Annotated in this window: 63 protein-coding genes, 1 tRNA gene and 1 other RNA gene (1 of these 65 running past the window's edge); 44 read left to right on the top strand and 21 right to left on the bottom strand. The window is 51.4% G+C overall.

Going from position 1 to position 53,789, the window contains the following annotated elements; all coding sequences use genetic code 11:
- A protein-coding gene (locus tag B9Z46_RS05645) for an enoyl-CoA hydratase (protein WP_108254934.1) crosses the window boundary here: on the top strand, window positions 1-721 show its 3' portion. Its footprint begins 59 nt before the window's first position; the window shows 721 of its 780 coding nt (coding positions 60-780); the start codon falls outside the window, past its left edge; the stop codon is at window positions 719-721.
- A gap of 13 nt (window positions 722-734) precedes the next feature.
- The gene (locus B9Z46_RS05640) at window positions 735-2,063 is read left to right on the top strand and encodes an MATE family efflux transporter (protein WP_233245930.1); all 1,329 of its coding nucleotides are present in this window, start codon (window positions 735-737) and stop codon (window positions 2,061-2,063) included.
- Between the two features lie 53 nt (window positions 2,064-2,116).
- Here B9Z46_RS05640 and B9Z46_RS05635 read toward each other — a convergent pair whose 3' ends face one another.
- The 3 genes from B9Z46_RS05635 to B9Z46_RS05625 are packed head-to-tail and all read right to left on the bottom strand — an operon-like array spanning window position 2,117 to window position 4,126.
- A complete protein-coding gene (locus B9Z46_RS05635) occupies window positions 2,117-3,124 on the bottom strand; it encodes an asparaginase (RefSeq protein ID WP_108254933.1) in 1,008 nt (335 codons plus the stop codon).
- An 11-nt stretch (window positions 3,125-3,135) separates the two neighbouring features.
- A complete protein-coding gene (locus B9Z46_RS05630) occupies window positions 3,136-3,903 on the bottom strand; it encodes an SUMF1/EgtB/PvdO family nonheme iron enzyme (protein ID WP_146179229.1) in 768 nt (255 codons plus the stop codon).
- A gap of 37 nt (window positions 3,904-3,940) precedes the next feature.
- The gene (locus tag B9Z46_RS05625; RefSeq protein ID WP_108254931.1) at window positions 3,941-4,126 is read right to left on the bottom strand and encodes a hypothetical protein; all 186 of its coding nucleotides are present in this window, start codon (window positions 4,124-4,126) and stop codon (window positions 3,941-3,943) included.
- Window positions 4,127-4,264: 138 nt separating this feature from the next.
- On the opposite strand from B9Z46_RS05625, the gene B9Z46_RS05620 reads away from it, so the two are divergent.
- The 4 genes from B9Z46_RS05620 (at window position 4,265) to B9Z46_RS05605 (ending at window position 6,621) form a co-directional block, all read left to right on the top strand.
- Entirely contained in the window at window positions 4,265-4,777 is a 513-nt protein-coding gene (locus B9Z46_RS05620) for a hypothetical protein (protein ID WP_108254930.1), read from the top strand.
- A gap of 60 nt (window positions 4,778-4,837) precedes the next feature.
- Entirely contained in the window at window positions 4,838-5,176 is a 339-nt protein-coding gene (locus B9Z46_RS05615) for a hypothetical protein (RefSeq protein WP_146179228.1), read from the top strand.
- 127 nt (window positions 5,177-5,303) lie between these two features.
- Window positions 5,304-6,011: a molybdate ABC transporter substrate-binding protein gene (modA, locus tag B9Z46_RS05610; protein WP_108255721.1), complete on the top strand. Its 708-nt coding sequence runs from the start codon at window positions 5,304-5,306 to the stop codon at window positions 6,009-6,011.
- A 64-nt stretch (window positions 6,012-6,075) separates the two neighbouring features.
- Entirely contained in the window at window positions 6,076-6,621 is a 546-nt protein-coding gene (locus B9Z46_RS05605; protein WP_108254928.1) for a carboxymuconolactone decarboxylase family protein, read from the top strand.
- Window positions 6,622-6,626: 5 nt separating this feature from the next.
- Here the strand turns inward: B9Z46_RS05605 and B9Z46_RS05600 are convergent, their stop codons facing one another.
- Both B9Z46_RS05600 and B9Z46_RS15105 read right to left on the bottom strand, forming a co-directional pair.
- A complete protein-coding gene (locus B9Z46_RS05600) occupies window positions 6,627-7,607 on the bottom strand; it encodes a tripartite tricarboxylate transporter substrate-binding protein (protein WP_108254927.1) in 981 nt (326 codons plus the stop codon).
- A gap of 74 nt (window positions 7,608-7,681) precedes the next feature.
- On the bottom strand, window positions 7,682-7,828 hold the full coding sequence (locus B9Z46_RS15105) for a hypothetical protein (protein ID WP_158268404.1): 147 nt from the start codon (window positions 7,826-7,828) through the stop codon (window positions 7,682-7,684).
- Window positions 7,829-8,021: 193 nt separating this feature from the next.
- On the opposite strand from B9Z46_RS15105, the gene B9Z46_RS05595 reads away from it, so the two are divergent.
- The 3 genes from B9Z46_RS05595 (at window position 8,022) to B9Z46_RS05585 (ending at window position 10,162) form a co-directional block, all read left to right on the top strand.
- Entirely contained in the window at window positions 8,022-8,525 is a 504-nt protein-coding gene (locus B9Z46_RS05595) for a DinB family protein (RefSeq protein ID WP_108255719.1), read from the top strand.
- Complete coding sequence (locus tag B9Z46_RS05590) at window positions 8,522-9,679, top strand: M48 family metallopeptidase (RefSeq protein WP_108254926.1); 1,158 nt, start codon at window positions 8,522-8,524, stop codon at window positions 9,677-9,679. Before B9Z46_RS05595 ends, B9Z46_RS05590 begins: the two co-directional genes overlap by 4 nt.
- Window positions 9,680-9,754: 75 nt before the next feature.
- Window positions 9,755-10,162 (top strand): SRPBCC family protein, encoded by a 408-nt coding sequence (locus B9Z46_RS05585; protein WP_055361447.1) that lies wholly within the window; start codon window positions 9,755-9,757, stop codon window positions 10,160-10,162.
- A 20-nt stretch (window positions 10,163-10,182) separates the two neighbouring features.
- Here the strand turns inward: B9Z46_RS05585 and B9Z46_RS05580 are convergent, their stop codons facing one another.
- The 4 genes from B9Z46_RS05580 to B9Z46_RS05565 all read right to left on the bottom strand — a co-directional run bounded on the left by B9Z46_RS05580 (window position 10,183) and on the right by B9Z46_RS05565 (window position 14,431).
- Complete coding sequence (locus tag B9Z46_RS05580; protein ID WP_108254925.1) at window positions 10,183-11,067, bottom strand: methyltransferase domain-containing protein; 885 nt, start codon at window positions 11,065-11,067, stop codon at window positions 10,183-10,185.
- 109 nt (window positions 11,068-11,176) lie between these two features.
- Window positions 11,177-13,015, bottom strand: coding sequence for a S8 family serine peptidase (locus B9Z46_RS05575; RefSeq protein ID WP_158268403.1), 1,839 nt, complete (start codon window positions 13,013-13,015; stop codon window positions 11,177-11,179).
- 167 nt (window positions 13,016-13,182) lie between these two features.
- Entirely contained in the window at window positions 13,183-14,127 is a 945-nt protein-coding gene (locus B9Z46_RS05570; RefSeq protein WP_108254923.1) for an SRPBCC family protein, read from the bottom strand.
- Between the two features lie 22 nt (window positions 14,128-14,149).
- On the bottom strand, window positions 14,150-14,431 hold the full coding sequence (locus B9Z46_RS05565) for a cupin domain-containing protein (protein WP_108254922.1): 282 nt from the start codon (window positions 14,429-14,431) through the stop codon (window positions 14,150-14,152).
- A gap of 51 nt (window positions 14,432-14,482) precedes the next feature.
- Between B9Z46_RS05565 and B9Z46_RS05560 the strand changes: the two genes are divergently transcribed.
- From B9Z46_RS05560 to B9Z46_RS05545, 4 genes are read left to right on the top strand one after another with little or no spacing between them, the layout of a single operon-like run.
- Window positions 14,483-15,451: a Gfo/Idh/MocA family protein gene (locus B9Z46_RS05560; RefSeq protein ID WP_055361451.1), complete on the top strand. Its 969-nt coding sequence runs from the start codon at window positions 14,483-14,485 to the stop codon at window positions 15,449-15,451.
- Between the two features lie 11 nt (window positions 15,452-15,462).
- Entirely contained in the window at window positions 15,463-15,975 is a 513-nt protein-coding gene (locus tag B9Z46_RS05555; protein WP_055361452.1) for a GNAT family N-acetyltransferase, read from the top strand.
- Window positions 15,968-16,360: a GFA family protein gene (locus B9Z46_RS05550; protein ID WP_108254921.1), complete on the top strand. Its 393-nt coding sequence runs from the start codon at window positions 15,968-15,970 to the stop codon at window positions 16,358-16,360. Before B9Z46_RS05555 ends, B9Z46_RS05550 begins: the two co-directional genes overlap by 8 nt.
- A gap of 50 nt (window positions 16,361-16,410) precedes the next feature.
- Window positions 16,411-16,836 carry a GNAT family acetyltransferase gene (locus B9Z46_RS05545; RefSeq protein ID WP_108254920.1) on the top strand — a complete coding sequence of 142 codons (426 nt, stop codon included), beginning with the start codon at window positions 16,411-16,413 and terminating at the stop codon, window positions 16,834-16,836.
- On the opposite strand, the gene B9Z46_RS05540 is transcribed toward B9Z46_RS05545, so the two are convergent.
- The 4 genes from B9Z46_RS05540 to B9Z46_RS05525 form a co-directional block, all read right to left on the bottom strand.
- On the bottom strand, window positions 16,831-17,238 hold the full coding sequence (locus tag B9Z46_RS05540; protein ID WP_055361454.1) for a glyoxalase/bleomycin resistance/dioxygenase family protein: 408 nt from the start codon (window positions 17,236-17,238) through the stop codon (window positions 16,831-16,833). The two genes, B9Z46_RS05545 and B9Z46_RS05540, sit on opposite strands and share 6 nt — an antisense overlap.
- A gap of 278 nt (window positions 17,239-17,516) precedes the next feature.
- Window positions 17,517-17,930: a DUF2306 domain-containing protein gene (locus B9Z46_RS05535; RefSeq protein ID WP_055362054.1), complete on the bottom strand. Its 414-nt coding sequence runs from the start codon at window positions 17,928-17,930 to the stop codon at window positions 17,517-17,519.
- A gap of 68 nt (window positions 17,931-17,998) precedes the next feature.
- Window positions 17,999-18,292, bottom strand: coding sequence for a hypothetical protein (locus B9Z46_RS05530; protein WP_108254919.1), 294 nt, complete (start codon window positions 18,290-18,292; stop codon window positions 17,999-18,001).
- Between the two features lie 323 nt (window positions 18,293-18,615).
- The gene (locus B9Z46_RS05525) at window positions 18,616-19,008 is read right to left on the bottom strand and encodes a YkvA family protein (RefSeq protein ID WP_055362055.1); all 393 of its coding nucleotides are present in this window, start codon (window positions 19,006-19,008) and stop codon (window positions 18,616-18,618) included.
- 374 nt (window positions 19,009-19,382) lie between these two features.
- Between B9Z46_RS05525 and B9Z46_RS05520 the strand changes: the two genes are divergently transcribed.
- The 3 genes from B9Z46_RS05520 to B9Z46_RS05510 all read left to right on the top strand — a co-directional run bounded on the left by B9Z46_RS05520 (window position 19,383) and on the right by B9Z46_RS05510 (window position 20,413).
- A complete protein-coding gene (locus B9Z46_RS05520; RefSeq protein ID WP_055361456.1) occupies window positions 19,383-19,643 on the top strand; it encodes a hypothetical protein in 261 nt (86 codons plus the stop codon).
- A 15-nt stretch (window positions 19,644-19,658) separates the two neighbouring features.
- Window positions 19,659-19,988 carry a GYD domain-containing protein gene (locus B9Z46_RS05515; protein WP_055361457.1) on the top strand — a complete coding sequence of 110 codons (330 nt, stop codon included), beginning with the start codon at window positions 19,659-19,661 and terminating at the stop codon, window positions 19,986-19,988.
- A gap of 92 nt (window positions 19,989-20,080) precedes the next feature.
- A complete protein-coding gene (locus B9Z46_RS05510) occupies window positions 20,081-20,413 on the top strand; it encodes a YciI family protein (protein ID WP_108254918.1) in 333 nt (110 codons plus the stop codon).
- 717 nt (window positions 20,414-21,130) lie between these two features.
- Here the strand turns inward: B9Z46_RS05510 and B9Z46_RS05500 are convergent.
- Complete coding sequence (locus B9Z46_RS05500; protein WP_055361460.1) at window positions 21,131-21,373, bottom strand: helix-turn-helix transcriptional regulator; 243 nt, start codon at window positions 21,371-21,373, stop codon at window positions 21,131-21,133.
- Window positions 21,374-21,705: 332 nt separating this feature from the next.
- Between B9Z46_RS05500 and B9Z46_RS05495 the strand changes: the two genes are divergently transcribed.
- Entirely contained in the window at window positions 21,706-22,314 is a 609-nt protein-coding gene (locus B9Z46_RS05495) for a LysE family translocator (RefSeq protein WP_108254916.1), read from the top strand.
- A 198-nt stretch (window positions 22,315-22,512) separates the two neighbouring features.
- Here B9Z46_RS05495 and B9Z46_RS05490 read toward each other — a convergent pair whose 3' ends face one another.
- Window positions 22,513-22,947 (bottom strand): MerR family transcriptional regulator, encoded by a 435-nt coding sequence (locus B9Z46_RS05490; RefSeq protein ID WP_108254915.1) that lies wholly within the window; start codon window positions 22,945-22,947, stop codon window positions 22,513-22,515.
- Window positions 22,948-23,130: 183 nt separating this feature from the next.
- Between B9Z46_RS05490 and B9Z46_RS05485 the strand changes: the two genes are divergently transcribed.
- The 5 genes from B9Z46_RS05485 to B9Z46_RS05465 all read left to right on the top strand — a co-directional run bounded on the left by B9Z46_RS05485 (window position 23,131) and on the right by B9Z46_RS05465 (window position 25,956).
- Window positions 23,131-23,928 (top strand): SDR family oxidoreductase, encoded by a 798-nt coding sequence (locus B9Z46_RS05485; RefSeq protein WP_233245929.1) that lies wholly within the window; start codon window positions 23,131-23,133, stop codon window positions 23,926-23,928.
- 25 nt (window positions 23,929-23,953) lie between these two features.
- Entirely contained in the window at window positions 23,954-24,430 is a 477-nt protein-coding gene (locus tag B9Z46_RS05480; RefSeq protein WP_146179225.1) for a hypothetical protein, read from the top strand.
- 98 nt (window positions 24,431-24,528) lie between these two features.
- Window positions 24,529-24,738 carry a cysteine-rich CWC family protein gene (locus tag B9Z46_RS05475; RefSeq protein ID WP_108254914.1) on the top strand — a complete coding sequence of 70 codons (210 nt, stop codon included), beginning with the start codon at window positions 24,529-24,531 and terminating at the stop codon, window positions 24,736-24,738.
- A 211-nt stretch (window positions 24,739-24,949) separates the two neighbouring features.
- Window positions 24,950-25,026, top strand: a tRNA-Met gene (locus tag B9Z46_RS05470).
- Between the two features lie 39 nt (window positions 25,027-25,065).
- Entirely contained in the window at window positions 25,066-25,956 is an 891-nt protein-coding gene (locus tag B9Z46_RS05465; protein WP_108254913.1) for a DMT family transporter, read from the top strand.
- Here B9Z46_RS05465 and B9Z46_RS05460 read toward each other — a convergent pair.
- Window positions 25,940-26,887 (bottom strand): tripartite tricarboxylate transporter substrate binding protein, encoded by a 948-nt coding sequence (locus B9Z46_RS05460; protein ID WP_108255715.1) that lies wholly within the window; start codon window positions 26,885-26,887, stop codon window positions 25,940-25,942. The two genes, B9Z46_RS05465 and B9Z46_RS05460, sit on opposite strands and share 17 nt — an antisense overlap.
- Window positions 26,888-27,012: 125 nt before the next feature.
- On the opposite strand from B9Z46_RS05460, the gene B9Z46_RS05455 reads away from it, so the two are divergent.
- Both B9Z46_RS05455 and B9Z46_RS05450 read left to right on the top strand, forming a co-directional pair.
- Complete coding sequence (locus tag B9Z46_RS05455; protein WP_108254912.1) at window positions 27,013-28,038, top strand: tripartite tricarboxylate transporter substrate binding protein; 1,026 nt, start codon at window positions 27,013-27,015, stop codon at window positions 28,036-28,038.
- Window positions 28,039-28,914: an oxaloacetate decarboxylase gene (locus B9Z46_RS05450; protein WP_108254911.1), complete on the top strand. Its 876-nt coding sequence runs from the start codon at window positions 28,039-28,041 to the stop codon at window positions 28,912-28,914.
- Between the two features lie 29 nt (window positions 28,915-28,943).
- Here B9Z46_RS05450 and B9Z46_RS05445 read toward each other — a convergent pair whose 3' ends face one another.
- Window positions 28,944-29,978 (bottom strand): ABC transporter substrate-binding protein, encoded by a 1,035-nt coding sequence (locus tag B9Z46_RS05445; RefSeq protein ID WP_108254910.1) that lies wholly within the window; start codon window positions 29,976-29,978, stop codon window positions 28,944-28,946.
- A 127-nt stretch (window positions 29,979-30,105) separates the two neighbouring features.
- Here B9Z46_RS05445 and B9Z46_RS05440 point away from each other — a divergent pair, with 127 nt between their 5' ends.
- Genes B9Z46_RS05440 through B9Z46_RS05400 form a run of 9 tightly spaced genes read left to right on the top strand, consistent with a single transcriptional unit; the run spans window position 30,106 to window position 37,673 of the window.
- A complete protein-coding gene (locus B9Z46_RS05440; protein WP_108254909.1) occupies window positions 30,106-30,999 on the top strand; it encodes a dioxygenase in 894 nt (297 codons plus the stop codon).
- An 18-nt stretch (window positions 31,000-31,017) separates the two neighbouring features.
- On the top strand, window positions 31,018-31,785 hold the full coding sequence (locus B9Z46_RS05435) for an SDR family NAD(P)-dependent oxidoreductase (RefSeq protein WP_108254908.1): 768 nt from the start codon (window positions 31,018-31,020) through the stop codon (window positions 31,783-31,785).
- The gene (locus tag B9Z46_RS05430; protein WP_108254907.1) at window positions 31,786-32,670 is read left to right on the top strand and encodes a 3-keto-5-aminohexanoate cleavage protein; all 885 of its coding nucleotides are present in this window, start codon (window positions 31,786-31,788) and stop codon (window positions 32,668-32,670) included.
- Window positions 32,671-32,675: 5 nt separating this feature from the next.
- Window positions 32,676-33,668, top strand: a complete 993-nt coding sequence (locus tag B9Z46_RS05425; protein ID WP_108254906.1) for a zinc-binding alcohol dehydrogenase family protein — start codon at window positions 32,676-32,678, stop codon at window positions 33,666-33,668.
- Window positions 33,665-34,027 carry a cupin domain-containing protein gene (locus B9Z46_RS05420; protein ID WP_108254905.1) on the top strand — a complete coding sequence of 121 codons (363 nt, stop codon included), beginning with the start codon at window positions 33,665-33,667 and terminating at the stop codon, window positions 34,025-34,027. Before B9Z46_RS05425 ends, B9Z46_RS05420 begins: the two co-directional genes overlap by 4 nt.
- A gap of 27 nt (window positions 34,028-34,054) precedes the next feature.
- Window positions 34,055-35,053: a tripartite tricarboxylate transporter substrate binding protein gene (locus B9Z46_RS05415; protein WP_108254904.1), complete on the top strand. Its 999-nt coding sequence runs from the start codon at window positions 34,055-34,057 to the stop codon at window positions 35,051-35,053.
- A 26-nt stretch (window positions 35,054-35,079) separates the two neighbouring features.
- The gene (locus B9Z46_RS05410) at window positions 35,080-35,724 is read left to right on the top strand and encodes a class I SAM-dependent methyltransferase (protein ID WP_108254903.1); all 645 of its coding nucleotides are present in this window, start codon (window positions 35,080-35,082) and stop codon (window positions 35,722-35,724) included.
- A gap of 32 nt (window positions 35,725-35,756) precedes the next feature.
- The gene (locus tag B9Z46_RS05405; RefSeq protein ID WP_108254902.1) at window positions 35,757-37,448 is read left to right on the top strand and encodes an FAD-dependent monooxygenase; all 1,692 of its coding nucleotides are present in this window, start codon (window positions 35,757-35,759) and stop codon (window positions 37,446-37,448) included.
- Between the two features lie 33 nt (window positions 37,449-37,481).
- Window positions 37,482-37,673, top strand: a complete 192-nt coding sequence (locus B9Z46_RS05400; RefSeq protein WP_108254901.1) for a DUF2783 domain-containing protein — start codon at window positions 37,482-37,484, stop codon at window positions 37,671-37,673.
- A gap of 13 nt (window positions 37,674-37,686) precedes the next feature.
- Here B9Z46_RS05400 and B9Z46_RS05395 read toward each other — a convergent pair whose 3' ends face one another.
- Window positions 37,687-38,172, bottom strand: coding sequence for an aminoacyl-tRNA deacylase (locus tag B9Z46_RS05395; RefSeq protein WP_055361474.1), 486 nt, complete (start codon window positions 38,170-38,172; stop codon window positions 37,687-37,689).
- 191 nt (window positions 38,173-38,363) lie between these two features.
- Between B9Z46_RS05395 and B9Z46_RS05390 the strand changes: the two genes are divergently transcribed.
- The 5 genes from B9Z46_RS05390 (at window position 38,364) to B9Z46_RS05370 (ending at window position 43,107) form a co-directional block, all read left to right on the top strand.
- The gene (locus B9Z46_RS05390; RefSeq protein WP_055361475.1) at window positions 38,364-39,410 is read left to right on the top strand and encodes an amino acid ABC transporter substrate-binding protein; all 1,047 of its coding nucleotides are present in this window, start codon (window positions 38,364-38,366) and stop codon (window positions 39,408-39,410) included.
- 83 nt (window positions 39,411-39,493) lie between these two features.
- Window positions 39,494-40,669: an amino acid ABC transporter permease gene (locus B9Z46_RS05385; RefSeq protein ID WP_108254900.1), complete on the top strand. Its 1,176-nt coding sequence runs from the start codon at window positions 39,494-39,496 to the stop codon at window positions 40,667-40,669.
- Window positions 40,669-41,787 carry an amino acid ABC transporter permease gene (locus B9Z46_RS05380; RefSeq protein WP_108255713.1) on the top strand — a complete coding sequence of 373 codons (1,119 nt, stop codon included), beginning with the start codon at window positions 40,669-40,671 and terminating at the stop codon, window positions 41,785-41,787. The genes B9Z46_RS05385 and B9Z46_RS05380 overlap by 1 nt, the downstream gene beginning before the upstream one ends.
- 1 nt (window position 41,788) lies before the next feature.
- Entirely contained in the window at window positions 41,789-42,535 is a 747-nt protein-coding gene (locus B9Z46_RS05375) for an amino acid ABC transporter ATP-binding protein (RefSeq protein WP_108254899.1), read from the top strand.
- Window positions 42,535-43,107: a dual specificity protein phosphatase family protein gene (locus B9Z46_RS05370; RefSeq protein ID WP_108254898.1), complete on the top strand. Its 573-nt coding sequence runs from the start codon at window positions 42,535-42,537 to the stop codon at window positions 43,105-43,107. Before B9Z46_RS05375 ends, B9Z46_RS05370 begins: the two co-directional genes overlap by 1 nt.
- Here the strand turns inward: B9Z46_RS05370 and B9Z46_RS05365 are convergent, their stop codons facing one another.
- Window positions 43,108-43,587: an Lrp/AsnC ligand binding domain-containing protein gene (locus tag B9Z46_RS05365; RefSeq protein ID WP_055361481.1), complete on the bottom strand. Its 480-nt coding sequence runs from the start codon at window positions 43,585-43,587 to the stop codon at window positions 43,108-43,110.
- Window positions 43,588-43,694: 107 nt separating this feature from the next.
- Between B9Z46_RS05365 and putA the strand changes: the two genes are divergently transcribed.
- Window positions 43,695-47,384, top strand: coding sequence for a trifunctional transcriptional regulator/proline dehydrogenase/L-glutamate gamma-semialdehyde dehydrogenase (gene putA / locus B9Z46_RS05360; protein ID WP_108254897.1), 3,690 nt, complete (start codon window positions 43,695-43,697; stop codon window positions 47,382-47,384).
- Here the strand turns inward: putA and B9Z46_RS05355 are convergent.
- Window positions 47,377-48,999, bottom strand: a complete 1,623-nt coding sequence (locus B9Z46_RS05355) for a long-chain-fatty-acid--CoA ligase (protein WP_055361486.1) — start codon at window positions 48,997-48,999, stop codon at window positions 47,377-47,379. The two genes, putA and B9Z46_RS05355, sit on opposite strands and share 8 nt — an antisense overlap.
- A 46-nt stretch (window positions 49,000-49,045) precedes the next feature.
- Window positions 49,046-49,801: a trans-aconitate 2-methyltransferase gene (locus B9Z46_RS05350; RefSeq protein ID WP_108254896.1), complete on the bottom strand. Its 756-nt coding sequence runs from the start codon at window positions 49,799-49,801 to the stop codon at window positions 49,046-49,048.
- 89 nt (window positions 49,802-49,890) lie between these two features.
- Here B9Z46_RS05350 and B9Z46_RS05345 point away from each other — a divergent pair, with 89 nt between their 5' ends.
- The 5 genes from B9Z46_RS05345 (at window position 49,891) to ssrA (ending at window position 53,668) form a co-directional block, all read left to right on the top strand.
- Window positions 49,891-50,142, top strand: coding sequence for a hypothetical protein (locus B9Z46_RS05345; RefSeq protein ID WP_055361490.1), 252 nt, complete (start codon window positions 49,891-49,893; stop codon window positions 50,140-50,142).
- Between the two features lie 61 nt (window positions 50,143-50,203).
- On the top strand, window positions 50,204-51,067 hold the full coding sequence (locus B9Z46_RS05340) for an N-formylglutamate amidohydrolase (protein ID WP_055361491.1): 864 nt from the start codon (window positions 50,204-50,206) through the stop codon (window positions 51,065-51,067).
- A 7-nt stretch (window positions 51,068-51,074) separates the two neighbouring features.
- The gene (locus B9Z46_RS05335) at window positions 51,075-52,055 is read left to right on the top strand and encodes a succinylglutamate desuccinylase/aspartoacylase family protein (protein WP_108254894.1); all 981 of its coding nucleotides are present in this window, start codon (window positions 51,075-51,077) and stop codon (window positions 52,053-52,055) included.
- On the top strand, window positions 52,055-53,218 hold the full coding sequence (locus tag B9Z46_RS05330; RefSeq protein ID WP_108254893.1) for an ion transporter: 1,164 nt from the start codon (window positions 52,055-52,057) through the stop codon (window positions 53,216-53,218). Before B9Z46_RS05335 ends, B9Z46_RS05330 begins: the two co-directional genes overlap by 1 nt.
- Window positions 53,219-53,279: 61 nt before the next feature.
- Window positions 53,280-53,668, top strand: a transfer-messenger RNA (tmRNA) gene (gene ssrA, locus B9Z46_RS05325).
- The last annotated feature ends 121 nt before the right edge of the window (window positions 53,669-53,789 follow it).

Genomic DNA, 53,789 nt, shown 5'->3' with positions numbered 1-53,789 from the left:
GAATCGCCCCAAGGCTCTGAACGCCTTGAACGGCCCTTTGATGGACGAGTTGGGTGCTGCTTTAAAGGCCTTTGACGCCGACGAAGCCATCGGCTGCATCATCGTCACTGGCAGCGAAAAAGCCTTCGCGGCCGGCGCCGACATCTCAGCCATGGCCAAGCACAACTTCAACGATGTCTACAAACAAGACTTCATCACCCGCAACTGGGAAACCATTCGCAGCATTCGCAAACCGGTCATTGCCGCCGTCAGCGGTTTTGCATTGGGTGGCGGTTGCGAGTTGGCCATGATGTGCGACTTCATCATTGCCGCAGAAAACGCCAAGTTTGGCCAGCCCGAAATCAAACTGGGCATCATTCCTGGTGCAGGCGGTACGCAACGTTTGCCCCGCGCCATTGGCAAATCCAAAGCCATGGACCTGGTGCTCACAGGCCGCATGATGGACGCCACGGAAGCCGAACGTTCAGGTTTGGTCAGCCGCGTGGTGCCCACCGACAAACTGATGGAAGAAACATTGGGCGCTGCATTGCTGATTTGCAGCATGGGCCAATTGGCAGTGATGGCCGCCAAAGAAAGCGTGAACCGCGCCTTCGAAAGCGGCCTCACCGATGGCGTGATGTTTGAGCGCCGTTTGTTCCACGCCATGTTTGCCACGGACGATCAAAAAGAAGGCATGGACGCGTTTTTGAACAAGCGCGCACCCAACTTCACACACCGCTGATCAGCCTTTACTTTTGCAACACGCACTGACCACCGCGCCCATCGTTCCAACGATCTGGCGCTTAGCGTTGCCCAACGGCTTGGCCATGACGGCCGCAGCCTTGGTCAGCATTGCCGAGACTTGGTACGTTGGCCAATTGGGCATCATGCCCTTGGCTGGCATGGCACTGGTTTTTCCATTGGTCATGTTGCAACAAATGTTATCGGCAGGCTCGATGGGGGGTGGCATTACCTCGGCTGTGAGCCGCGCCATGGGCGCGAACAACTTGGAGAAAGCCAATGCATTGGTGTTGCATGCCGCCATCATTGGTTTGAGCGTTGGCCTGTTGTTCACGGTGGTGTTTTCGCTCTTCAGTGAGTTCATTTTCAGCGCGCTCGGCGGCAAGGGCGAGGCGCTTGCGCAATGCTTGTTGTATGCACATGTTGCGTTTGCAGGTTCTATCAGTGTTTGGCTCACCAATGGCTTGGCTTCTGTGATTCGCGGGTCTGGCAATATGCGCACCCCCTCCAAAGCTTTGCTCATCACATGCTTGGTCCAGGTGGTCTTGAGCGCAGTTCTAGGTTTGGGCTTCGGGCCGGTGCCCAGCTTTGGCATGGTGGGTATTGCGACGGGTTTCTTGATTGCTTTTACGGGCAGTGCACTTTACTTTCTATGGTTTCTGCGCTCAAAAAACAGCACCCTTCGATTGAACTTCAACAGCCCGCTGTCCAAAGAATTGTTTGTGGACATCCTCAAAGTGGGCGGCATGTCCAGCATTTCCTCTGTGCTGACCGTGGCGACCATTTTGGTGGTGACGCGATTGATTGCCAACTTTGGCCCTGAAGCTTTGGCGGGTTATGGCATCGGCACACGCCTGGAATTTTTGTTGGTGCCCATCACCTTCTCCTTTGGCGTTGCTTGCTTGCCGATGGTGGGCATGGCCTTGGGCGCCAAGCTTGTGGCGCGCGCCAAAAAGGTGGCTTGGACGGGCGCCATGATGGCTGCCGCCTTGGTGGGTTGCATCGGCTTAGTCGTGATGATGTGGCCGGGCTTGTGGGCCAATTTGTTCAGCAGCAACCCCTTGGTCTTGGCCAGCGCCAGCCAATACTTTCTGACGGTGGGGCCTTGTTATGGTTTCTTCGCATTGGGCTTGTGCCTGTACTTTGCATCACAAGGTGCTGGTAAGTTGTGGGGGCCCATTATGGCGGGCACCTTCCGCTTGGGGACGGTTGCCGCAGGTGGCGTCTGGTTATCGCAGAACAATGGCACGGCAGACCAGATGTTCATGGTCATTGCAGCCGGCATGGTCAGCTATGGCGTGCTCACCGCTTTGACCGTTTGGAAAACCAACTGGGCGCGATAAAAAAGCCACCTCGATGGTGGCTTTCAAGCTTTCAGGCTTTCAGGCCTTGTCATTCAAGCCGTTTGAATTTTGAAGATGGGGCGACGCTCGCCCACATTCAAACCTTTGATGTTCTTCAAGGCATGCGCGCGCCAAGGCATGAGTTCTTCACGCTGCTTGGCATCCAACCATCCCAATTGGTCCAAGGCCTCAATGGTGGCCGCAAACAAAGCTGGCTTGTTGCCATCGGCAATTTTCAGGGCCAAGGCTTGCCCACGTGAACGGTTGCCGATCACTTGAACACCATCGGCGCCCACCTTGCTCACCCAGTCGCCGCGGCCAACACGCATCAAATCAGCATCACTGCGGCCCGTACCCGAGACCAACTCGGGATGCGCCGTCATGGCTTCGCCCAACAACTTCAAACTTGCACCATAGACATCGTCTGCTTCGGGCTTGGCCAGACGCGCATAGCTGCGCGCCAAATTGGACAAAGGCACCGCAAAGTTGGGCGCCGAGCAACCATCGATGCCCCACCCCATGTCTTCGGATGCAACACCAGTGACATCGGCCACGGCTCTGCGAACTTGTTGTTGCAAAGGATGTTCAAGTTCGGTATAGCTTTCTTTGGCCACGCCATGCAATGAACAGTAAGCCAAAAATCCACTGTGCTTGCCGCTGCAGTTGTGATGACGTTCGTCCACCACAAAGCCCTCGGGCAGGGGTTGATCGTTGAAACTGAAACGGTAGGGCACATGACAGCCGCAACGCAACTGTTGGTAAGTGTTGCCACTCTTTTGCAGGATCGATGAAACTTGCTCGACGTGCATGTCTTCACCGTTGTGACTGGCGCACATCACCGCCAACTCTTTGGATGTCAAGGCCAGTTGTTGTGCGCCGCCACTTTGAATCAATGGCAAGGCTTGAAGCGCTTTCAAAGTAGAGCGTGTGAAGCACAGCCAATGGGGATTGCCCACATGCGCCACGACGCGGCCCTGTGTGTCGGTCACCGCCAATGCCCCCAAGTGCAAGCATTCCGAAATGCCGTTGCGGGTCAGTTCAATCATGGGGGAGAAATTCATAGAACCTCAATTCAGTTGTCTTGTACACATCGGAATCCAATGTAACCCACCCGTGTGTCTTTGGGTTTGGTGGCCACATCCGATTCTATTTGGCGATCGGCGTCATACCACCATGAACCCCCACGCGTCATTTTTTCTGAGCCTTGGCCAGTGTCAACCCACTCCCACACATTGCCGCCCATGTCAAACAAACCATTGACACCCGGCGGTGTGGTCATCACGGGCACATGGCCTACCCCACGCCAAAGGGCACCTTGTGGCGCAGTGCCTTGATAGTTTCCACAGCCATTTAAACAGTGGCTTTTCTGTGCACTTTGACCGTTTGGATAGGTATAACGCTGACCTTTTTGAAAGCCCGTTGGCGGCTGATCGCGCTGCTCCAAATAAGCGGCCTTCACCCACTCATGGTCTTTGGGCAATCGTTTGCCCTGAAATCGACACATTTGCTGCGCTTCATCAAACGTGAGGTGCACAGCCGGTTCGTTGTCTTGTGCCAATTTGCCAAAAGGGGCTCGCCAAGTCCAACCCGCTTTTTGAGTCCACCCAGCTTCATAAATGAAGCCACCCCGCTCCTTTTCAGCCTGACTGACAAATCCTGTTTGATGGGCGTACTGCTTAACCTGCCCAACACTCACTTCGTGCACATCCCACATCAGGCCATGAGCCCGCACTTGGGGTGCCCAATCCTTTGCCAAAGCTTGAGAAGTCACAACGCCGGCATGCCCAGCTGACAACAAGATCAAAGTGATTTTGAGTAAAGCGCAAATGAAAGAAGTCATGTCAAAAATGGCGTGAACAACATGCGTTGAATGCAAATTATTTTTTCAAAACTTCACGCTCTTTTTCATAGCGGTCGTAATTGGGCAACGCAGCAGGTGTTTGGGTGGTGCCCGTGGTTTTGGCTTTCTCAGCGCCTCGAATGCCATCGTAGACCGACTGGCTTGAAACAAAAGCACAGGCTTGTAAACCTGCAACGGCCAAAGAAAGCGCAATTAGTCGCATTTGGAAGTTTGAATTGAAATGAGACATAACAAAAAACACTAGAAAAAGGCTTATTTAAACGCTGTGTAAAGTTTGACCGAATTTAACCCAAATGACTAGAATGAGCTGAGCCATCACTCATTTGGATAAGGTCATACGTTGGCACGCAAACCTTTGGTTACGGCACAAGAACTTGAAGCACTGCTTTCAAAACCAGTGGCAGATACGCACACGGTTGACCCCTATTTCCCCCTTCGGTTGGCCATCCTCACCTTTTTCTCCGCCCTTTGGTTTTTGCGCCTCACGCTCTACACCAACGAAGTCGCCAACGACCTCTTCTCCAATCCAGATGTGCGCAATTACATGATGCCCGCCCTTTATTTCAGGGCTTGGATTCTTTTTGTGTTCATGTCGGTGGGCGTTTGGTCCTACAAAAACGGCAAATACCCCGCCATTCTGTTTGGGCTGCTCTTTGTGGCCAGCCTGTTCAATTTGATGTTCGATGTCACCGTCTTTTATGCTGAAAAGCTAGAGCAGCGTGATGTTCGCATTACCTTTGTCATCATTGGACGGCTTGTGATCTCGTACATCTTGTATATTTCCATGCGCCGAGCCCACCGCATTCCTTCAGGGCGCGACAAATGGAATGTATTTTTACCCTTTAAAAAGTAAACCATTACGCCGGGTCAAACGTTAGAGACTTAGTTAGCGCCTGATCCACCGGAGACTGCCATGAAAAGATTAATTGCCCTTGCCCTCATCCTCATGACCTTGAGTGTTTCTGCCATGGCGCAACACGGCCATGGACATCGCCATGGTCACGGCCCATGGGTGCGGGGTTACGGCAGCGGTTGGGGCTGGGGCGTACCCGCCGTCATCGGTGGTTTATTGGTCTACGAAGCCGTCAAACAGCCCACCTATGTTCAGCAACCGGTGTATGTGCAGCAACAGCCCGTCATTGTTCAGCAACAGCCAACTTACACCACATCCTCTAACCCCACCTGCACCCCTTGGACTGAAGTTCAATCGTCCGATGGCACCATCACTCGCACGCGCACCTGCACGCAATAAATCCATCAGTGGCTTTAACTAAGCCCTTTTGAGGCTGCAGTGTTCACGATAGGTCATTGATAATGTGGGCATGCTTGACAAAACACCAGCCTACAAGTTTCTAAGCACGTTGCTTGTAGCAAGTGTGATGAGCTCAAGCAGCTATGCAGCCGAGGTCTTGGTGGCCGTCGCTGCCAATTTTGCAGCGCCCATGCAAAAAATTGCGCCTCTGTTTGAAAAAGACACCGGACACAAGGTCATCCTTTCTTTCGGCGCAACAGGTAGCTTTTACGCGCAAATCAAAAACGGTGGCCCCTTTCAAATCCTGTTGTCTGCCGACGATGAAACGCCTCTGAAATTAGAAAAAGAAGGCCTAGGCATCGTTGGTTCTCGGTTTACCTACGCCACCGGCAAATTGGTACTTTGGAGCAAGCAACCTGGCAAGGTCGATGACGCAGGGCAAATACTCAAAGCTGGGAACTTTCAACGCCTGGCCATGGCCAATCCCAAACTGTCACCCTACGGTATGGCAGCGCATGAAACTTTGGCGAAGTTGGACCTCTTGCAAACGGTTCAACCCAAAATTGTGCAAGGCGACAACATTGCACAGACCTACCAATTTGTCTTCACCGAGAATGCACAGCTGGGTTTTGTAGCGTTGTCACAGGTTTATGCTGATAGCAAGATTGCACAAGGATCCGCGTGGGTCGTGCCCTCGCATTTGCACAGCCCATTGCAACAAGACGCCCTGCTTCTCAATCTAGGTAAAAACAAGCCAGCGGCTGAAGCGCTGATGAATTACCTCAAAACAGACAAAGCCAAAAACATCATTCGCGCATTTGGTTATGCTGTTTAATTTATGATGGCGCACGCCAAATAGGCGGCACTGTTCTAACCTAAATCAGCACAAGGCAAGCATCATGCGCATTCCCGACTGGACCCCCGAACAACTGGCTCAACCCCAAGCTTTGGTCGATGCCATCTTGGCCCGCCGTGGCGGCGCACTGCTCAACCTCGACAAAGCACTGCTGTGGAGCGAGCCTGTGGCCTCGGGTTGGAATGTTTATTTGCGCAATGTACGCACTGGACTGTCTGCATCACGTCAATTGTGTGAACTGGGCATTTGCACGGTGGCTTTGCTCACGGGTGCGCACTACGAATACCATCACCACGCCCCCGACTTTCTGAAGGCGGGTGGTACGCAAGCTGAATTGGATGCGCTTAAGCGTGCCGTAGAAGCGCAGCCCGCCGATGGTGTGACCGATGCCGCTTTCGATGAAATGTCCCAATGGGTGGTGCAATACGCCGCTCAAATGACACAGCGCGTCAAAGTGGATGACGCACTGTTCAAGAAATTGCAATCTCGTTTAAGCACCACGGAGATTGTGGAACTCACCACCGCCATAGCCACCTACAACATGGTGGCCCGGTTGTTAGTGGCGCTTCAAATTACGCCTGAAGAATAAGCGCATCAATCTGGCTTGATGCCGTTGTCTCGGACCACTTTGGCCCAGACATCAATTTGTTTGTCGATGAAAGTTTTGGCTTTGTCGACACTGCCGCCAGAAATATCAATGCCTTGCGCACTGAGCTTGTGCGCCACCTCGGGGTTGTTCAACACCTTGTTAAGCTCTTCGTTCATGCGCTTCACGATGTCGGGTGGTGTTTTGGCAGACGCCAATACTGCCCACCAAGCTGGGGCCTCAAAGCCTGCAAAGCCCGCTTCGGCAATGGTGGGCACGTCGGGAAACTCTGCCACGCGTTTGGAAGAAGTGACCGCCAGGGGTCGGATGCGCTTGTTGTCGATGTGGGGCTTGCTTAAGAAAACAGTGCCCATGGCCAAGGGCACATGGCCCGCAACAGCATCGGTCATGAGAGGGCCACCGCCTTTGTAGGGAATGTGGTTGAACTCCATGTTGCCATTCTTGCCCAGCAAAGCCATGGCCAAGTGACCTAAGCTGCCATTGCCAATGGTGCCAAATGACACATTCTTTTTGGCTTTGGCTGCGGCCACCACATCGGCAAAGGTTTTGTACTCATTGCCCACGTTGGAAGTCAGCACCATGGCCGAGGTGCCCACCAACACCAAAGGCACGATGTCCTTTTTGCTGTCGTAGGGCATGTTGGGTATCAGGCTTTGGTTCACACCGTGCGTATCAAAGACCACGGCGAAGGTGTAGCCATCTGCAGGTGCCGACAACATGCTGGAAGTGCCAATGACGCCTGATGCACCGCCTTTGTTTTCCACAATGATGCTTTGACCCAACTGCTGGGACAACACGGGCGCAATGATGCGCGCCACCTGATCCACAGAACCGCCAGGCGGAAACACCGCAACCAGTTTGATGGGTTGTTTGGTGGGCCAGGCTTGAGCCATGGCCACAGCAGGCAAGAAAGCTGCTATCAGCAGCAGAGATTTGACAAAAGAGCGGGAGCTTTGTTGCGCATTCATGTTGAGAGATCCTTTCTCTCGATCCTAGTGTCGGCCATCATCAAATAGGCAGGTATTAACCCTAGGATTTGCGCTTAACTGCCGCTCCAAGGCACGGCGACAGGCGTCTCTGGTTTTTCGTAACGTTGTTTGTTGAATCGGGGCAAGCTGAGAACTGAATCAAAAACCAAGAGGTAGGTGGCAATGCACACCAAAATGAGCACGAAGTGATGCGGACGCATTGAAATTCCTTTGATATGCATCCTATTTTTTGCCAGATGAAATTTCAATTCTACGAAGGTCCTAGAACCTTATATGGGTTGTAAGCCCAGAACAATATATGCAGTACGCTGACTGCATTGGTAAAAAGGCAATCTTTGACTGTCCATAATGCTTGCTGAAGAATTTTTTGTATGAACCCTAAGGGAAATGGACATGATTTCAGCCAAATACGCTCAAGCCTTTGCCCGCTACAACCGTTGGCAAAACGCGTCCCTGATGGCCGCGGCAGATCAGCTCTCAGAGGCGCAGCGCCAACACAATGCCGGCGCCTTCTTTGGCTCCATCCTGGGTACGCTGAGCCATATCCTTTGGGGTGACTCGGCCTGGATGAATCGTCTGACGCAAACGCCCTTCACTCCCACTCCCATCGATGAATCGGGTCGACTTTGGAGCGATTGGTCGGCCTACAAACTAGCGCGTGTTGCCATGGACGAACGAATCATTGAATGGGCTTATTCGGTGGACGACAGTTTTTTCAAAAAAGATCTCACTTACATCACTGCCAAGGGCATTCAAGTCACAAAGCCACTAGACCTGGTCGTGATGCACATCTTCAACCACCAAACCCATCACCGGGGTCAGGCTCATTGCTTGTTGACGCAGTTTGGCGCCAAGACAGCCGATACTGACATTTTGATTTACAGAGAAAACACATGAGCTTTGACGTTCAAGCCGCAACAGACAATTACATCAACGCCCTAGGGCCAGAAGCACTGGCCAAGGCAGCCGCTTACACCTCTGGGTCGCATTGGACCATGCTGTGGGGCTTCCTCATTTCGACAGCAGTGGCCTGGTTGGTGATCAAGTCACAAGTGCTCGATAAGATTGAAGGAAAGCTGAGCCACAGAAGCCTGTGGTTTCGTTCGTTTGCGATCAGTGCCGCCTACCTAGTCTTGTCCTCCTTGCTCGTACTCCCATGGACGTTGTATGCCGATTGGTGGCGCGAGCTGGCTTACGGAAAAACAAACCAGCCTTTGTCTGATTTCTTAAGCCAAGGTTTTGTGATGCTGATCATCTCTTCACTTTTTGGCGGCTTGTTTTTATCGGGGATCTACTTTTGTATCCGACGTCTGGGCACTTACTGGTGGGCTTGGTCTGGAGGCGTGGCAGCTGTCGCCGTGACAAGCATGATGCTGATCGGTCCCATTTGGATCGAACCGCTGTTCAACAAGTACACACCCTTGCCGCAAGGTGAGGTACGTGAAGCGCTTGAGGTGTTGGCCAAACAAGCCAACATTCAACCCGACCGCATCTTTGTCTACGACGGTTCAAGACAATCCAATCGATTTACCGCCAATGTTTCTGGCTTAGGTTCGAGCGCGCGAATTGCCATCTCAGATGTGGCGCTCACATCGGCATCTTTGGACGAAGTCAAAGCGGTAACTGGACATGAAATTGGCCACTACGTATCAGATCACATCTGGAATTTGATTGGCACAGCCGTTTTGATGTCGATGATTTTCTTCTACCTCTCCAATGCCATGTTCATGAAAGTGGCGAACCTCATGGGCGCCAAGGCCAGCATTGCAGAACCTCGAGGCGTGGCCGTCTTGCTGGTGTGCATCTCTTTTTTAAGTTTGTTGGCACAACCTGTCACCAACTACGTGGTTCGACTGGGTGAAACAGAAGCTGACCAATATTCTTATAAGGCTGTGAATCTGCCAGATGCCATGGCCTCTGCGCTGGTTAAAACGGCAGAATACAGAGATCCGCGGCCGCATCCTTTGCAAGAGCTGATTTTTTACACACATCCATCCGTGGAGAAGCGCGTGAAGGCTGCCATGGAATGGAAAGCGCAACATTCAAACTAAGGTTTGCGCCATTGGCATCCAACTGAATCTCATTTATAAATCGATCAAAGTTCAAACCATTCAAACAGGTACACCATGAACATTACCGTTGAAACCACTGTTCACGCCCCAATCGACAAAGTGTGGACGGCATACACCACACCCGATGACATCGTTCAATGGAATGCGGCCTCAGATGACTGGCATACCACTTCTGCCAGCGTGGAGTTGCGAGTGGGGGGACAGTTTTCTTCGCGCATGGAAGCCAAAGATGGCAGTTTTGGATTTGATTTTGCAGGGACCTATACCAAGATTGTTCCCAATGAATGCATTGAGTACCAATTTGGAGACCGCTCTGCTTCAGTTGAATTTATTCAAACAGACAAGGGTGTGAAGGTTCGCATCAGCTTCGTTGCGGAGGAAGAGCATTCCGTTGAGCAACAACAAGAAGGCTGGCTGGCCATTTTGAACCGCTTCGCCAAACACGTTGAGAATAAGCATTGATTTCCTAAGTCGGCACTAGATCAATCTTTTTGCCGACGTCCTTCAATGTTGACAGGCAAGGGCTGAATGTCCAGCATGCCATAGGGTCCCACCACCTCGCCAGTCAGTGCATCGTCTTTGACTTGGGCCTTGACCGACTTCAACTGGCCCTCAGAGTTCACAAAACTGAAATGCAACGCATTGCCGTGAATGCGCGCACCCAATAGCGTTTGCTGTTTTCCTTGATGGTCCAAGATGCCGCCAATCCTCTGATGCACTTGCACCAATTTCAAGCTTGCGGGTATTTTTCCGTCGATCCCAGAGACAGACCAAACACCAGACACCTTGGCAGGCACAGTCCAAAAATAACCTGTCCCGTTGCCAACACGTATCACTTCGTCAGGCTCCCAATCCCCCATCGAAAATGTGTTGGACAAAATGCGTGTACCAGGCTTCATGTTCAACAAAGTGGGTCGCAATTGGGCATTCAATTCTTCCAACAGATACAGCGTCACCACGCTGGCCTTTGAAAAGTCTTCTTTGAAAATATCACCATGAACAATGTTGACACGACTGGCAACGCCAGCACGTTGCGCATTGCGGTTGGCCAAAGCCGCTAACTCTTTGTTGTATTCAATGCCCCAAGCACGTGCGCCAAATTGTTTGGCAGCCGCAATGGGAATTTTTCCGTCGCCCGCACCCAAGTCAACCAGTTCATCGTCGGAGCCTACTTTGGCAGCTTCCAGCATTTTGTAGACCAAATCGTCACTGGTGGGCAGCCACATCACATCCTTGCCCATCTGTCCGCGTTTAGGGACATAGGTTTCTGGCAGGATGGTGCTGCAAGCTTGCAAGCCTAAGGCGATGCAGAGGATGAAAGCGCGAAATAAAGTTGGGGACTTAGACCCAAGGCGAGTGTCCGTCATAAAACCATCATTGCAATACTGAATGGCTCTGAATGTACACAAATCAAGAAATCCGTGTCATGTCATGAAAGTAAAACCTTGATGGCTCATGAGTTCATGGACATGTGGCTTACTGCATGGCTGTGGTCATCGCTTTGCCTGGGTGAATTAACTTGCGACGACCATCTGGTGTTGCTTCTGCAGTGTTCTGAATCAAGGCAATCACTTGCTCAGGCTTTAAGGCCGGTTTGACTGCCAAAATTTTGGCGGCCAAGTTTGCCACATTGGGTGAGGCCATGGATGTACCCGACAAAGCCACGCGTGCACCACCGGGTAAATAGCTGTCCACTTGGTAGCCATTTGCGTGAACTTTGACTGTGGGACCATAACTGGTGAAAGGTGCCTCATCACCTGCTTTGTCTACAGCACCGACAGTCAGTAAGTTGGGTAAGACAATGCTTGATGGGATAAATTCACCAAAAGAAGAATCCGAGTTGCTGTTACCCGCAGCTGTGATGAACAAAATTTCAGGCGCACTCGAAAAAGCTTTGATCAAAGCTTTCTTTTCAATTTCAAAATAAGTACGAGCTAGCTTTTGGCGTTCTTCTGTGGTTTTGCCAATGCCACATTGCTCAAGGCTGTCCTCAATTCCCTTGACGTTGCCGCCCCAGCTCATGTTGACCACGCGTACTTTGTTTCTCTTGAAAAAGTCGACATAGGCTTGGTGCGCTAGAGCACCACGCTGTGCCAGTGCCATGCTGGGACAAGGATTGGGTTGCAATTTGTAATCAAACGAAATGCGCGCGTTCAACAAACGCGCCCAAGGATTTCCTTCTACCGCGATACCCGCTACGTGGGTGCCGTGGACATAATTGCCCACAAGGCCCAGTTGCTCCATGGTTGATTTGAATTGTTCTGGCTTGAGCGAGGACAGTTGCTTCTTAACTTCCGATGCTTCAGCACTGTCAATGTTGGATTGCAAATCGGAAAAGCCCTTGGTACGAGACAGCATGGCAGGCAATTCTGAAAGCATCTCCTTAGGAATGGGGTACAGCGCATGCTTTGAAGGTTTGGCCTCTAAATCAAAGGCAATGGTGGCTGGTTTTCCCTTGGCATCTTTTAGCAATTGCTGGGGAAATAATTGACTGTCAACGCCACTGTCCCACACAGCCACATGCACTGGCTTGTAATTGCCTGATGAAGGAAGCGAGATATTGCGTGCTGCCCAAATATCGGCCTTTTCAATCTTGTTTCGGTCTAGATAGGCACTGTAAGTGGCAATCAAAGTTTGCTTCAATGGCACTGCAGTTTCCAACGCATAGCGCACAAAGATCAAATCTGCCACGACGTCAGAACTGATATTGCCGTTGTTCTTGTCCACTGTCTTTTGGAGCACATCTTTGACATTACCCAACAACTGCCCCTCACCAATCACTTCTGCACTGGCTTTGTAAGATTTAATGTCATTGGAAATCACCGCATAGGGATGTATTGAAAGCTCCTTGTCGATGAACTGGCTGACTTCTGCAAAGTACTCTGGCGTATTGAGAGTGCCTGTTTTCTTGACAGCGGCCACCATAGCGCGCAGTCGCAATGCCGACAGCAGCTTGTCCGCAGGCTTTTCCTCTAAAGCTCTCACTTTTTCTGCTTTGATCAACGCTTCATCGTAATTTCCCAGCAGAAAGTCGAGCAGCATGATGGTTTGCAGATAACGGCGGTGTGCTGCTTTGTCGGAAATATCATATTTAGCCAAAACGCCTTCCATGTCCTCCCGAACTTTGAGCGTCGTCTTGGCAAATAAAGCTTTGTCTCTGACGATCTTCTCAAGTGGCTCCGACAGGGTGTAAGTGAATCTGGGAAGGTCGGCTTCTTTTTCTATGCGCTGCTTGTCTGCTGCAAAACAAAAAGCACTGATAGACAGCGCCACGACGGCAAACAAGGTTCTTTGGGCAATGCGACGTTTTAACATTTGGATCTCAAAAACAACAATGCCCAATGTTAAACATTGGGCATTGCTAAGTGTCAACTTCTTTTTAAGGGTGCAGGTAGAAAACAATGAACAATGCGCCACTTGTTGGCGCATTTTCATTTCGGTCAAGTGGACCGAGTTGACGAGGCGGATCTGAGTACAGATATTTAACCTAGCAATGCCTCAAGCTTGTCAAAACTGCCGGTCCATCCCATGGACATGCCAGCTCTTTCATTGACAAATTGAAGGATGTCTTCTGGGGTGGACTGCTCCGGCGTCCAGCGAAGTGTGAGTCGGCTTGTATGCGCATCTTCAGGAGCCAAATCAATGCGCGTGTTCATTTCCAGAGGCCAATTGGAAAAGAAAACAGGCCGAATGACTTGCTCGTTGGCATCGCAAAATTGCTGGGTATAAACAATGCGATGCGACGGGCTCAACTCAAGGTATCTGACCAACCCGTACATAGGCTCACCCCCGTTGAAAGACATCTCATAAAAAGAGGTTTCATTCAAGGATGCTGCCGTTCTAATAAACTTCATGGACGCGCCAGTGGGCGGTAGCCACTGTGAAAGCTGCTTGGGTTGCGAACACATCTCGTACAGTCGATCGACAGGTGCATTGAAAGTTCTGGCAATTAAAAATATGTCCTGCCCTGTGGTCTTTTTGACAAGGAACTCACCCAATCGATCCCAAGTGGTTTCACCTCCAGCTTGACGGATGTGCCCCTTCATTTCATGTGCAATCTCAGCTGAGGCAAACGCCATTTCCATGGTCATTTCAGTTAGGCCCTGCAGTTCATTAAACTGCACAGTCACCCTGAACAAAGGTGGACGATCTTTGTGGCCCCCGTGGTCGTACACCAAGCGCTCCATAGGGACCACGTCGAGGTATTGGGTTGTGTTTTCATAATCAGTACCGTCGGGCCCATGCATCGTGTAATGCCAGTGCCCGCCCGATCTAAGGTCACGATCATGCACGGTCAACGTAAATCCACGAGGACCCCACCACTGCGAAATTTGTTCGGGTGTAGCCCATGCTTCCCATACAGCTTGTAGTGGTGCGTCATAAATGCGGTTGATCGCGATGACGTTGGATTTTGGGTGAGTCGCCATTTGGATTTATCGATTGAATTGCTTATGACTTTCGTGCGACCCAGAAGGTAGCGCCATTGGGACCATATTGCTCTGCGTGCTCAGTTCCACGGGGGATGAAAAAGCCTTGTCCCGCTTCAAATGTTTGCGCACCTGTCGCAAGGGTTAATTTCACTTGACCTGTGGCCACCTGAACTCTGGCATCAAAGGGGTGTGTGTGCTTTTCAATGACCAGATGGGGGGCCCACTCTTTTTTAATGATCTCGTCGAAGCCGTCGTCCATGGCTTGGGTTGAAAAATCATTGAAGTTGGCGTGTGACTTCATGGTTTATTCTTTCATCAGATACGTTAAGCTCAGGTTGATCTGGAGGCTTTTATGACACACAAATTTGCAATCATCGGGCTCGGCATCATGGGACGGCGCATGCTTGAAAACGTGATGCGCCACCCTGAATTTGAAGTAAGTGGCCTATGGGACCCCTCGGCTGACGCTATTGCCAAAACACGCCTCATCTTACCAAATGCGCCCATTACGCAAAGCCCCCAGGAGGCCATGAAAGGCGCAAACGTGGTGTACTTGGCTTGTCCACCAGCTCCTCGCAAAACTTATGCGTTAGAAGCCGCAGCCAACGGGCAAGGTGTGTTCATGGAAAAACCCTTGGGCACGGACAATGCACAAAGCCGTGACCTCTTGAAACAATTGGAGAAGGCGCGCTTGCCTAGCGTGGTGAACTTCACGCAAGCAGCCTCTCGTGGCTTTGAAGAATTGACCCGCGCCATACAAGCTGGCGAGGTCGGTGAATTGCTGGGCATTGACATCGTGGTGAACTACCCCGCTTGGCCTCGGGCGTGGCAAAAGGAAGCCGACTGGTTGCGCTTTCGTCATGAGGGCGGCTACACACGCGAAGTCATTTCGCATTTCTTGTTTTTAGCTGGCCGCTATTTAGGCCCATTGAAACTTCAGTATGCGTCACCTCGCTATCCTCAAGACCCCTCTCTGTGTGAGTTGGACATGCTGGCCAGACTGACCACGGAAGATGGCAGTCCCGTCACTGTGATGGCCACCACCGGTGGCATGCAACCAGACCGACAAGAAGTGACAGTGCGTGGTAGTCGAATGAACTTTCAATTCAGAGAGTTTTTTCAGCTGTGGTGCTCAGATGGCGGCCCTTGGAAAGAGGCCGTGGACTGGTCGAAAGAAGACCCACGCGCAAGCGCGTTGCAACGCCAATTGGATGAAGTAGACAAGTGGCTTAAAGGACAAGCTCACAAGTTGGCTACTGCACAAGAAGCTTTGGCAGTTCAAGAGTTGGTGGAGGCCATGCTTCAAGGACATCCCAATTAATCATTTGAAATATGAAACTTGAAATTCGCATTGACGATCTATCAACCGAGACATCGCAATCCATCGTTCGTGAGCACTTGGCTGGCATGATGGCAAACACCCCTATCGAAAGCGTCCATGCACTTCCTCTAGAAAAACTTCGGAGGCCATCCATTACCTTTTGGACAGCTTGGATGGGCGATGATCTTTGCGGCTGTGGGGCGCTGCAAATGCTGAATCCCGAACATGGGGAAGTTAAATCTATGCGAACGCGTCAAAGGTTTTTAAGACAAGGCGTAGGTCAAGCCATGTTGCTGCACATCATCAATGAAGCCACGGCACGTGGGATGAATCGTTTAAGCCTTGAGACTGGTTCATCGGAAGATTTTGCTGCAGCCAGATCCATGTATTACAGGCATGGGTTTGAAATCTGCGGGCCATTTGGCGATTACAAATTAGATCCTCTAAGTGTGTTTATGACCAAACAGCTATCGCCTGTGCCAAAATCTGAATCACTTTCTGTATTGGATCTGAAAAATGATTGAAGGCTCTTGTTTGTGTGGCTCAGTCACTTGGCAATTGGATGGCCAACCTGATGGCGCCACTGCCTGTAATTGCACGGCATGTCGAAGGTACGGAACTCTATGGGCGTATGGCTATGTCGATGAAGACATCCGGACCCAAGGTGAAACACGTGCCTATGTTCGTCACAATGCCGTACTGGAATTTCACTTCTGCCCTAAGTGTGGATGCATGGCATTTTGGCGTGGGCTAGGAGCGGACGAAACAGGAAAAACTCGCATTGCTGTGAATTTAAGACTGTCTGAGCCAGGCGTTGTGGCTCAAATTCCAATCGATCATTTTGATGGTTTGGACACTTTCACAGACATGCCGCGAGATGGAAAGTGCGTTGCCGATTATTGGTCCTAGTGAGAATCTGAAAACAGTTTTAAGATTCTGGATACCACTTACTTCATTCAATGAAAAACATGCCAACAATACGTCAATATGCAGATGCCACTGACCGAATTCAAGTTGTTGAACTATGGCGTAATGTCTTCGGCTACGAAACTGCACACAACGAACCCAACCTGGCCATTTCAAAAAAAATCGCCATCAACGATGGTTTGTTTTTTGTTGCAGTTGAAAACGAAGCTATCGCTGGCACGATCATGGCGGGCTACGACGGGCATCGTGGATGGTTGTATTCTGTGGCGGTAGATCCTGGCAAACGACTCCATGGTTTAGGCAGTGCACTCGTTCACCATGCTGAAAAAGCACTGGCTGAATTGGGTTGCATGAAAGTCAATCTTCAACTGCTGGATACCAATGAAGCAACTGCCGCTTTTTATAAATCGATTGGCTACGCAGTTGAACCTCGTGTGAGTATGGGTAAATTGTTATAACGAGCTGTCCAGCTGCTTAAATTGAATCACATTACCTTCTGGGTCACAGCCATCTAAAACAACATAGCCACGAATACGCCAAGCTTGCTTGAGAGGTTTGAGATAGCCACCATTCACTTTAGCGGCGGCTCGAACAATCTCTAGGTCATCTACGACAAATACAGGCTTTAAGGCAACATCATCTCGCTTAATGGGCGGCGACTCAATTTCGATGCTGTCTGCATATGCTTTTGAAATGGCATGAACCACAACTTCGTGGTTTTGTCCTACCAAGAGATCATGCGTTTTATCGGAAGCTTCAAGCTTCAGTCCCAAAGCTTGCTGATAAAACAATGAAACTTGTTCTACATTTTTTGCAAAAATGCACAAAGCTTGCAAGGGTGACTGATTTTTCTTGGCCATTTGCTGTCCGAGGAATGGATAAAGTTGTTTTTATACCCGATAAGAAACCAAACTTAACGTGCATACCAGTTGAAGCAGGCAGCTCAAGTTGGCAATTCAGCGTATTGTGGCAATGCGTCTTGAATCTCATACCAAGAAGCCTTTGAAGCAACATAGATGTGATGATCTGGTTTGCAACTGGGTTCATCTTTTACGACACAGACTGCAATGGCAGAAAAAATCGTACTTGAAGTCATCTGGGATTTCAGATTGAATGACGCGACACACGCGATTTGTTTCTAGTTCATCAGCCCCAAATACGACCAAACAATGCCACCTAGATAGCGACTTGGAAGCAATGTAAAAATTCCTGCGCCAATACAAGCGCCCAGATACAAACCCACCATTGCTTTGCGATGTTTTTCAATCTCTTTCATAGCCAAGGCTCTGAACGCGTAAACAAGCCAAAAAGCTGTAAACGGAACCAATAAATGTATAGGTGTGTAGCCCCATATATTTGGCAACCCATAGTCTCTAATGAAGATGGCTGAAAGGGCAGAGACGATCATCATCGTTACCCAGCCATATCCAATGGCCCGGTGAATCCAAGGTCGTTTTGTTTGACCCAAACGAGCCCACATAGCAATAGGACCGATCACCAAAGCAGTCAAAGTTGCAGATAGATGAACGGCAATGACTGGACTCATTTGCATAGAAATCTTTTCCAACTAATGTAGACATAGTCTACCCAAGGTGTCAGGTCAAAAAATCAATGCTTGCGTCACTTTTCTCTTAAAACTATCAAGCCCTTGGGCTCACTACTGAACCAAAACCAAGCTGTGTCTGTTCCACCTTTGCGTAAGACCCACTGATAAACATTGAGATAAATTACGCTCAAGCCAACAAGATTTATGGCTAAAGCGGCAAGTCCAAAAAAGACATAAGCAAACAACTTGGCGTATGAGATATTGGGTGCCAAATCTTGTGCCGCTACAACAATCAGCCCTGCAATCAGAAAGCCAGCAAGGAACAACTTGGCAAGATATTTAAAGGGGTGGCGATTTGAATTGATCATAAAAAGTTGAACAGCGATCAAGTATTACTATGAGTCTGAAGCATTCACTTGAGCGAGTCAAGGAATTTTGCAGTATTGGCCAAACACTAATCTCCACGTAAGGCGATACTTGCCGACCCAGATTAATTTTCTAGTTCAACAGCCACAAAAGCGACCCAATAACGCCACCTAGATAGTGACTTGGCAGCATTGTAAAAACGCCTGCGCCAATACAAGCGCCACAGTACAAGCCTAACATCGCTTTTCGGTGTTTGACAAACTATGTCTATGTAATTTACTAAGGGTCGAATACCAAAAAATTTATCCTCAATTTCTGTAAACGATTAAATCCATTGGTTGAATTGCTTTAACAAAAGTACCAAGCAGAACAACCAAATCACCAAAACAAAAAGGAGGCCAACATAGCTCTTTGGTTTTGCTTGATTGCTATTGATCCGTTCAACTGCTTGTTCCCGCGCTTGTCTCATCACATCAACTGGAATCAATTTCAAAGCGAGCCAGATCAAAACAGGAACAATGATCAAATCATCCAAATAGCCTAATACCGGTATGAAATCTGGTATCAAGTCAATCGGACTTAAAGCGTAGGCAACAGCGCAAAAAGATACAAGCTTTGCCCAAATAGATATGCTTGGATACTTTAGAGCAAACCACACAGCAAGCACATCAAATTTGAGTGCTTTAGCCCATGCAGTGATTTTTGGAAATAAGTTCAATCTAGCCTTCAATTGTCAAAGTTCACAATCACGGCATCCACGCTGAATACAACTTAGGACAACAGTATTTACTTAGCCGCGTGGAGAGCGTTTTCTAATCCAATCAGCATAGCAAGAAACTTTGTCCAAAAGTTCTAATGGTGTAAAGATTGATCTTTTAAGTCAATTTTGAGTCATCGCCAAACGACCTCTGAAATTTAATATGACCCAGGAAAACCCTTGTTAAATGATTTCCAAAAGCTATTTCATTTCTAAAGTGCTAGCGTTAAATTGAAACCCGTGGATTAACACCACATGCACTTCTTTATCCGGAGGAACTTTAAATGGGATAAATAATTTCACAAGCAGTATTTAAACCCAATCCAGGCGCTGACATGGCCAAGTTCATGGGCTTCGTGTCTGAGAGCGTTGCCATCTGGCGCAAACACGGGGCAGATGTATCAATATGGGCCGTGTCAACAGGCGAAGTAGGCAACATGGTATTTGCCGCTCGCTTTGACAGCTATGAAGCCTACGGTAAGTGTGTAGACGCAGTCTATGGTGATCCAGCATTTCAAGATTGGTCTGCTCGCGCAACTGGCAGCGGATTGAGCAGTTGGGTACGAAGCAACTTAGCTCGTCAATTACCTATTTAATTAAGGAGACACATCATGGCTTTATATCTAGTTCGTTCTCGCTACACCACCACAGCTTTCCAGGGCATGCTTGCTGCCCCCAGCGATAGAGGAGATGCTGCAAAAGCGCTTTTCAAATCCTTGGGACTTAAAACTCATGAAGTATTGTTTTCAATTTCAAATGGCAGCATCGTTTGTTTAATTGAAGGAACTGCTGAACAAATTACCGAAGCACAAATGATCACGATGGCAAGTGGTGCCTTCCAAGAAATTCAAGTAGAAGAATTAGTTTCAACCAAAGCGATGAGATCTGCTATGGCAAACGCTGGTACAAAAGCTGCCAAATACAAGGCACCCAATAAATAATAGACTGCTGGCAGAGACCTCACATCATTTTGTACGCAGTGATGTGAGTTTCTACAAAATTAGAGGAATGCCAATCTCTAAATAGAAAGGCCATGTTGAAAAAATTCATCATCTTCGTCATAGACGATTTGTCTGGATCTGGCACACCTGAAGAAATGGTTGCCATAGTTGCCTTCAATGATTATTTGAGAGACAAGGGGCATTGGATTTTTGCAGGCGGCTTAACAGCCCCTGTTCATGCCAATGTGATCGATAACCGAAACGACAGCAACTTCACAACAGGCAAGCCTCTGTTCGATACCAAAGAAAATTACAGTGGGTTTTGGCTAATTCAAGCGAACGATGATGAAACTGCAAAGAGACTGGCTTTTGAAGGGTCAAAGGCGTGTCATCGCAGGGTGGAATTAAGACCTCTACTTGGCTGATTAATACCCCACACCAACTGTCCTGTAAAACGACACTTGATGACAACGACTCGCCAGTAGCACGGTAGACCCGTCAAAGCCAAACCTGACTTAACGATTTATACGCATAGTTTGCCCTTTTAAAGGACATCCTTCTAGACCCCAAACTTTATTCAAAAGTTTGGTAAATCAAACAGGGAAAAATTAGATCCATTAAGTCAATCAAGCGTTATCCTCTGACGGCATACTCCAAGCTAAAACCATAGATGGGAGGCTTGCCATCCAAATACAAATTGAAAAGAGTGAAGTTGAAATATGAGCTTCCTTATTTGGAAATAGTACAGAAGTTGCTTCTCTGTTTATCAAGTAGTAAAAGCAAAAATAAATCAGGGTGATGTAAGTCATCCACCTGTAAGCGTATATGTACGCATTGTTGCGAAGTTTAATTTGCCTCTCGTCTAACAACTCTGAGGGAGCATCTGCTAGCAGGCGTACAGCCTTCCGCAATAATAGGTAAAACATCACAATTGCTGCCATCAGAAAAAATTCCACATACGATTTAATTTTGGGTTGATCAATAAAAATCGTCAGCAAAAGGAAAATGATAAAAAAAGTGCTGCAACCAGTACTTTTCTGTTTCTTTGATTTCTAAATATTGAAGGCTTGTTATCGTTCAAGCTGTTTATCACTTCTTACTTAGTGACACCTTCTGCCCAATAAAACTTTTTGTCGGTCTTATCATTCATTTCTTTTACCTTTAGGAAATGGTTTGATGGAAAACAAACTTTGAACATCAATGTTCAGTGCTTCTGAAATACGTAGTGCTAAAACCAAGCTCGGGCTGTATTCGCCTCGCTCTAAGTAGCCAATGGTTTGATAGTGGACATTGACCATTTCAGCCAATTGCTGACGGCTCATACCGATCAGTTCACGCTGCTGGGCAATACGGTTATAGACTGGGGCTTCTTCATTTCTACTCATAGACATAGTATAAATGCTACATAGCATAAATACAACATCACTCGTAAAAAGCCCTAGAAATTTTGGGTCATTCTTTTTTTTGAAGATGACTTTTTTGAAACACTGATGATTTGAAGATGATGTAGTTTAGAAAAAACTTCAAAGATTTCGCAGCATCCTTACAGATCCAAACTTGATCTCCACCTCAACCCACAAGCACAGTCTCTACGCTGAGCACAAACTTGTTGAGACGGTTCAATCAGTATGGAGATAATAGCCTTCATATCGCAATCACCAGAATCTTCAATTAAACGTTTTGTGGATAACAATTTACAACTTAAAGGTCTAGCTCAATGATTCCATTTCTAATTGCGGCATTCGTATTAGCCATCACACCTGGTCCAGGCATTGCATATGTTGTAGCAAGAACGGTATCTGGTGGTCGCAAAGAAGGTTTGGCATCTTGTCTTGGAACAGGCTTAGGCGGCTTGATACACGTGATGGCATCAGCACTTGGCGTTTCGCTAATCATTGCCCAATCAGCATTTGCTTTTAGCATTGTGAAGTATGTGGGAGCTGCCTACTTGTTTTACTTAGGCTTTCGTATGCTCTTTTCAAAAAATGCTGCCCCTATGAATGAAGAAATATCACCACAAGGAGCTCGTCGTGCTTTCTTTGAAGGTATAGCTGTTGAAGCCCTCAATGTTAAAACTGCCCTTTTCTTTCTGGCATTTCTACCTCAATTCACTAACTCCTATGAACCTTTAATGCCACAACTTGTTTTGTTAGGGGGTATTTGCGTCGTGCTCAATACATTTGTGGATGTTCTTGCAGTCTTGGGGGCAAACCGACTGCTTACATCAAGCGCAAAGCGAGCTCAGCGAGAAAAAATAATGGTTAAAACTTCAGGCGTCACAATGATTGGATTAGGCGCTTACTTAGCATTAGCTGAGCGAAACTGATCCAACAAAACGTAAATGCCCTCCAAAAGCACGGTCTATACGCGGAATCAAACCTGAGAAATCATCGTCCCGTTACTGGACGCTTGATGTCTTCCATCCTTGCTTAAAAATCGAGCAGGATAGGCAATTGGGGTGGCTCAAATTTGGATGCAAATTCAATTCAAAGTGATTTTTTTGCGTTGTTCAACACTTTTACTTTCACTTTGTGACTTTCAATGCAGTCATAAACTCAACAACGAAGCTGCAGTCAGGTTCATTTAACACTCGCATATCACCAATTGCAACGGGCTCCACATAGTCTCGGATTACTTGCAGACTTGCAATGCGCTCATTTATTTTTGCCAGCACATTGGATGCCAGTTGTTGCAATGCTTTTTCATCAAGAACTCCTTGATCGCGATCCGCCAGTAAAAGTGCGATTTCTGCAAGCGTGAGTCCAAGTTCCTTTAGATGAAATATTACCTTAAGGCGGTCAATTGTCTCGCTACTATATTGACGATAACCTGCATCTGTTCGTCTTTGTGGTGAGATGAGCCCCTCTTTCTCGTACAAACGCAACTGACCGCGAGTTACGTTTGCAGTCTTACATAAGGCACCAGTTGTTTGCAAACTCTTAACGGCGTTGGCGGTCATGACGTTTTCATAGCTTTTTTGATTAATTAAGGATGGGCACACATATCCATCCTAAACCTGGCTCATAAGTACCAAGTCAATGTATTTCTATGACCTTGATTTGATAAGTCCAAACACTTGACTCGGCATATTAGTACCAAGTTTCTAATCCTAGTATTGATAAATCAACTCTGGGGAATATTCTTGACAACATTACCAACAACACTTCGCAAGACAGCACTCATTACAGGTGCATCTTCTGGTATCGGCAAGGCGCTTGCTTTTGAATTTGCCAAAGATGGGTACGATGTCGTACTTGCAGCTCGCAGCATTGAAAAGATGAAGTCTTTAGCAAATGAATTGCACTCTCACTTTAAGGTCAATGTCATAGTCATAAGTGCAGACTTGGAGATCAATGGTGGTGCGACAACGCTACACGCAGATATCAAAGCGCGAGGCATTAGGCTGAATGCATTGGTCAATAACGCAGGTTATGGGACTTTTGGTGAGTTCAAAAACTCTTCACTGACTGCTGAATTGTCTATGATGAAACTCAACATGGAGGCAGTGGTTGTTCTGACTAGATTGTGCCTGCCCGATCTTTTAGCAACAAAAGGTAAGCTGCTCAATGTTGCATCCACTGCAGCATTTCAGCCGGGTCCCTATATGGCGGTTTACTGCGCTACAAAATCGTTTGTTCTGAGCTTTACAGAAGCCATAGCTTGCGAGCTTGAGGATACGGGAGTTGAGGTAACGGCGTTTTGTCCTGGTCCGACAGCATCGGGATTTCAAGAAAAGGCTGAACTCGGAAACTCTGCACTGATAAAAGGTAAGAAACTACCAACGTCAGAATATGTAGCGAAGCTGGGCTATCGCGCCATGCAACGAGGTCAGAGGGTATACATTCCTGGCTTCATCAATTGGGTTATGGCTCAAAGCATGCGCTTCACGCCTCGTAACCTTGCTACCAAAGTCGTCAAAATCATGATTAAACCTATTTAAAAGAGTCGTCGCAATGATTAATAACTTGAGCAGCTATTTCGCTGCAGAGAAGCAAGAGAGCGTCATTTTCATTTCTGTAGGCATACTTGCAATAGCAGTAAGTATCTGGCTGTGGATCAATGGGCATCGACTGAAGTCCATGGCTTACCCGCTAGTAATCATCGGACTCATGCAAATGGCAGTAGGCTCCACCATATTCTTTCGTACCGACTCGCAGGTATCCGCTTTAAGCACACAGTTACAACAGAATCCAACCGCAATGCGAGTTGAAGAGTCGGCTCGCATGGAGACTGTCATGAAAAACTTTTCAATCTACAAAGCTATTGAAATGATACTTTTGATAACAGGCGTCGGGATCATTATTTTTCTGCAACAAAAAGATGTGGCAGCAGGCATTGGCATCGGATTGATTTTGCAATCTGCCATTACGCTTACCTTGGATATATTTGCTGAAGCTAGAAGTGCAGATTACATGTCCGCGTTGGACAGAGTTCCGATCTGATATATATCTTTAATTCATTCCGTAACTCTGCACAAGCACGGTGCACCCTCAGAAACCAAACCTGATTCAACGATCTTCACTAATGGTCTAATGATTCAATGGACAAAGTAATAGACCCTTCAAAGTGCCCCATTTGCGGCGACCCTAACCAGTGTGCTCAAGAGATTGCCAAAGCCACTGGAACGCCGCCTGAGAGGTGCTGGTGCATTACTGAAACCTTCTCGTCAGAGGTTCTTGATCGCGTACCGGAAGAGGCAAAAAACAAGGCTTGCATTTGCTCAAAATGTGTAAGTGCGACTGCCTTTTAAACACTGACTTTCAACACCAACTGTCGTGTAAAACGACACTTCTTGACCACGAGAAGCCGACAACACGGTAGCCCCGCAGAAATCAAACCAGACACAGCAATTCATACGCGCCACCCGAACACCCTGTAAGCAAAACCAATCGGCAAGGTCCCAAACTTTATCCAAAAGTTCTAACAATCAGCCCATTTCATTTGCTACAATCTCGGGCTCAGGCTCTTTAGCTCAGTCGGTTAGAGCGATGGAATCATAATCCACAGGTCCGCGGTTCGAATCCGTGAAGAGCCACCAAACTTAGAGCCCCCCGTGCATGCACAGGGGGCTTTTTTCATGTTCATTGAACAGGCAGGCCCCATGAACGCAGACAACCGCCGCGGTATTTTGGCCATGAGCCTGGCCATGGCTTTGTTCATTGCCAACGACGCCCTGGTCAAGCAAGTCAGCGCTTCACTGCCTGGCCCCCAACTCATCTTCATTCGCGGCCTGATGGCCACCACGCTTGTGCTCATCATGGCGCAGGCCATGGGTCATTTGAAAAACTGGCGCCTGATGCTCAACGGCAAGCTTTGGCTTCGGGGCGGCGTCGATGCCATGGCGTCGCTCACCTATCTCACCGCCGTGTTTCATTTGCCGCTAGGCAATGCTACCGCCATCAATTTGGCGTCGCCATTGTTCATTACCGTATTTGCGATTTTGTTTTTCAAAGAGCGCGTCACGTTTCAGCGTGGGGCACTCATTTTGTTGGGATTTACCGGTGTATTGATGGTGGTGCAACCCAGCACAGATGGCTTCAATGTTTACGCTTGGATTTGTGTCCTGGCCACTTTGTTTCATGCCACCCGCGACACCCTCACACGCGCCATTGGCCTGCATGTGCCTTCCTTGCTCATCACACTGTCGACTGCCGTTTCAGTTGCCCTGGCTGCAGGCAGCATCACGCTGACTCAAACTTGGGTGCCCGTCACGAACACGTCTTTGGCGCTGCTGTTTTGCGCCTCCTTGTTCTTGTCCATCGCCTATTACTTTTTGATTGTGGCCATGCGCTCAGGCGAGATGAGTTTGGTGGCACCGTTCCGCTACAGCGGCTTGCTGTTTGCCTTGCTGATTGGCTATGTGGTGTGGGACGAAGTGCCCAACCTGCTGGCGTGGTTGGGCATTGGCTTGCTGGTGGTTTCTGGCCTGCTTATTTTGCGGGCCGAGCGGCTTAAGCATCCAACGTGATATTGGCCTTGCGCACCACTTGTGCGTACTTGTCAATTTCTGATTTCAAAAACTGCGCAAACTTGTCGGGCGTGCCCGACATAGAAGCAATGCCACCTTTTTGAAAAGCCTCCAACACGGCGGGGGCCATCAGGGCTTTGTTCACTTCGGCATTGAGGCGCTCCACAATGGCATCGGGCGTGTTGGCAGGCGCCAGCAACCCATTCCATGAATTAGATTCCAGCGGCACGCCTTGCTCTGCCAAAGTAGGAATGTCTGGCGCATACACAGATCGTTTGCTTGTGGCCATGCCCAGTGCCACCAATTTGCCGGACTGCACGTGGCTTCTAAATTCTGGCCAATTGCCAAACATCAAAGTCACTTGACCGCCCAACAAATCGGACAGTGCAGGCGCCTGGCCTTTGTAAGGCACATGCACCCAGTTCATGCCCATTTGCTGCGCCAATGCAGCGCCAGACAAATGCGCCGAGGTACCGTTGCCAAATGAGGCGTAACTGATTTTGTCGGCCGCAGCTGCAGTCAAGGCTTTGAGGTCGCTGAGTTTTTTAAGGCCACTGCCAGGATGCGTGGCCAGCACATGTTCCGACATGCCCATAAGGGCCACGGGACGTAAATCTTTCAGAGTGTCGTAAGGCAGTTTTTTAACCAGGGTTTGATTGGCTGCAAAGCTGTTGGCCACCGTGACAAAGCTGTAGCCATCGGCGGCCGATTTGGCCACCGAATCCACACCAATCACAGTGCCTGCACCAGGCTTGTTTTCTACAACAACGGGTTGGCCCAAGGCCTTGGCCAGTTCAATGCCCACCAAACGGGTGACGTAATCTGTGGTGCCGCCAGGTGTAAATGGCACCACCAAGCGCAACGCTTTGGATGGCCAGCTTGTTTGAGCTTGCGCCATGGCGCTGGCAAATAAGCTACTCGATACGGCCATGGCCACAGGCCACTGCGCGAGCTGATTCAAGCATTCACGGCGAGAAATTGTCATAACATGGCCCCTTGGTTTGAATCAAAATAATAACTGACATTCGTTTTCATCTTTGTCCAACAGGAGTCAGCATGACCCGTCTCAATATCCACCGCAGAACAAGCCTCATTCAATCGGCAGCAGGCCTCACATTGGCCGCTTTGAGTTTGTGGGGCACCAACACTTGGGCACAAACCAGCAGTCCTGCCACCGCAGCTGTTAGCGCTTGGCCCAACAAGCCCATCAAATTCATTGTGCCCTTTGCCTCCGGTGGCGCCAACGACTTGTTGGCCCGAGCCGCTGCCGAGGGTGCCACCAAAGTATTGGGACAGCCCGTTGTCATTGAAAACAAACCCGGCGCAGGCGGTACCTTGGGCACCATGCTGGGTGTCAAAAGCGCGCCCGACGGCTACACGTTTTTGATCAGTGCAGCGGGTGTGATTTCCAACACCATGATTAAAAAATCTGCACCCTACAAAGACAACGAGTTGGTGCCTGTGGTCATGATTGGTTTGGCACCGTCCATCATCGTCACATCGTCCAAGTCCAAGCACACCAACTTGAAAGAGTTCATTGAAAACGCCAAGCAAGGCCAAGGCGCACACTTTGCAACTGCAGGTACGGGCAGCACGCCGCACTTTGTGGCAGAGATGATGAACATGAAGTACGGCACCAAACTGATTCCCGTCCCCTACAAAAGTGGCTCAGAAAGTTCAACAGCGGTCATGGGCGGCCAAGTAGAAGGCACCTCCGAAGCCAGCATTGTGTCTTTGCCGCACATTCAACCCGGCGGTAAATTCAGAGCCTTGGCCACCACATGGACCAAGCGCATGTCGGCCGCGCCCGACCTGCCCACCACGGCCGAGCTGGGCTATCCCGACGTGCAAATTGCCCACTGGGCGGGCATTCATGCCCCTGTGGGTGTGCCGCCTGAAATCATGGACAAAATGGCCGCCGCTGTGGATGCCGCCATGAAAAACCCAGAGATAGCCAATCGCCTTAAAAGCATGGGCATTGAGCCCGTTGGTGGCACCCGCGCCAGCTTCAATGAGTTTGTGAATGCAGAACGTTCCAAGCTGGGTGCCATCATTCGCGCCTCCGGCATGAAAGAAGATTAAATGACCACGAGTTCTGTACACCCTGGCACATTGTTGCGCCAGCGTGTGAATCAAAAAAATGGCTTGTTGGTGGCCGGTGCCGCTAATGCTTTGGCCGCACGTGTCATTCAACAAGTGGGCTTTGAAGCCGTGTACCTCAGCGGCGCTGGCATCACCAATACGTTTTATGGCATTCCCGATTTGGGCTTCATTGGTCTGAGCGATTTGGCGCAACACACTGCGGCTGTGCGCGATGCGGTCGATCTGCCCATCATCGTGGATGCAGACACAGGCTTTGGCAACGCTTTGAATGTGCGCCAATCGGTACGCACACTCGAGCGCTCCGGTGCCAATGCCATTCAGCTTGAAGACCAGTTGATGCCCAAGAAATGCGGTCACTTTGCCGGCAAAGCCGTGGTGCCTGCTGACGAAATGATTGGCAAGATCAAGGCAGCTGTCGATGCCAGACAACACTCCGACTTTTTGATCATTGCGCGAACCGATGCAAGGTCTGTACTGGGCATCAACGAAGCACTCGACCGGGCTGCTGCCTATGCCGAAAACGGCGCCGATATCACTTTTGTCGAAGCGCCAGAAAGTGTGGATGAGATGCGCCGCATTGCCGGCGAGTTGACTTGCCCGCAAATTGTGAACGTGGTGATTGGCGGCAAAACACCTGCACTGCCTCAGCAAGTGTTGGCCGACATGGGCTTTGGCTTGGTGCTGTACGCAAATGCCGCACTGCAAGGTGCGGTGCGGGGCATGTTCAACGCTCTCGCGCAATTGAAGGCCACCGGTGAACTTCAAGAAGACCCTCAGCTGGTGGCCACATTTGCAGAGCGTCAATCTTTGGTCCAAAAACCATTCTTTGACGCGCTTGAAGCCAAGTACAAGTAAGGGCTGACCAAGCAGCCCTTACTCTCCGATCAGGGCTGCATGGCTTTTTGCCAATAGCGCTTGTCGACATACTTGCTGGCATCGTTCAGTTTTTGGCCACTGTCGCCCAGCTTGCTGCGCAAGTCCATCACGGCTTGAATGCCTTTGTCATCCAGCTGCACATCCGAGAAAAAGCCCGACTGTGGGTATAGCAGCAAGTCGCAAGACTGCGCTGCAATTTGCGCGCTCATGTTGGGCACGTACTTCATCAGCAAGGCTTGCGCTTGGGGTCTGTTTTCGGGCGCTTTGAGCCAGCGAATGGCATCGCGATAAGCGCGAATGAAACTGACCACTTGCGCTTCGTTGCTAGCAGCCCAACTTCTGCGCGTAGCGCCCACAATGCCCATGTAATTGCCGATGGTAGAGCGTGTGGTGGCCAATTGATTGAAGCCTCTGTTTTTGGCTTGCAAGTCAAACGGCGCACGCAGCATGGTGGCGGCATGTTGACCTTCCATCAGGGCTGCAAAACGGCGGTCGGTACCGCCAGCGCGCGCCCATTGCACATCCGACTCTTTGATGCCATTGCGCGCCAACATGTCGCGCAGTGCAAACGAGAAACCGTTGCTCATGGCGTCGACCGAAATGGTCTTGCCTTTGAGGTCGGCAAAGCTTTTGACTTCGGGTGCAGCGACCAAACTCAAAAAGCCATCGTCGGATCCCATAAAGCCAAAGAAATCGCTAGGTGGGTCAAACTTCACTTCACCTTGGCCTTCTTGGTAAGCCAAGATGTTGTCCAAAGCCGTGATGGCCACATGGTATTGGCCCGCCATCAGGCCAGAGAAAACCTGTTTAGAGTCGGCCGTGATGGTGTGCTGCACCTCAATGCCATGGCGCTTGAAAAAACCTTGTTCTTTGGCGGCCCAAAGTGGCAAATTGAAGCCACCCCCAAAACTGATCACTTGGATGGCCCCGGGAATGGGTGCCGCTGGGGCTGCTGCGGGTGCAGTTTGCGCCTGAGCGCCCAGGCAAGCCGCCAACGGCAGCATGGCCAGCCAGCGAATCCAACTTCTTTTGTCAATCGTCATGCATGTCTCCTCTTGGTGTGAGTGGTCAGGCTTGTCTTATGAGTATTTGTACGGTGACCTTGTTCAAGCCCAGACTTCATAATAATCGTCAACGCAAAATTTTGCTCACACCCATCTGGAGATAAAGATGACCTTTGTCACGCGCGACAACATCACCGAGAAGGTTGCTGAGGTATTTCAAAACACACCCGATCCTCGCCTGCGCGAAGTCATGACCTCCTTGGTCAAGCATCTGCACGCCTTCATCCGCGAAGTAGAGCCCACAGACTCCGAGTTTGAAATGGGCTGTGAATTTTTGGTCAGCCTAGGCAAGGCCACCAGCGAGAAAAAGAACGAGGTGATTTTGGCCTCCGACATTTTGGGCGCCTCCACCCTCATCACCTTGATCAACAACGACAAGCGTTCAGAGTCGTCCGGCAAACTCCGAACCGACTCCGCTTTGCTAGGCCCGTTTTGGCGCAAGAATGCACCGACTTATGAAGCAGGTGCCAACATCTCGCACGGCCCAGAAGCCCAAGAAACAGAACATGCATTCTTCATCTCTGGCCATGTGCGAGATGCGCAAGGCAAGGCGCTGGCCGACGCCACTGTCGATGTATGGCACGCCTCACCCTTGGGCTTTTACGAAAACCAAGACAGCGCGCAGCCCGACATGAACTTGCGAGGCCAATTCAAAACAGACGCCAACGGCTACTTCCATCTGCAATCCATCCTGCCTGCTGGCTACCCCGTTCCAGTGGATGGCCCTTGTGGCGACTTGCTGCGCAATCAACAACGCGACCCATTCCGTCCTGCCCACGTGCATTTCATGGTGTCCAAGCCTGGCTACCAAGTGCTGACCACGCAAGTTTTTGCTGACAACGATGCGCGTCTTTCGACGGATGTCACCTTCTCTGTTCTCAAAAGCTTGGTGGGTACGTTTCAAAAACGCACAGGCCCTCACCAAACAGGGTACGAGTTGACTTACGACTTTGTGTTGCAGGCCGGCGAAACGCAATTCCCCACACCCCCAATTCCTTGATTATTTTGAAAGCTTTGCATGACGTTTGAACCTACATCGCGCCTCGACGGTCGCGTGGCCGTGATCACTGGCGGCAAGGGTGCCATTGGCTTTGCCACGGCCCGCCGACTGGCCACCTTGGGTGCTCGCATTGTGTCCATTGACCGCTCCGACCCAGAGGGTGTGCAGCAATTGCTGAACACCTTGCCAGCTGTTTCTTCTGGTGCACACTTTGCGCTGACCGCTTCCATCACCGACTCTGCCGCACTCAAAGCTGCAGCCGAACAAGTGACCCAACGCGCTGGCCGCTGCGACATCCTGATCAACAGTGCGGGCTTTACCAAGCCTGTGGCCGCCAACGACTTGGAAGGCCTTACCGACGAATTGTTTGACGAAGTGGTGCAAACCAATTTGCGGGGCGTGTTCTCCACCATTCGCGCCTTCACACCTTTGCTCAAAGCTTCAGGCGATGGCCTCATTGTGAATGTGTCGTCCATTGCTGGCTTTACCGGCGCGGGCAGCAACTTGGCCTACGCAGCGGCCAAAGCTGGCGTCGACTTGCTCACTAAGTCATTGGCCAAAGCCTTGGCGCCTCAAATTCGCGTGTTGGCGGTTTCACCGGGCGTGGTTGACTCAGCCTTTGTGCCTGGCCGTGGTGCTGACTTCAACGAGAAGGCGGCTGCCACCATCCCGCTTAAACGCATTGGCCATGTCGAAGACACCGCTTCAGCCATTGAAGCGTGTGCCACCACCATGCGCTTTGCAACAGGCTCTCGCTTTGTGGTCGACGGCGGAAGGAGTTTGTAAATGTTAGATCGCCCCACCCTCATCACTTGCGCTGTCACGGGCAACATCACCAAGCCCGAGCAGACACCCTATTTGCCTGTCACGCCAGAGCAAATTGCCAACGAATGTTTGGCTGCTGCAGAAGCAGGCGCGGCCGCCGTGCACATTCATGTGCGCGATCCCGCCACGGGCCGCCCCTCCATGGAGCTCGAGCATTACCGCGATGTGGTAGACCGCATTCGCAAGCGCAACGCCGAGTTGGTGATCAACCTCACCACGGGTCCCGGCGGCCGTTTTGTGCCCGATGCCAACGACCCCAAAATCTACGCACCCGGTACCACCTTGGTGCCGCCAGAAAAACGCGTTGAGCACATCGCCATCATCAAACCCGACATTTGTTCTTTGGACCTGAACACCATGAACAGCGGCGCCGATGTGGTGATCAACACACCGCGCAATGTGCGCATCATGGCCAAAGTGATTCGCGACAGCGGTGTCAAACCCGAGTTAGAAATTTTTGACTCTGGTGATTTGCACTTGGCTCGTGACCTGATTGCCGACGGCACGCTAGACGGCCCTGGCATGTGGACCTTTGTGTTGGGCGTGAAGTACGGCTTTGCCGCCACGCCCGAAACCTTGATGTATGCACGCAACCTGTTGCCCCAAGGCGCCATTTGGTCGGCCTTTGGTTTGGGCCGCAGCGAGTTTCCCATCGTGGCGCAAAGCTGGTTGTACGGCGGCCATGTGCGCGTGGGCATGGAAGACAACATCTATTTAGAAAAAGGTGTGTTGGCCGAAAGCAATGCACAGTTGGTGGCCAAAGCCGCCGACATCATCAAGCAAATGGGTGGCCAAGTGGCCACTGCCGCGCAGACGCGCGACATGCTGAATTTAAAGAAAGTTTGAGTTTCATGACCGCCTCTTCCGCACACGCTTTGCACGTTGAAAGCAAAGCCACTGGCATCGACACCTTGCAACTGCAATGCGTGCCGCAAACCGCTCCCAGCATTCAAGCCGGTGAAGTATTGGTTCAAGTATTGGCCGCAGGCGTCAACCCCAGCGATGTCAAAGCCACCTTGGGCATCATGCCCCATGCTGTTTTTCCACGCACACCGGGTCGCGATTTTGCAGGTGTCGTGATCGACGGTCCTGCAGCGCTCAAAGGCCTCCAAGTTTGGGGTTCTGGTGGTGACATCGGCATCACGCGCAACGGTTCCCATGCGCGCTATTTGGTCTTGCCTGTGGCCGCTGTCAAAGAAGCGCCTAAGGGCATCAGCATTGAAGAAGCTGGCGCAGTGGGTGTGCCCTTTGTCACGGCGTGCGAAGGCTTTAGCCGCGCAGGTGGCGTGAAAGCTGGTCAAACCGTGGTGGTCTTGGGTGCCAATGGCAAAGTGGGTCAAGCTGCGGTGCAAATTGCTGCGCGCGCAGGCGCCAAAGTCATTGCAGTACAACGCCAAGACCATTTGGAAGGCTTTGCATGCGCCGATGTTGAGGTGATCAACAGTACCCACATCGAGCCGGCCACACGCATCATGGATTTGACAGGTGGCAAAGGCGCCGACCTGGTCTTCAACACCGTCGACAAGGTGTATTGGGAAGTGGGCCACGCCGTGATGGCGAAAGGCGCAACGCAGATTTTCATCATTGCCACCAAGGGACAAACGGTCGCCTTTGACTTGTTCAAGTTTTACCGGGGCATGCACAACTTTGTAGGCATCGATACTTTGGCGCTTGACTGCGTTCGCTCTTGCGAATTGCTCGATGAGCTTCGGCCAGGCTTTGAAGACGGCACGCTCAAACCTTTCCCAGTCGATGCAGCCGACATGATTGCGCTACCTCACGCAATGGACGCCTACAAAGCCGTTTTGGCGGGTGCTAAAAACAGAATGGTGCTCAAGCCATGAACATCACCCGCTTTAACCAAGCGCCTGAGTACAAAGCGCCCAACCATTTCGACATGACCTGCTTGCGCCTGCAAGGGCATGAAGCAGGCCCTTCCAAAGCTTTGTGGATGGGCGTCTCGCAAATTCAACCTGGCGGTCATACCGGCCTCGACGGCTCGCCCATGGAAAAACACTATGTGGTGTTGTCTGGCGAAGTAACACTCGTGTCCGAACTCAACGGCGTGGTCACCGAGGCCGTGCTCAAGGTTCACGACTCTGCTTGTTTTGCACCCGGTGAGAAGCGCCAGCTGGTCAACAAAACCGATCAAATGGCCAGCATCTTGTTGGCCATGCCCTATCCCCCAGCCACCCCTACTTAATTCAAGACAACTGCAACTGGAGACAACATGACCGCACCGTTTCACAAAAGAACCTTGGCCAAACAATTGCTGAGTTTGGCGTTAACCACGCTGGCACTTTCTGGCTTGAGCCTGAATGCGCAAGCCCAAGACTGGCCCAAGCAAAGCATCAAGTTTGTGGTGCCCTTCACAGCGGGCAGCGGCACTGACATCGTGGCGCGTGCTGTGGCCGAAAAACTTGGCACTGCCTTGGGCCAACCCGTTGTGATTGAAAACAAACCCGGCGCAGGTGGCACCATTGCAGCCAACCAAGTGGCCAAAGCCAACCCCGATGGCTACACACTGTTGGTGCACTCTTCTGGTCACGTGGTGAATCCCGCCATTTACCCCAACCTGCCCTACGACACCTTGAACGACTTGGTCGGCATTACATCTTTGGCCAGCCTGCCCAATGTGATGGTGGTGTCACCCAGCAAAGGCTTCAAAGATGTCAAAGACCTGATTGCCAAAGTCAAAGCCAAACCCGATGGCTTCAATTACGCATCGGCTGGCACAGGTTCTGCCACGCACATCAATGCCGAGAAGTTCCGCGTGGCGGCTGGCATCAATGCAACCCACATTCCTTTCAAAGGCACGCCTGAAGCCCTGACAGAAACCATCAGTGGCCGCATTGATTGGTTCTTCGCGCCCATCGTTTCAGCATTGCCGCTGATCAAGGATGGCAAGCTGCAAGTCTTGGCAGTGGGTACACCCAAGCGGTCAGACGATTTGCCCAACACGCCAACAACAGTTGAAGCAGGCGTACCTGGCTCTGAATACACATTCTGGGTCGGCATGTTGGCACCCAGTAAAACTCCCAAGCCAGTGCTCGACAAACTCAATGCTGAAGTAGTCAAAATTTTGAATTCAACTGAGTTCAAAACCAAATTGGACAACATTGGCGCAGCGCCGATGCCCATGACCAGCTCGGCTTTCAATGGCTTTATCAAATCCGAAACTGAAGGCATTGCCAAGTTGGTGCAAGCTGCGGGCATCAAAGCTAACTAAGTGTCTTCATAGGCCACTAGGCTTCCATGCTTGACTACTACAACAAACGTTTAAGCGAGTACGAGGCCATCTACGCCAAGCCAGAGCGCCAATCTGATTTACAAAAATTGATCGCGCAGCTTCAGGCCGATGTGGCCCACTGCAGCGTTTTGGAATTGGCTTGCGGCACGGGTTGGTGGACCGAGCGCTTGGCACCTCATGCCAGCGCTTGGGTGGCCACAGATGCCGATGAGGGCGCACTTGAAGTGGTACGGCACAAAAATATTCGAGGCCTCAGTGCCACGCAAACCCTCAACGCGTATGCGCCTCAAATCACTGCCCCAGTGGATTGCGTGTTTGCTGCGCATTGGTATTCACATCTGTTGCACAACGAGTTGGACACCTTCTTTGATTCAGTTCGCACCTGTCTCAAACCAGGTGGTCGCTTGATCATGTTGGACAACAAGTATGTGATGGGTTCTAGCACGCCCATCTCCCGCACGGATGCACATGGCAACACTTACCAGACTCGCCCGCTCAAGGATGGCAGTACGCACGAGGTGTTGAAGAATTTTCCAAGTCATTTGCAGCTTCAATCTGTTGCTGAAAAGTACTTTACCCATTGCAAATTTGAAGATGATTGGACGAAGGACGTTACACACTACTGGTATGTCGTTATGCTCAAGGGCTAAGCCCCATTAGCCCAAGCCACCAGCCATCCGCTATGCACCAGCCCAGCACACAACCCCGCCCGTCAATCTATTACCAGTACAAAGTCTTCAAGCCTTGGTTGGCGTCTCAAAACGCGCCTCAACCAAAACACAAAGTGGTGATTGTGGGTGCTGGCCCTGCCGGCATGGTGACAGCCCTTGAGCTGGCCAGGCACGGCGTACCTTGTGTCTTGCTCAGCGCCGAATTGCAATTCTCACAAGGCTCGCGCGCCATTGTGTTCACACGCCGTTCGATGGAAATTTTGCAGCAAGTGGGCGTGGCGCATCGCGTGACGGAAAACGGCCTGCCCTGGCGCTGCGGCAATTCAATTTACCGTGGGCAAAAAGTGTTTCGCATGGAAACACCGCACGATCCCGATGATCGTTTCTTTCCCATGATCAACATCCAGCAACAGTACCTCGAAGAGTACTTGCATGATGCCTGCGCTGCGAATCCGTTGATCGATGTGCGCTGGGGCAACAAACTGGTGAAGGCAGAGAACATTGAAGGGGGTGTGAGCGCCGAGATCGACACACCCGAAGGCCCCTACACCCTAGAGACAGAATGGCTGGTCGCCGCTGACGGCGGTCGCTCGGAAATTCGCAGCAGCATGAACTTGAAGCTGGAAGGCGCGTCGTTTGAAAGCATCTTTGTGATTGCTGACATTCGCATTGACCTGCCTTATCCCACCGAACGATTGGCCTTCTTTGACCCCGATTGGAACCGTGGCAACACCATTTTGATGCACCGCGAGCCGCACGGTATTTGGCGTGTGGACTACCAACTGCCACCCGGTGAAACACCCGAAGAAGCCTTGCGCCCAGAGTCTTTGAAACAGCGCATCGATGCACAACTCAAGATGATTGGTTTTGAAGGCACGCCTTGGGAGATGGACTGGAACTCGGTGTACTCCGCCCGCACCCTGACCTTGCCTCAATACGTGCACCAGCGCATTGTGTTCACAGGCGACGCCGCGCACTTGCTGCCCATCTTTGGTGTGCGCGGTGCCAACACCGCTTTCCAAGATGCGCAGTCTTTGGGTTGGCATTTGGCATTTGTTCTCCAAGGCCATGCACCCGAAAAATTGATGCAAAACCACAGCACAGAACGTGTGGGTGCTGCGCGTGAAATCATCACTGAAGCGGGCAAGAGCACGCGCTTCATGGCGCCGCCTAGCCGTGGCTTTAGGTTGCTGCGCGATGCCGTGTTGTCTTTGTCACTCACACAAGAATTTGTGCGACCGCTGTACCACTGGCGCACCTCGCGGCCACATGAATACAGTCGCTCGCTACTGAACAGTCCATGCGACGACAATGCGCAGTTCACAGGTGGTCCTGCATTGGGCGCACCACCGCAAAATGTGCAACTTCAAACAGACAACTATTTACTTGACCACTTAGGTGGCGGTTTTGATTTGGTCTATGTGGCCGATGCTAAAGGCATCCCCAAAGAAACTGCGCAAGCCGTGGCTTCGCTTCAAGCACAAGGCTTGCCGGTCAAGTTGATTGCCATCAGTACACATGCACATGCAGTTGAAGGTGCCAATCTCACACTGCACGATCCACACATGCGCTTCCAAGAGCGCTATGCCGTTCAAGCCGGTGGCGCTTATTTGTTCCGCCCCGATCAACACATTTGCGCGCGATGGTTGCAAATGGACGCAGCGCGCTTGACGCAAAGTTTGGAAGTTGCATGCATGCGCTAAGTAGAAGAACTATCTAAGGATTGAGTTGAACTGATGAACACACACAAGACATTAGACATTGCAGGCCTGGAGCAGGTCTACGACGCATTGGCCAGCGCCATCGATCAAGCAGGCGCTGACAAGTCAGAACTCTTTTTGGTCAAGCTGGCTTTGCTCAATGCCAAAGCACTGGGCGACCCGCAAAAGTTTGAGTCGCAAATTGCCGCTGCACTTCAAGACCTCTGATACCCAGACAAGTTCATTGCGGCAAGGCGCATTCAACGGGCTTGGCACCCAACTCGTTCAGTAGCACCTGCGGGTCTAGGCCCACCAAAAAACCTCTGCGGCCGCCATTGATCCAAATTTTGGGTAAAGCCAAAATACTGGACTCGACATACACCGGCATGTCTTTGCGCAAGCCAAAGGGTGAGGTACCGCCCACCATGTAACCCGAGTTTTTCTGAGCGACATCCGGTTTGCAAGGCTCAACCCATTTGCAGCCAATCTGTCGCGCCAGATTTTTGGTGGAGGTTTTGCAGTCGCCATGCATCAACACCACCAAGCCCTTGCCGTTTTCATCCTGCATAACCAAGGTTTTGACGACCTCGTGTTCGGGCACGCCCAACTGTTTGGACGATTCGGCTGTGCCCCCGTGGTCCACATAGTCGTAGGGGTGCTCGGTGTACGAAACTTTTTTTTGCTTTAACCACTGGGTGGCTGGGGTTTCAGAAACGTGTTTTGCCATCGCTTTTGCTACTTTTTGGGGAGATCTTCACATTGGCCCAGCTTGACCAGCACTTTCGTGGGGCAGGCCTGATGGATCTGCCCATTCTTGGGGCTTGCCAGCATTTTCTACGAAACATGTCAGCAATTACCCGCGGTTTTTACAGCATTTTTTCATGCAAAATGTGCTTTTCTTACTTTCGGAGCTAGTCCATGAAATCCATTCGCAAATTGATTCAACGCCCCCTGCTGGCCACTGCCGCTTTGGCATTGCTCGGCACTTTGGCAACCCCCGCATTCGCGGGCAAAACCATCGATGCCATCAAGGCTCGTGGCACTTTGAATTGCGGTGTGAACCCCAGCTTGCCAGGCTTTGCTGCAGCTGACAGCCAAGGCGTTTGGTCAGGTTTGGACATCGACGTTTGCAAGGCTGTGGCCGCCACAATTTTGGGCGACGCCAACAAAATCAAATACACCCCCCTGAACGCTGCGCAGCGTTTTGCCGTGTTGCAAGCAGGCGAGATTGATATCTTGTCACGCAACACCACTTGGACCCTGAACCGCGATGCCTCGTTGGGCTTGCACTTCACAGGCACCACTTACTATGACGGCCAAGGCTTCATGGTTCCCAAGAAATCCAAAATCACCAGCGCCACCAAACTCAAAGGCGCCACAGTGTGCGTGCAATCTGGTACCACCACAGAGAAGAACTTGAATGACTACTCCAAAGTCATGAAGCTCAACATGAAGCCCGTGGTGTTTGACACACAAGAAGCCACCAACAAGGCTTACTTCGCTGGCCGCTGCCAGGCTTACACCACAGACGCCTCTGGTTTGGCTTCTGTGCGTAACAAAGAAGCGACCAATCCTGATGACCACGTCATCTTGCCCGAGTTGATCTCTAAAGAACCCCTTGGCCCCAGCGTGCGCCGTGGTGACGACGAGTTCTTTGCTATTGTGAAATGGGTGACATACGCTTTGATCGAAGCCGAAGAATATGGCATCACACAAGCCAACGTTGACCAGCTCAAAGGCAGCAGCACAGACCCCGTAGTTCAGCGTATCCTGGGTACTTCTGAAGACACAGGCAAATTGTTGGGCTTGGACAAAGACTGGGCTTACCGCGCCATCAAGGCCGTCGGCAACTACGGCGAAATGTTCGAGCGCAATGTGGGTCCCAAGTCCACTTTGAAACTGCCACGTGGTTTGAACAACCAGTGGAACAAAGGCGGCTTGATGTACGCACCTCCCGTACGTTAATTTCGGCTTTGCGTTTTCCTCCATGAGGACAACTTCTTAAACCAAAGACTTCCGGCCCGCCTTGTGCGGGCCGGTCTATTCTCATGAGCACCCCTCCTCCTCCCAAACGTCAGTGGTCTTGGCGCAGCCAAGCCTTCCGCGGACTGGTGTACCAAATCCTGGCGATCTTGGTACTGGTTCTGGCCATGGGCTACTTGATGTCCAACACGTTTGCCAACATGCGCGCACGGGGCATTCAAAGTGGTTTTGATTTCTTTCTCCAGCCAGCCGGTTTCGGCATTGGCGAAAGTCTCATTGAATTCGATTCCTCGCAGAGTTATTTGATGGCCTATGTCATTGGCCTCACCAACACTTTGCGTGTGGCCTTGGTTGGCCTTGTTTTGGCCACCCTTCTGGGCACCCTGATTGGCATTGGCCGCTTGACCAAAAACACCTTGGTCAAATCCTTGTGCGCCAGCTACGTCGAAGTCACCCGCAACATTCCGCTGCTGCTGCAACTCTTCATGTGGTACTTTGCCATGACCGAGTTGTTGCCGCCCATTGAATCACCGCTGAAGCCTTTGGCAGGCGTGTTCTTCAGCAAGAACGGTTTGCAATACCCCTTGCCCGTTTGGGAACCCGGACACTGGGGCACGCTCATTGGTTTGTGCGTGGGCATCGGTGCTTGGAAATTCTGGTCTCGTCACGTCAAGCAGCACTTTGAAGCCACCGGCTACACCAAGCCCTCTTTCCTGCCTGGATTGGGTTTGTTTGTGTTGTTTGGCGTAATTGGCTGGCTGATCGGCGGCGCGCCAAGTGAAATCGACATCCCTGAAGTGACCGAGATCAACGTGGTGGGCGGCGGCTCCGTCACCCCCGAATACCTCACCTTGTTGATCGGCCTCACTGTTTACACTTCGGGCTACATTGCCGAAGTGGTGCGCGCTGGCATTCAGTCGGTGTCGTTTGGTCAACACGAAGCCGCTGTGGCTTTGGGTTTGAAGCGCACACAAGAGTTGCGCCTCATTCAATTGCCACAGGCCATGCGCGTGATCATTCCGCCACTCACCAGCCAGTACCTCAACCTGATCAAAAATTCTTCGTTGGCTGTGGCTGTAGGCTACCCCGACTTGGTGTCCATCAGTTCAACCGCCCTGAACCAAACAGGTCGTGCCATTGAATGCATTGCGTTGGTCATGCTCATTTATTTAAGCTTGAGCTTGCTGACCTCCGCACTCATGAACATTTACAACCGCCGTGTGCGAATCAAGGACCGATGATGCAAACCACCGGTTATCAACAACATTTCGAACCCATCGAAGCACGCCGCCCCCCCGTCAATGAATCGGGTGCTTGGGCATGGATTCAGCGCGGCTTCTTTGACGGCCCAGTCAACAGCTTGCTCACCGTGGTGTTCTTGGGCCTTTTGGTGTGGGCCATTCCACCCATCTTCAACTGGACCATTTGGTACGCCATTCCCGATGCCGACAACGCGGCTTGCCGTGCAGCACATGGCTTGGGTGCCTGCTGGGGTGTGGTGGCTGAAAAAGGCCGACTCATCTTGTTTGGTCGCTACCCCTTTGAAGAGCAATGGCGTCCCTTGGTGGCCAGCGCTGTCTTGGTGGCCCTGCTGATCGTGTCTTGCTTGCGCACCTTTTGGCGCCCCGCATTGGCCGTGGCTTGGGTGGTGGTGTACGCCTTCTTCTTCGCCTTGATGTACGGCGGCTTTGCTGGCCTCACCAACGTTGAAACAGCGCGTTGGGGTGGCTTGCCCCTCACCTTGCTGCTGGCCAGTGTGAGCTTGGTGGTGGCCTTCCCCTTGGCCATTTTGCTGGCCCTGGGACGTCAATCCGACTTGCCTGCCATTCGCACTTTGTGTGTGGTGTTTGTCGAGTTTGTGCGCGGTGTGCCACTCATCTCCGTACTGTTCATGGCCTCGTTCATCTTGCCACTCTTCATGCCCCAGGGCACCAAGATTGATGTGCTGGTGCGCGTGTTGGTAGGCATGACTTTGTTCACGGCGGCCTACTTGGCTGAAGTGATTCGCGGCGGCTTGCAAGCTTTGCCCAAAGGTCAAGTTGAAGCGGCGCATTCATTGGGTCTGAGCTACTGGCAAATTCAACGCATGATTGTGTTGCCACAAGCCTTGCGCTTGGTAGTGCCTGCCATTGTGAACACCTTCATTGGTGCCTTCAAGGACACGTCCTTGGTGACCATTGTGAGTCTGTACGACCTCACCGGTGCGGTGCAATTGGCGCTGGGCGATGCCGACTGGCGCAAGTTCTTCATTGAAGGCCAATTGTTTGTGGCCGCCATTTACTTCATCGCATGCTTTGCGATGTCACGCTACAGCCAATGGCTGGAATCCCATCTGAATACTGGAACACGGAGACAGTGAAGTGAGTACCTCAAGTCCCATCATCGAATTTTCTAAAGTCAACAAGTGGTACGGCGAGTTCCACGTGTTGCGTGACATTGACTTGTCGGTGGCCAAAGGCGAGCGCATTGTGGTGTGCGGTCCATCAGGCTCTGGCAAAAGTACCTTGATCCGCTGCATCAACCGTTTGGAAGTGCATCAAGCCGGCACCCTGAAGGTAGATGGCACCGAACTGACCGATGACGTCAAGTCCATTGAAGCGGTGCGCCGCCAAGTGGGCATGGTGTTCCAGCAGTTCAATTTGTTCCCTCACCTCACGGTGCTGGAAAACCTCACGCTGGCCCCCATGTGGGTGGGCAATGTGCCCAAGGCCGAAGCCGAAGAGCGCGCTATGCAACAGCTCAAGCGCGTGCGCATTGCTGAACAAGCCAACAAATACCCCTTGCAATTGTCAGGCGGTCAACAGCAGCGCGTGGCCATTGCACGCTCCTTGTGCCTCACACCCAAAATCATGTTGTTTGATGAGCCCACTTCGGCGCTCGACCCCGAGATGATCAACGAAGTATTGGACGTGATGGTGGAGTTGGCCAACCAAGGCATCACCATGATTTGCGTCACGCACGAGATGGGCTTTGCCCGCTCCGTGGCCGACCGCGTGATCTTCATGGACCAAGGTCAAATCGTGGAACAAAACACAGCGACCGAGTTCTTTGCCAATCCAAAGAACGAACGCACGCAAGACTTCTTGTCCAAAATTCTGGCGCACTGATGTCTGTCATCTCAAAGCCCGTCGGCCCTGCCGGCGGGCTTTCTTTTTTAGACCCGCGCGGCGATGCACTTCCCCGCCCTCACGGCAATACCTATTGGCTGTGGGCTGGGCATGTGTTGGCGGGCGAGCATCCTGGCAAAGAGGGTGAGGCCCTGTTGCCCGAGCGTTTGCAGTTGTTGGCGAAAATGGGCATCACGCATTTCATTGACCTGACCTCTTCCAACGATCCTTTAAAGCCTTACCAACCCTTGGGCGGTGCTGTGCGCATCAACCACCCCATCACTGACTTTGGTGTGCCCAGCACAGCGCAAATGCAAGTCATCTTGCGCAGCATGGACGAAGCTTTGGCACAAGGTGGCAAGGTCTATGTGCATTGCCGTGCAGGCATTGGTAGAACGGGCACGGTGGCGGCCGCATGGCTTGTGAACCAAGGCCTGAACGGACAGGCCGCGTTGGACTTGCTGCTGCAAAAGTGGCAAGCCGTGGACAAACGCCTAGAAGAGCCGCATACGCCAGAGACTGTGGCGCAGCGGCAATTTGTATTGGCTTGGGAAACTCATCGTTCGAGTTGACTAGCTCAACAATGGAATTGCCGAACTGTTTTTGACTTCCTCCATCACCGCATAGGTTCTCGTCTCTCTGACGCCGGGCAATTGCCACAAAACACTTCCGGCGAATTCACGGTAGCTGTTCATATTGGCTGTTCGAGTTTTCAACAGGTAATCAAAGCCACCCGCCACCATGTGGCACTCCATAATTTCATCACGGACCTGAACCGCAGCCTTGAATTGCTCGAACACATTGTGGTTGGTTCGGTCCAGTAAAACTTCGACAAACACCAACATCCCCGCGCCCAATTTCAATGGATTGAGGCGAGCTTCATAGCCCAAGATGTAACCCTCTTTGGTGAGTCGTTGCACACGCGCTAATACCGCCGTGGGTGAGAGGGCCACCGCTTCTGCCAACTTGAGATTGCTGATGCGGCCATTCTTTTGCATGCAGTCCAATATGCGCAAGTCAATCCGATCAATACTTTCTGAAATATCTTTCATACAAAATATTATCCAGTTTTAAATCATTTATTTAGAGAAATATACTATAAAAAACATGGATCATAGGTATTCAAATATCAGCAAATGCGCTGATTCAAGGAGACCCTATGGACCACAGCACGCCATTACGCCAAGCCATCACGCAAGCCATTCGACGACCTGAACCCGTTGCGGTGCAAGCGTTGCTGAGCCAAGCGCGTCAAAGCAAGTCTGTCGCGACGCAAACAGACACGCTTGCCAAGAAACTCATTCAGGGAATGCGAGATGGGTCAAGACGCACAGGTCGTGCGGGTCGCGTTCAAAGTTTGATGCAGGAATATGCCTTGTCGAGCAATGAAGGCATCGCACTGATGTGTTTGGCCGAAGCATTACTGCGCATCCCCGATGCGGCAACGAGAGATGCGCTCATCAGAGACAAAGTCAAAGATGGAAATTGGATGCACCATGCGGGGCAATCTGACTCCTTGTTTGTAAACGCCGCATCGTGGGGTCTGGTTTTAACCGGCAAGTTGATGTCAAGCCATGATGAGCACGAACTCATGTCAGCCTTGACACGCTTGATCGGCAAACAGGGTGAGCCTTTGATTCGAAAAGGCATGCAATTTGCCATGCAAATGTTAGGTGAACAATTTGTAACGGGGCAAACCATTCATGAAGCATTGAGCCGTTCTCAAAGCATGGAAGCAAAAGGCTTTAGATACTCTTACGACATGCTAGGCGAGGCAGCCATGACGCGCCAGGATGCACAGCGTTATTTCAATGCATACGAAGAGGCCATTCATGCCATTGGCCAGTCTGCCCAGGGAAAAGGCGTGCAAGACGGCGCGGGAATTTCTATCAAATTGTCTGCGCTGCATCCACGTTACTGCCGCGCTCAAGTTCAACGCGTCAAAACCGAACTCATTCCACAGGTTTTGAAGTTAGCGCAGTTGGCTAAGCAATACAACATGGGCCTGAACATAGATGCTGAGGAAAGCGAGCGACTGGACATTTCCTTGGACATTCTTGAAGCTTTATGTTTCGCCCCAGAGCTATCTGGCTGGGATGGCATGGGTTTTGTGATTCAGGCTTATCAAAAACGTTGCCCCTTTGTCATTGATTACCTGATTGATTTGGCCCAACGCGCCAATCACCGCTTGATGATCCGTTTGGTCAAAGGTGCGTATTGGGACAGCGAGATCAAACGCGCACAAGTTGAAGGCCAAATCGACTACCCAGTTTTTACACAAAAACATCACACTGATGTTTCCTATTTGGCATGCGCCAAAAAATTGTTAGGTGCCATTGATAAAGTCTTTCCTCAGTTCGCGACACACAACGCACATACCGTCGCTAGCATTGTGAGCATTGCCGAAGATGTTTGTGGCAAGTACCAAATCGGTCAATATGAGTTTCAATGCTTGCACGGCATGGGAGAACCCCTGTATTTGCAGGTGGTCGGGCCTGCGCAATTGAATCGACCTTGCCGCATTTACGCGCCTGTCGGCACGCATGAAACTTTGCTTGCATACCTGGTGCGAAGACTGCTAGAAAACGGCGCCAACAGTTCTTTCGTCAATCGCATGGCCGATGCATCCGTGTCCATTGAGTCACTGGTACAAGACCCTGTTGTTTTGACAGAAAACGAAGCGAATCGCCTCCATGTCGCACCAGGACAACCGAATGCACACATACCCATGCCGAAGAACTTGTATGGCACAGAGCGCTTAAATTCCAACGGATGGGATCTCAACCACGGACCTACACTGGCACGCATCCAACACTACATTGAAAACACACCACTTCAAATCCAAGTCAAGCCGTTGCTGGCTGGTACGGTTGAAGGCGCACAAATAGACACGGTGGTCAATCCCGCCAAGCATTCACACATTCTTGGAAGCTTGCAACATGCGAGCTCCCGCGACATTGAAACAGCCCTCCAAGAAGCTGATGCATTTGCATCAACCTGGGCTCAAACATTGCCGCACGAAAGAGCAGAGGCCTTAGAGCAATCGGCTGCACTGCTAGAAAGTGAATCCTTGCAGTGTCTTCATTTGCTGATTCACGAAGCAGGCAAAACATGGGCACATGCTGTGGCTGAAATACGCGAGTCAGTTGATTTCTTGCGTTACTACGCTTTGCAAATACGCCAAGAATTCAGCAACGCAACACACCATCCCTTAGGGCCAGTCGTTTGTATCAGCCCTTGGAATTTCCCATTGGCCATCTTCATAGGACAAATCTCGTCAGCACTTGCTGCAGGCAACACCGTTCTTGCCAAACCCGCAGAGCAAACCTCAGGCATTGCAGCCTTAGCGGTTCAATTGATGTGGCAGGCAGGTGTACCTCGGTCTGCACTGCAACTTTTGCCTGGCACTGGCTTGTCTGTAGGAAATGCTTTGGTGAGCGATTCTCGGGTGCAAGGCGTCTTGTTTACAGGCTCCACTCAGACTGCTCAGAAACTGAATCAAGTTTTATCAAAACGGATGAACCGACACGGCCAGGTCGTACCTTTGATCGCAGAAACAGGGGGGCTCAACTGTATGGTGGTTGACTCATCCGCCTTGCTCGAGCAAGTGATTGGTGACGCCTTGACCTCTGCCTTTGAGGCAGCCGGACAACGCTGCTCTGCCCTTCGAATTTTGTGCATTCAAGATGAAGTGGCAGACCCAGCCATTGAAATGCTCAAAGGCGGCATGGCGGAGCTGACTATGGGTAATCCAGCAACACTGGAAACCGACGTGGGACCTGTCATCGACCTCAAAGCTCTTGAAAAAATTGAGTCACACGTCAGAGAACTTGAAGGCATGGGTAGACGCGTACACCGTCTTCAGCATCGAAATGGGAGTGATCTGACTGGCACCTATGTTGCCCCCACCATCATCGAGATCGAAAGCATCCAAGATGCACCCAATGAAATTTTTGGTCCTGTCTTGCATGTGCTGCGCTACGCACGAACTGACCTCGATCAACTGCTACTCGACATCAACGCAACTGGCTATGCCCTGACTTTTGGCGTGCACTCTCGCATCGATGAAGCAATTCAAAAAATGACCCAAACTGTTCATGCGGGCAATGTGTATGTCAACCGAAACATGGTGGGAGCCGTCGTCGGCGTTCAAGCTTTTGGTGGCGATGGCTTATCGGGTACAGGCCCCAAAGCTGGCGGTCCTTTGTATTTGTTGCGTCTGTTGTCGGCATGTCCTGATGATGCGGCATTGCGCAGTGTTCAACGCGTGGGGGGAAGCACCCTCCCCCCTACAACAAAAGCGCTAGAAGCACTTTACAACTGGGCAATTTCAAATCACCGCACACAACTTGCACAAATGTGCGCGCGATTTTCAGCATGCAACCCTGCGGGGCTTATCGCCGAGATGAAAGGGCCTACGGGTGAAATTAACCAGTATTTTGTCAATGCAAGGCCTCATGTTCTTTGCAGCATAGGCACTCAGGCATCCTGGGAAGACGATTTACTTATTCAACTGGCGGCGGTGGCTGCCGTAGGTTCTAAGGCAATTGTTTTGAAGGCGTTGCAATCCTTCGTTTCCACATTGCCCATGGCTGTGCAAGACATTATCAGCTTCACAACCAGAGATCAACTTCCCAAGACTCAAACAGTTTTGATGCATGGCTCAACCGAGGAAATTTTAAATTTTTCTCAGTTTTTGTCTCAAAGAGAAGGTCCTTTGGCCAGCCTGATTGGGCTTCAACCTGGCACGCTAGACCTCCCACTTTCACGCTTGGTTCAAGAGCGCTCTATCAGCGTCAACACCACAGCAGCTGGCGGTAACGCATCATTGATGTCTTCCGTTAGCTGAACACACCGCCATAAGTTTTGCGGAGGTCACCCTTTTGAACTTTACCGGTACCACCGACAGGCAGGGACTCTAAAAAGATCACGTCATCGGGCACCCACCACTTGGCCACTTTGGTTTCCAAGAAAGCCAAGATCTCTTCTTTCTCAACGCTCTGACCTGGCTTGCGCACCACAAACATCAAGGGACGCTCGTCCCACTTGGGATGCTTCACGCCAATGACAGCGGCCATGGCCACAGCAGGATGCGCTATGGCAGCATTTTCTAAATCAATGGAGCTGATCCATTCGCCACCCGTTTTGATGACGTCTTTGGTGCGATCGCGAATTTGCATGATGCCTTGCGCATCAATGGTGGCGATGTCGCCTGTGGGGAACCAACCGTCCACCAAGGGTGATTTTTCGCCTTTGTAGTAGCCCGAAATGATCCACTGACCGCGCACCATCAACTCGCCTTGTGATGTGCCATCACGTGGCAGCGTGTTGCCCTCTTCGTCCACCACCTTGATGTCGACACCAAAAACCGAGCGGCCTTGTTTGCCTACCAAAGCATGGCGATCGGCTGCGGGCATGGCCTTTTGTTCTGGCGTCATGCTGCTCATGGTGGCCACAGCAGTGGTTTCAGTCATACCCCAGCCATGTCGAACTTCAACGCCGTAGTCGTCGTTGAATTTAGCTATAAGGGCAATGGGCATGGCGGAGCCGCCTACTGCGGTGCGTTTCATGGTGCTGAAGCGCAACTTGTTTTGTTCCACGTGCTGAATGAGCGCCATCCAAATGGTGGGTACGCCTGCGCTGATGGTGACTTTTTCGGATTCCATCAGTTCGTACAAACTGGCGCCGTCCAACTTGGGGCCGGGCAACACCAGCTTGGCGCCAGCAACAGGCGCTGCATAAGGAATGCACCACGCGTTGATATGGAACATGGGAACCACTGGCAGAATGGCCTCGTCTGGCGACAAATTCAAAATGCTGGGCAAGCAATCGGAAATGGCATTGATCACAATGGCACGGTGGGAATACATGGCTCCTTTGGGATTGCCCGTGGTACCAGAGGTGTAGCAAATTGCGGCACCCGTGCGCTCATCAAACTCAGGCCAAACAAACACATCGCTGGCAGGTGCAATCAGTTCGTCATAGCAGAGCACATTGGCCACGCCTTCAATTTCAGGCATGTGCGCACGCTCGGTGAGGCAAACCCAAGCACGCACGTTGGGACAATGTGCTGCAATACCTTTGATCAGAGGTGCGAAAGTCGTGTCAAACAACACCACTTCGTCTTCGGCGTGGTTGATGATGTAAATGAGTTGCTGTGGATGAAGGCGTGGGTTGCAGGTGTGCATCACCATGCCACTGCCCGACACGGCGTAATACGCTTCCAGATGGCGGTGGTTGTTCCATGCGATGGAGCCCACCACACTGCCCTCTTTCAAATTCAAACCTTTGAGGGCATTGGCCAACTTGCGTGAACGCTTGGCGCACTCTGCATAGGTGTAGCGAAACAGCGGGCCATGCGTTTCACGCGAGACCACCTCTTGCCCCCCAAACTGCGCCGCAGCATGCTCCAGAATGCCAGACAAGAGCAACGGACGGTCCATGATGAGGCCGGGTTTGAGCATGAAAAATCTCCGAATGAATTAGATTCGAAGATGATAGGCGCAAAGCCTATCTTGTCTCTTGGGATTGACCCGTAAAAGGCGCTTGGTACAGCCACACAGGCCGGCCAGGACTGGCCTCTGTTTTGGCCGTGTGCTTGAGTTCGGCCGCTTCAAATTCCAAGCTCACCAGCCACGCGCCAGGCTTCATTTCTGCCTTGGCTTTCTCAACGGCGCGCGGCATGGTTTCGGGACGTTGAAACAAATAGACCATGTCGTAAGCACCCCAATGGTCTTGCCAAATGTCGCCACACCGCACTTCGGCCCATGGACATCTGAACTTGGCCAACCAGCTTAATGGACGGCTGAACTCAATGCCAATCCACTGTGCATTCACGTAGGCCAAACGCAAGGCCTTAAGGCCATCGCCAGCACCACAACCGGCATCCAATATTTTGGCTTGCGCAGGCAAGATGGCATAGCGCGGCACATCGCGCAGGGCGTTCAGCGGCGTTGGAAACACAGGGGCGTCACGCCACGCACGCATGGGGTAAATCCAAACAATCATCACCAGGGGCAGCAACCAAACCCATGCGGGAATGCTGGCTGTCCCCAACAACCAAAACGACACCGGAAAACCCATGGCCAGTGCCGCCGAGCGCGCTTGCGACATACCCCGGTGCCAGCCCATGGCAGCCGCCGAGACGCCCACGAAGGTGGAAAACAACATGGCCACCGAGGAATGCATGCCTTGTTCCACCAAGAAGATGAACACATACCAAGCAGCGCCCCAAACCCCTAGGGCAGTCAAAGGCCAACGGATCATATTTGACAATTGATTCTTCTTTCAGATAATTTGGGTCTGATTAAAGCCGACAATGGCCCTTGTTTCAATGCGCATCTTAATGGCTACCCATGTTTAATTTCAGCATCACATCTTTGACCGCCGTGTTGGCGCTGAGCGCCAGCCTATGGGCCATGCCCTCTGCTTGGGCCTACAAGGTTGAAAAAATTTGCGAAGACTTGCCAGCGACCTCCAAAGAGCCTGCCCAAAAGAAATGCAAAGTGGTCAGGGTACAAGAAGGCGGCGCAGCCAAAGCAGGTGATGGCAAAGGTGACGGCAAAGGCGATGCCAAGAAAGACGCCAAACCGGCAGGCGGCCACTGATTTGAACCCCTGACATGGCTCTAGAATGAACCCCAATCCACAGGGGTCTTCAAGGAGCATCATGTCAGCACCCATCCAAACCGAGGCCTACAGCCTTTTCTTGGCGCAGCAAGCTGTGCCCTTGGTGATGGACTCACCGCATTCCAGCCCCACCTTTCCACAAGACTTCAATGCCTGCTTGCCACTCGATGACTTGCGTGATGGCGAAGACGTGTTCATCGATGCGTTGTGGTCACACGCTCCCCAGCACGGTGCTCATTTGTTGTTGGCCGAATTTGCCCGCACCTACATCGACCCCAATCGCCATGTGGGCGATGTCGACCTGTCGATGATCGACGGCGAATGGCCCCACACCTATGTGCCCAGTGGCAAAGCCAGCATTGGCAAGTCACTGATTTGGCGCACCTTGGACGATGGCCGCCCCATCTACGATCGCAAACTGAGCATTGATGAAGTGCAACAACGCATTCAACGCTATGCCCTGCCCTACCAAGCGCAACTGCAAAAGCTGATAGATGCGCACCACCAGGCCTTTGGCGTTTGCTATCACATCAACTGCCATTCCATGAATGCTGTGAGCGGCAAGATGGGTGAAGGCGGTGCGGGCATTGCCCGCGCAGACGTGGTGCTGGGCGATCGCGATGGCACCACCTGCGATGCCGAGTTCACCCACTTGGTGAAAGATTTCATGCAAGGCTGCGGTTATGAGGTGAAGATCAACGACCCCTTCAAAGGCGTTGAACTGGTGCGCGCGTTTTCCAATCCAGCACAAGGCAAACACAGCCTGCAAGTTGAGCTGAACAAACGCTTGTACACCGATGCCACCGGACGCGGCAAAGGTGCCAGCTACGACAAGTTGGCGCAAGACCTTCAACAACTGACCGCTGTGTTGGCGCAGTTCGCCAAATCCAAAGCTGCAAAGTGATCGCACCATGACCCTCTCGCCACCCTCACTCAAAGTTGAGCTGACCGCACCCGACATCAGCGCTTACCGCCAAAGCAATGTGGGCATTGACTACGTCACCCGCCTCGACTCTGGCAAACCTGGCCCGCACGTGATTGTCCAGGCCCTTACGCACGGCAACGAGTTGAGTGGCGCCATCACCCTCGACTATTTGTTCAAACAAAAATTTCAGCCCACGAGCGGTGTGGTGTCCTTCATCTTTGCCAACGTAGCGGCTTATGCCATGTGGGATCCGCAAAACCCCGATGGCAACCGCTACGTCGAAGAAGATTTCAACCGCGTCTGGTCTGACGAGGTGCTCAATGGCCCCCGTGACAGCGTGGAGTTGCGACGCGCGCGCGAACTGGTGGCCTACATCGACACCGCCGACTACCTGCTCGACTTGCATTCCATGAGCGCGCCCAGTGCACCCTTGATGGTATGTGGCGTCCGTCCCCAAGGTGGGCAAAAATCAGTCAATCTCTCTGCCAAGATTGGCTTGCCCGAATGGCTGATGATGGACACCGGCCACGCCAATGGCCTGCGGATGATTGAGCGCGCAGCCTTTGGTGACCCCCACAAACACAACACGGCCATCTTGCTAGAAGCTGGCCAGCATTGGGAAAAAGCCTGCGAACAAATTGCCCGCGAAACCACGCTGAAGTTTTTGAAAGTCACTGGCGTTGCAGATGCGCAATGGGTTGATGCGCGTTGCAGCTTACCGCCCGTTGAACAAAAAGTGGTGCAAGTGACCGAGGGCTATGCCGCCAAGTCGCTCGACTTCGAATGGCTGGACGTCTACAACGGCTTGGAAGTGATTGAACAAGCTGGCAAAGCATTGGCCGAAGACGCCGGTCACACCCTGCGCACACCCTACGACAACGCCGTGTTGGTCATGCCCACACGCAGCAAACGCTTTGCGGTGGGCAACACCATGGTGCGATTTGGCCGCATTGAAAGCCTGACCTGATGCGGGTCTTCTTTCGCAAAATCAACGTGGTGGGCGCCTTGGTGTCGGCCATCAAATTTTTTGTTCGCAAAAACAAAGACCGTACGTTTCGTCAAAAGGTTTACGCGCTGCTCCATGCAACGCCTTACTCAGGGCCCCTGCACCGCTACATTGACCAACTGATCATTTGGTCCGTACTGGTCTCGGTGGTGTGCATTGTGTTGGAAACGGTGCCCGGCATCCATGCCATTTTCAAATACGAATTTGAAGTCTTGGAAATTGCCACCTTCTCCTTGTTTGCGGTCGAGTACTTGGCCAGGGCTTACGCAAGCTGCGAATCGCCGCATTACAGCCATCCTGTCAAAGGTCGACTCAAATACCTGGTGAGCATTCCCGCACTCATTGACCTGGTGTCCATCCTGCCCTACTTTTTGGGCCTCTTGCTCAACCAGTTCATGGACACCCGCTTCTTGCGAATTTTCAGGTTAACGCGCTTGCTCAAAGTCACGCGCTACACCGGGACCTTGAACACCTTGCTCAAAGCCATTCAGCGCGAGAAACGCGTGCTGTTTGCTTCTGCGTTCATGATGCTGCTGCTGGTGGTGCTTACAGCCAGCTTGGGCTATGAGTTGGAACACGACGCGCAGCCCGACAAATTCAACACCATTCCCGATGCCATGTACTGGGCCGTGATCACCCTGGCCAGTGTGGGATATGGCGACATTTCGCCCATTACCCCTTTGGGCCGCGCCATGACCGTGATCATCAGCCTCATTGGCATTGGCATCTTTGCCATTCCAGCTGGCTTGATGGCGTCAGCCTTCACCGACCAATTGCGCATTGACCGTGAAACTTTCGAAAACGAGTTTCGCGACGTCTTGGCCCGTGGCCAAATCTCCCACACTGATCGCAACGCCCTCAATGCCGAAGCCGAACGTTTGCACCTCACCGAGCAAGACGTGAACCGCATCATGGAGCGGGTGAAGCATGAAATGACCGTCAAAGGCCATCTGGGCTTGGGGCACCTGAATGCCCAGCAATTACTTGAAAAATATCGCCAGGAGGTCAGTTCCCTGCGCAGCCTGGTGCAAAGCGACGACTTTCAAGAAGCTGAAGCATTGATTCACGATACGGGCAGAACCACCCCCTCAGAACGGGCTGTTTTAGAGGCATTGCGCAAATAAGCGCGTATTGCGCGCAAATGACCCCTTGCAATTTGCAGAACCGGCCTAAAATACGAGGCTTGGGGCTGCACTGGTTTCGACATGGGTTCGGACGCGTGGCAGGGCATGTCGAGGTTCTGATCCTCGTAAAACAGCAGAAAAAAAACTAACTGCAAACGACGAACGTTTCGCACTCGCCGCTTAATCCGGTGAGCCTTGCAACAGTTGGCCGATAGGCTGGGCAAGGGGGCAATAGGCGTTAAAACCTAAAGCTTCCAGGCTGCAAGGGAAAACATATGGGCTGGCGTCACATCGGGCATCTTGGTGTGGCGCGAGAAAATAGGATGCTGGTTGGATCAATAGCGTGTCGCTGCGCGATTGGTTTGACGAGACTCAAATCAGACGACTACACATGTAGAACTGTACGAAAATGGCTTGTGGACGCGGGTTCAATTCCCGCCAGCTCCACCAATACCAAAACCCCAACTCGTCTGAGTTGGGGTTTTTTCTTGGGCGATCGCGCGTGTTGCCCCGTGTTCTTGCGGGTTCCTGCGGAAATTTGCGGACCTCGCGCACCGCACCACCTGGCCGG

Source organism: Limnohabitans sp. Hippo4 (genome assembly GCF_003063605.1).
Classification (GTDB): domain Bacteria; phylum Pseudomonadota; class Gammaproteobacteria; order Burkholderiales; family Burkholderiaceae_C; genus Limnohabitans_A.
Note: the sequence above shows the minus strand (reverse complement) of the source record. Positions and strands in the feature narration are given on the sequence as shown.

Bases quoted from the DNA above. Each gene is read 5' to 3' on its own strand.
- B9Z46_RS05520 (WP_055361456.1), top strand. From the start codon at position 19,383: ATGGCCAAGTTCATGGGCTTCGTGTCTGAGAGCGTTGCCATCTGGCGC.
- B9Z46_RS05415 (WP_108254904.1), top strand. From the start codon at position 34,055: ATGACCGCACCGTTTCACAAAAGAACCTTGGCCAAACAATTGCTGAGT.
- B9Z46_RS05335 (WP_108254894.1), top strand. From the start codon at position 51,075: ATGACCCTCTCGCCACCCTCACTCAAAGTTGAGCTGACCGCACCCGAC.
- B9Z46_RS05570 (WP_108254923.1), bottom strand. From the start codon at position 14,127: ATGGCGACTCACCCAAAATCCAACGTCATCGCGATCAACCGCATTTAT.
- B9Z46_RS05565 (WP_108254922.1), bottom strand. From the start codon at position 14,431: ATGAAGTCACACGCCAACTTCAATGATTTTTCAACCCAAGCCATGGAC.
- B9Z46_RS05355 (WP_055361486.1), bottom strand. From the start codon at position 48,999: ATGCTCAAACCCGGCCTCATCATGGACCGTCCGTTGCTCTTGTCTGGC.
- B9Z46_RS05340 (WP_055361491.1), top strand. From the start codon at position 50,204: ATGTCAGCACCCATCCAAACCGAGGCCTACAGCCTTTTCTTGGCGCAG.
- B9Z46_RS05580 (WP_108254925.1), bottom strand. From the start codon at position 11,067: ATGACGGACACTCGCCTTGGGTCTAAGTCCCCAACTTTATTTCGCGCT.
- B9Z46_RS05380 (WP_108255713.1), top strand. From the start codon at position 40,669: ATGCAAACCACCGGTTATCAACAACATTTCGAACCCATCGAAGCACGC.
- B9Z46_RS05420 (WP_108254905.1), top strand. From the start codon at position 33,665: ATGAACATCACCCGCTTTAACCAAGCGCCTGAGTACAAAGCGCCCAAC.
- B9Z46_RS05330 (WP_108254893.1), top strand. From the start codon at position 52,055: ATGCGGGTCTTCTTTCGCAAAATCAACGTGGTGGGCGCCTTGGTGTCG.
- B9Z46_RS05585 (WP_055361447.1), top strand. From the start codon at position 9,755: ATGAACATTACCGTTGAAACCACTGTTCACGCCCCAATCGACAAAGTG.
- B9Z46_RS05475 (WP_108254914.1), top strand. From the start codon at position 24,529: ATGGACAAAGTAATAGACCCTTCAAAGTGCCCCATTTGCGGCGACCCT.
- B9Z46_RS05540 (WP_055361454.1), bottom strand. From the start codon at position 17,238: ATGGCCAAGAAAAATCAGTCACCCTTGCAAGCTTTGTGCATTTTTGCA.
- B9Z46_RS05595 (WP_108255719.1), top strand. From the start codon at position 8,022: ATGATTTCAGCCAAATACGCTCAAGCCTTTGCCCGCTACAACCGTTGG.
- B9Z46_RS05560 (WP_055361451.1), top strand. From the start codon at position 14,483: ATGACACACAAATTTGCAATCATCGGGCTCGGCATCATGGGACGGCGC.
- B9Z46_RS05530 (WP_108254919.1), bottom strand. From the start codon at position 18,292: ATGATCAATTCAAATCGCCACCCCTTTAAATATCTTGCCAAGTTGTTC.
- B9Z46_RS05550 (WP_108254921.1), top strand. From the start codon at position 15,968: ATGATTGAAGGCTCTTGTTTGTGTGGCTCAGTCACTTGGCAATTGGAT.
- B9Z46_RS05405 (WP_108254902.1), top strand. From the start codon at position 35,757: ATGCACCAGCCCAGCACACAACCCCGCCCGTCAATCTATTACCAGTAC.
- B9Z46_RS05410 (WP_108254903.1), top strand. From the start codon at position 35,080: ATGCTTGACTACTACAACAAACGTTTAAGCGAGTACGAGGCCATCTAC.
- B9Z46_RS05625 (WP_108254931.1), bottom strand. From the start codon at position 4,126: ATGCGACTAATTGCGCTTTCTTTGGCCGTTGCAGGTTTACAAGCCTGT.
- B9Z46_RS05515 (WP_055361457.1), top strand. From the start codon at position 19,659: ATGGCTTTATATCTAGTTCGTTCTCGCTACACCACCACAGCTTTCCAG.
- modA (WP_108255721.1), top strand. From the start codon at position 5,304: ATGAGCTCAAGCAGCTATGCAGCCGAGGTCTTGGTGGCCGTCGCTGCC.
- B9Z46_RS05535 (WP_055362054.1), bottom strand. From the start codon at position 17,930: ATGCAAATGAGTCCAGTCATTGCCGTTCATCTATCTGCAACTTTGACT.
- B9Z46_RS15105 (WP_158268404.1), bottom strand. From the start codon at position 7,828: ATGCGTCCGCATCACTTCGTGCTCATTTTGGTGTGCATTGCCACCTAC.
- B9Z46_RS05510 (WP_108254918.1), top strand. From the start codon at position 20,081: ATGTTGAAAAAATTCATCATCTTCGTCATAGACGATTTGTCTGGATCT.
- B9Z46_RS05450 (WP_108254911.1), top strand. From the start codon at position 28,039: ATGACCACGAGTTCTGTACACCCTGGCACATTGTTGCGCCAGCGTGTG.
- B9Z46_RS05440 (WP_108254909.1), top strand. From the start codon at position 30,106: ATGACCTTTGTCACGCGCGACAACATCACCGAGAAGGTTGCTGAGGTA.
- B9Z46_RS05590 (WP_108254926.1), top strand. From the start codon at position 8,522: ATGAGCTTTGACGTTCAAGCCGCAACAGACAATTACATCAACGCCCTA.
- B9Z46_RS05445 (WP_108254910.1), bottom strand. From the start codon at position 29,978: ATGACGATTGACAAAAGAAGTTGGATTCGCTGGCTGGCCATGCTGCCG.
- putA (WP_108254897.1), top strand. From the start codon at position 43,695: ATGGACCACAGCACGCCATTACGCCAAGCCATCACGCAAGCCATTCGA.
- B9Z46_RS05455 (WP_108254912.1), top strand. From the start codon at position 27,013: ATGACCCGTCTCAATATCCACCGCAGAACAAGCCTCATTCAATCGGCA.
- B9Z46_RS05630 (WP_146179229.1), bottom strand. From the start codon at position 3,903: ATGACTTCTTTCATTTGCGCTTTACTCAAAATCACTTTGATCTTGTTG.
- B9Z46_RS05460 (WP_108255715.1), bottom strand. From the start codon at position 26,887: ATGGCCGTATCGAGTAGCTTATTTGCCAGCGCCATGGCGCAAGCTCAA.
- B9Z46_RS05605 (WP_108254928.1), top strand. From the start codon at position 6,076: ATGCGCATTCCCGACTGGACCCCCGAACAACTGGCTCAACCCCAAGCT.
- B9Z46_RS05575 (WP_158268403.1), bottom strand. From the start codon at position 13,015: ATGTTAAAACGTCGCATTGCCCAAAGAACCTTGTTTGCCGTCGTGGCG.
- B9Z46_RS05635 (WP_108254933.1), bottom strand. From the start codon at position 3,124: ATGAATTTCTCCCCCATGATTGAACTGACCCGCAACGGCATTTCGGAA.
- B9Z46_RS05365 (WP_055361481.1), bottom strand. From the start codon at position 43,587: ATGAAAGATATTTCAGAAAGTATTGATCGGATTGACTTGCGCATATTG.
- B9Z46_RS05385 (WP_108254900.1), top strand. From the start codon at position 39,494: ATGAGCACCCCTCCTCCTCCCAAACGTCAGTGGTCTTGGCGCAGCCAA.
- B9Z46_RS05390 (WP_055361475.1), top strand. From the start codon at position 38,364: ATGAAATCCATTCGCAAATTGATTCAACGCCCCCTGCTGGCCACTGCC.
- B9Z46_RS05495 (WP_108254916.1), top strand. From the start codon at position 21,706: ATGATTCCATTTCTAATTGCGGCATTCGTATTAGCCATCACACCTGGT.
- B9Z46_RS05500 (WP_055361460.1), bottom strand. From the start codon at position 21,373: ATGAGTAGAAATGAAGAAGCCCCAGTCTATAACCGTATTGCCCAGCAG.
- B9Z46_RS05615 (WP_146179228.1), top strand. From the start codon at position 4,838: ATGAAAAGATTAATTGCCCTTGCCCTCATCCTCATGACCTTGAGTGTT.
- B9Z46_RS05370 (WP_108254898.1), top strand. From the start codon at position 42,535: ATGTCTGTCATCTCAAAGCCCGTCGGCCCTGCCGGCGGGCTTTCTTTT.
- B9Z46_RS05490 (WP_108254915.1), bottom strand. From the start codon at position 22,947: ATGACCGCCAACGCCGTTAAGAGTTTGCAAACAACTGGTGCCTTATGT.
- B9Z46_RS05425 (WP_108254906.1), top strand. From the start codon at position 32,676: ATGACCGCCTCTTCCGCACACGCTTTGCACGTTGAAAGCAAAGCCACT.
- B9Z46_RS05345 (WP_055361490.1), top strand. From the start codon at position 49,891: ATGTTTAATTTCAGCATCACATCTTTGACCGCCGTGTTGGCGCTGAGC.
- B9Z46_RS05400 (WP_108254901.1), top strand. From the start codon at position 37,482: ATGAACACACACAAGACATTAGACATTGCAGGCCTGGAGCAGGTCTAC.
- B9Z46_RS05435 (WP_108254908.1), top strand. From the start codon at position 31,018: ATGACGTTTGAACCTACATCGCGCCTCGACGGTCGCGTGGCCGTGATC.
- B9Z46_RS05430 (WP_108254907.1), top strand. From the start codon at position 31,786: ATGTTAGATCGCCCCACCCTCATCACTTGCGCTGTCACGGGCAACATC.
- B9Z46_RS05555 (WP_055361452.1), top strand. From the start codon at position 15,463: ATGAAACTTGAAATTCGCATTGACGATCTATCAACCGAGACATCGCAA.
- B9Z46_RS05545 (WP_108254920.1), top strand. From the start codon at position 16,411: ATGAAAAACATGCCAACAATACGTCAATATGCAGATGCCACTGACCGA.
- B9Z46_RS05395 (WP_055361474.1), bottom strand. From the start codon at position 38,172: ATGGCAAAACACGTTTCTGAAACCCCAGCCACCCAGTGGTTAAAGCAA.
- B9Z46_RS05350 (WP_108254896.1), bottom strand. From the start codon at position 49,801: ATGATCCGTTGGCCTTTGACTGCCCTAGGGGTTTGGGGCGCTGCTTGG.
- B9Z46_RS05465 (WP_108254913.1), top strand. From the start codon at position 25,066: ATGTTCATTGAACAGGCAGGCCCCATGAACGCAGACAACCGCCGCGGT.
- B9Z46_RS05600 (WP_108254927.1), bottom strand. From the start codon at position 7,607: ATGAATGCGCAACAAAGCTCCCGCTCTTTTGTCAAATCTCTGCTGCTG.